This window comes from Streptomyces sp. NPDC102274 (genome assembly GCF_044766385.1).
Lineage (GTDB): Bacteria > Actinomycetota > Actinomycetes > Streptomycetales > Streptomycetaceae > Streptomyces.
Map to the genome: position 1 here is coordinate 1 of NZ_JBIWLW010000003.1, position 55,693 is coordinate 55,693.

A 55,693-nucleotide genomic window follows, 5' to 3' on the forward strand; every position below is an offset into this window, starting at 1 on the left:
GGCACCGCTGGCGCCTACGCCGTCAAGCCCAGGCGCGAGCCAGCCACTACCGCACCCGACGTAACCGACAGTGACACCACCGGCTGTAGTACTAGGTCCTGTCCAGTGCCCGCCCCTGCCGGACGGCCGGGCCACGCCGCTGCCTCGTCGTGGGGCAGGGGCGGGCCCGGCCTTGTCGGTCAGGTGGGGATGGGCTTGGTCTGGGTGCAGTTCTTCCATTCGACCCAGGGCCGGGCGCCGCCGCTCTTGGGGCCGGTGGCGTAGGTGGGGTTGCCAGTGATCGTTTGTCCCTTGGATTCGTGGGTGATCTCGATGCCGAAGAGTTTGAAGCCGAGGGAGACCTGTCCGGCGGAGAGGCCGAAGCCGATACCGAGGGAGGCGTTCCACCAGTCGGTGTTGGCGTTGTAGTCGAGTCTGCTGAGTTTTCCCTTGTCGTGGAGGAGCCGTTCGAGGGGGCTGGCGTCGGAGCCCGGTACTTCGGCGGCGTCGGAGGGGGTGGGCAGCGGGTTGCTGGCAGGGTCGCCGTCTCCGCGCAGCCAGTCCTCGACGGTGGTGCTGTCGGTGTCGTTGTCGAGGACGAGTTCGGCCGACTCGGTGTGTATCTGTGACTTGGTGTTTCCGCCACCGCCGCCGACATCGATGGTGACGGGAAGGGGACCGGCGTTGGCGCCTCCTTCGACCTTGACGCCGGTGCCCTCCCCGGCTTCCTGGCTGGTGGTGATCAGCAGCTTCTCCGGGTGGTGCGGGTCGCCGTTCTTCTCCTCCTCGTCGTAGGCCGCCGCGTCGTAGGTGACGGAGACCTGCTGCATCTTCTCGCCCGTGGCGACCCCCAGCGCGCCGGCCGAGCCCTTGACGGTGAAGGTGTAGATGAAGGTGATCTTCCCGGCGTTGGGTCCGCTGTGGGAACGCATGACCACGACGTCCTCGGTCATCGTGCCGGAGGCCAGCTCGCCGGAGAATTTGCCGCCCTTGCCGCCCGTGAACTTTCCGCCGAAGCTGACGCTGCCGGATGCCTCGGTCGAGGTCTTGGTGATGTCGACGTCCGGCGCCAGCTCCGGTTCGAGATCGGGTTTCTTGGAGGCCGCGTCCTGTTGGCACGCTCCCATCGCCGCCCCGGGGTTGTAGCCGCTCTGGTAGCGGCAACCGTCGTTTGCCTTGAGGTACGCGGCGAACTTCTGTGCGTCCTCAAGGTTGGCCGCCAGGTCCGCCTGGGGATCGCCGCTCTTGTTCCCGTTGAAGAGCCACTGTCCGCCGCTGCCGCTGCCCGCCAGGTACGTTCCGCTGAGCTTGGCGCTGCCGCCCCAGTCCTTCAGACCGGGGATGCCCGCGGAGATGCTCGCCGTGACCCCGCCTCCGGTCTCCGTCACCCGCTCCAGGGTGACGGTGCCGTCGGACCACTGCTGGAGCTTGACCGTCTCCGAGGTGCTGATCTTGATGAAGACCACTTGGATGACGACGGTGTCCTTGGTCTGATCCTGGGACAGCAGACACCTCGCCGGCTCGAACGGGTCGCCGTTGGGAACGAAGGGATCGCCGGGACCGCCCCCGCCGTTGCCTCCGTCTCCGCCGTCGCTCCCGTCTCCGCCGTCGCCCGCGTAGTCGCCGGAGGAGCACGCCTCGGCCCCGCTCAGCGGGTGAAGTATTCGGCACACGGCGCTCTTCAGTCCGGTTGCCTCGTCGGCGGGCACACTCAGACCGACGATCGCCGCGACGACCAGGGACACGACCCCGACCATCGCCGCGTACTCGGCCCCGCCCTGCCCCCGGTCGCTCCGTCCCCGTCCACGCCCGTACCAACTGTGGAACCTGCCGGCGTCCTTCACCTGTTCTCCCAGCTCACGCCGTTGTCGTGACCCCCCGAGCGGGCAGCAGCCTAAGGAGGCGTCAGGGCCCCTACGCAGGCCCACGGGCCCACTCGGGGGCCCAGACGGGGCCCTCCTGGCAGGAGTTCATGTTCCGGTCGACCAATGGCCCCCTCGGGGCTGCCTGGTGTCTTCCGTACCGACAGGCCGGGCCCGCGCGGACGCCGGTTCCCCGATTCGGGCTTGCGGTTTCCGCCGCGTCAACTCCTACGGTCGTCCCTGTGGCCGGAGACACCGGCCCGGCGATGGGAGGCACGCCAATGGCCTGGTCGATCGCGGACGTGGCGCGGATGTCCGGGGCGACGTCCCGGACGCTGAGGCATTACGACGAGATCGGTCTGCTGCCGCCCGCGTGGATCGGAAGCAACGGGCACCGCTACTACGAAGAGGCCGGTCTGCTGCGCTTGCAGCAGATCCTGCTGATGCGGGAACTGGACCTGGGACTGCGCGAGATCCAGGCGGTCCTGGACAGCCAGGCCGACCAGGTGACGGTGTTGCGCGAGCACCGCCGGTGGCTGCTCGGAGAGCGCGACCGGCTGGACACGCTCGTCCGTACGGTCGGGCGGACCATCGCCGAACTGGAGGAAGGCAGGGACAACAACGACATGGCGAAGATCAACAGGCCGGAGAACCTGTTCGAGGGATTCGAGCACTCCACGGCCGAGGCCGAGGCCGAGGCGAAGGCCCAGGACGAGGTGCGCGAGCGATGGCCGAAGGCATGGGAGGAATCCCGGCGGGCCATCGAGACGATGACCGCCGAGGACCAGGAGCGGTGGCAGCGTGAGGTGACGGCACAGATGATCCGTATCGCGGAGTTCATGGTGGCCGGCACACCGGTCGCCGATCCCGCGGTGCAGGCCGAGATGGACGCCCACTACCGGAACATCCGCCGGTTCTGGACCCCGGACGCGGCCGCGTACAGGGGACTGGGCCAGACCTACGTGGACGACCCGCGGATGCGTGCGAACTACGACAAGATCGCCGAAGGGCTGGCGGTCTACCAGCGTGACGCGATGGCCGTCTACGCCGATGCCCGGCTGAGCTGACCGACGGCTCACACTGCCGGGGGGCTGCAGACCCCCGGCGGCGGGGCGGGCGACTCTCCGCCGTACTCCACACACTCGACCCACCGGACAGGCTCCGGGTCCTGCCCCCGCGATCGGACTCCCGCGATCAAACTCCCGCGATCCGACCCACGCCACCGAACCCTCACCGCAGGCCCTCTTGCGTGATCACCGTCGCCCCGCTTTGGTGACTCAGGTCACGTACGGAGACAAGCGGGAGGCGACGACACGTATGGCAGACACCACGGACACCGGCACGAATGAGGCCGTCTCCCGTCCGCGCAAGTCGAGTTGGACGTACATCGGCCCCGGCATCGTTGTCGCGGCGACCGGCGTGGGCGCCGGCGATCTGGTCGCCACACTCATCGCGGGCAGCAAGTTCGGCTACACCCTGATGTGGGCGGCGGTCATCGGCTGCGTCGTCAAGATCTCCCTCGCCGAGGCCGCCGGCCGCTGGCATCTCGCCACCGGCCGCACCCTCTTCGAGGGCTGGCGCAGCCTGGGCCGCTGGACCACCGTGTATTTCGCGGTGTACGTCGTCGTCTGGGGCTTCGTCTACGGCGCCACGGCGATGTCCTCCAGCGCGCTCCCGATCGTCGCGCTCTTCCCGGACGGGCCGGGGCTCAAGACCTGGGCGGTCGTCACGGGGCTGATCGGGCTCGTCTTCGTCTGGTTCAACCAGTACGCCGTCTTCGAACGGGTCATGACGGTCCTGATCGGCGTGATGTTCGTGGTCGTCATGTACGTCGCGATCCGCGTCGCCCCCGACTTCGGCGCGAGCTTCGCGGGCCTGCTCCCGGTCCTGCCCGACGGCTCACTGCTCTACACACTCGGCCTGATCGGCGGGGTGGGCGGCACGATCACCATGGCCGCGTACGGCTACTGGGTCAACGCCAAGGGCTGGACCAACACCGGCTGGATGAAGGTGATGCGCCTCGACAACCGGGTCGCGTACATCACCACCGGCCTCTTCGTCGTCGCCATGCTGATCATCGGCGCCGAGCTGCTGCACTCCTCCCAGATCGCCCTGACCAAGGGCGACCGCGGCCTGATCGACCTCGGCGCGATCCTGGAGGACCGTTTCGGCGCGACCACCGCCAAGCTGTTCCTGGTCGGCTTCTTCGCCACGTCGTTCTCGTCGCTCATCGGTGTCTGGCACGGCGTGAGCCTGATGTTCGCGGACTTCGTGGAGCGGATCCGCAAGGACCGCGTGGCGGTCACGGCGGACGAGTCCGGGAAGACGACGACGGAGGAGGTCGCCTCCGGCGAGCGCGAGCGCTCCGTGCCGTTCCGCGCGTATCTGCTCTGGCTGACCTTCCCGCCGATCTCCCTCCTCTTCCTGGACGAGCCGTTCGGCCTGGTGGTCGTCTACGGCGTGCTGGGCGCGTTCTTCATGCCGTTCCTGGCGCTGACGCTGGTGTGGCTGCTCAACTCGTCGCGCACGCCGAAGGAATGGCGCAACGGCATTCTGAGCAATGTGATGCTGACGGCGGCGGGGCTGCTGTTCATCGTGCTGTGCGTGCAGCAGGTGCGGGACATTCCCTGGTAGGGGCTTTACGGCTCGTCCCGGGCGGCGTTGATGGTGTCGAGCCACTCCTGAGTGGAGAGCGGGTACGGGTGCTCGGGACCGAGGACGCGCCGCCGTGCGGAGAGCACGGCGGCCACCTCGGCCGCCGCGAGATCGTGGTGGCCCTGGCTGCCGTCGCCGAGAGGCGGCAGCCGGTGCAGTACCGCGTGATCGCCCCACGCGCCCGGCTGACCGGCCGTACGACGGGTCGCGGCGGGCCGTACGCCCTGCGGTTGCCGCGGCCGAACCGGCTGCTCTTGCCGCCCGCCGTTCCGGTCCATCCGCGATCTCGACGGTCCTCGCTTGCTTGCCACCTGGGTGGACCGTAGTGAACAGTATCGATGCCACGTGTGTCGCTGCCACGCGGCGGGAACGGGGCGGCACCGACGAGCGTGTTATCCATAGCGCGGGAACGCGACGGGACCACCAGTCCCTTCGCGATGGGGGACGAGCGGGGGAACTGGCATGTCCGGCATGAAGATCGGGCGGCTCGGCGGGGACGACCCGGTGGCGCTGGGACCGTACCGGATCATCGGCAGGCTCGGCTCGGGCGGAATGGGCCGTATTTATCTGGCGCGCGCCGCGGGCCCGCGGCTGGTGGCGGTCAAGACCCTGCTCGCCGAGGGGCCCGTCAGCGACATCGACCGGCGGCGGTTCGCCCGCGAGGTGGCGCTGGCGCAGCGGGTCGACAGCGCCTTCACGGCGAGGGTGCTGGACGCCGACGCCGGGGCGGGCCGCCCGTGGATGGCGATCGAGTACATCGCCGCGCCGTCGCTCGCCGACCTGGTACGGACCGCCGGGCAGCCACCGGCCTCCGCCGTGCGGTGGATCGGGGCGGGGGTGGCGGCCGCGCTGGTCGCCCTGCACGGCGAGGGCATGGTCCACCGTGACATCAAGCCGGCGAACGTGCTGCTCCCGCTGGACGGGCCGCGCGTCATCGACTTCGGAATCTCGCACGCCGGCGACATCACCCGGACCGGCCTGACGCTCGGCACGATCGCGTTCACCTCCCCCGAGCAGGCCAGGGGCGGGCTGTCCACGGCCGCGTCCGATATCTACTCGCTGGGCTCGACGCTCTTCCATCTGGCGGTCGGCCGACCGCCGTACACCGACGACGGTGACTCCCTGCGGCTGCTGGCCCGGGTGTCCCGGGGCGAGCTGGAGCTCAGCGGGCTGCCGCGCGAGCTGAACGGGCTGATCCGCTCCTGCCTGGCGCAGGCCCCGGGCGACCGGCCCCAACCCGCCGACGTGCTCGCGCAGTTCAGGTCGGGCCTCGTCGGACTGCCGGTGTCGGACAGCGGGAGCCGGTGGCTGCCGCCGCGCTGGACGGCGCTAATCGAGGAGTACGAGCGGCAGGGGCTGGCGTTACGGGAGGGCTCCGGTCCGGGGCCGGGCGCCGGCGCGGACCCGGACGCTCCGACCGCCGATCAGCGTACGCGCCCGGTGGTCGGCCCCGGACCGACCAGGCAGTACACCCGCGACCGCGCCGGGGAGTCCGCGGCGGACCGGGCCGCGCGAGAAGCGCGCCGGGCGGAGGAGCGGGCACAGGAGAGGGAACGTGCCGCCCGGGAACGGGAGCGTGCCGCCCGGGAGCACGACCGGGCGGAACGGGAACGGGCCGAGCGCCGGGCCCTGCTGGAGCGGCTCGCCCGCGACATGGCCGAGATGGGGGCCAATCAGGAACTTTCCGCGCGCGAGCGGGCCAAGGCCCGGAGCCGGGCGCGGGCGACACCGGCCGGCAGCGCGACCGCGCGGACCGGGGCAGCAGGGAGGACCGGAACCACCGGAGCGACACGGGCAGCCACCCCCACCCCCGCCAAGGATTCTTCCTCCAGCGGCGGCGGATGGATCCTCGCCCTCCTGGCCGTGGTCGTCCTCTTCATCTGGCAGCCCTGGGTTTCCGACGACACCAACAGCACGTCGGGTACGGGGAGTTCCACCAGCGATTCAACCAACACCGCTATATCCACGCCTAGTTACTCGTACACCTTGCCGTCCAAGCCCACCCCGAGCGATACGGATCTCGCCTTCCGGGCCGTGAAGACCGGAGACTGCGTCAGCTCGCACGACCACGGATACCGCGGCTGGACCGATCCGGCGCCGCGGCGCGTGGACTGCGACGCCGCCGACGCCTACAACCGCGTGGCGACCGCCGTCTCGTACAGCGACGAGGAGTGCGACGCGGACGCCGACGAGGAGACCTGGACCAACGTGGGCGAGGACGATGTGGTCACCACGCTCTGCCTCACCCGCAGATACGCAGCCGGCCAGTGCTTCATCGCCGAGGCCGACGGCGACGGCATAGGCCCCGCCAGCCTCCACACCGTATGGGGCTGTGGCGCCGACACGGTGCCCGCGGGTTACCGGTACGTCATGCAGATCACCCGCTACGAGCGGAAGCGGGCGGACGGCAGCGCGCCGGACTGCCGCGAGTACGCGGGCGATCGCACCCGCTACGCCTGGTGGACGGTGGACGGCGAGGCGAACGTCATCTGCGCGAAAGCCGTCTGAAGCGGCCCGCCGGACGTGCTCGTCCAGGCCCTGTCCGGTTGATCTTCGCGAGCCCGGGACGCCGCAATGACATCAGCCGTTGCCGCGGCGGGCCGCACCTTCCGCCGCGTTGTCGGAGTCGCCCACGTACGGCCGGGCCCTCCACGACGCCGTGTACGGAACGACTCCCACGCCTGCGTACCGGCGGCCGATGCCGCGCCCTCCACGACCGCTGTCCCACCGGCCGCCGCTGCCGCCGTCAGTGCCTCCGCCAACATGAGTTCCCCGAATCCCCGAATCCCCGTATGTCCGAATCCCCTTGAATCCGAGGGTCCTTCATACCGCAATCGCTCCGGGCCCGGACACACGGCAGCGCCGTCGGGTGGGGTTCGACGGCGCTGCCGGCCCTGTGGGGGGCTCGGGGTGGTGGTGCGGACTACGGTGTGACGGACTACGGGAGGCCGTGGACGTGCGGTCCGACGGCGTTGGACCAGGCGTTGCCCGCCGTCGCGTCCCAGTTGGTGGACCAGGTCATGGCCCCACGGATACCGGGGTAGGTCCTGGACGGCTTGAACGAACCGCAGTTCGTGCCCCTGGCCAGGCAGTCCAGCGCGTTGTTCACGATGGACGGCGCCACGTAACCACTGCCCGCGCCGCGCGTCGAGGCGGGGACGCCGAGGCCGACCTGTGAGGCGTCGAGGCCGCCTTCGAGCTGGATGCAGGCGAGGGCGGTGAGGAAGTCGACGGAGCCCTGGGCGTAGACCTTGCCGTCGCAGCCGAGCATGGTGCCGCTGTTGTAGTACTGCATGTTGACGACCGTGAGGATGTCCTTCACGGTCAGCGCGGTCTTGAAGTACTCACCGGCCGTCGACTGCATGTCGATGGTCTGCGGCGCCATCGTCAGCACCATGCCCGCGCCCGCCTTCGCGGACAGCTGGCGCAGAGCCTTGGACATGTAGGTGGAGTTGAGGCCGTTCTCCAGGTCGATGTCGACGCCGTTGAAGCCGTATTCCTGCATCAGGGCGTAGGCGCTGTTGGCGAAGGCGGTGGCGGAGGCGTCGCTGTTGACGGAGATGGTGCCCTTCTCGCCGCCGACCGAGATGATCACCGACTTGCCCGCGGCCTTCTTCGCGGCGATGTCCGCCTTGAAGTCGGCGACCGAGGTGTAGCCGACGGCCGGGTCGAGATTGAAGGTGATCTGACCGGGCGTGGTCGTCGCGTCGGCGAACGAGACGGCGATGATGTCGTACTGCGACGGCACGTCACGGAGCTTCTGGACGGTGGCGCCGTTGTTGAAGTTCTGCCAGTAGCCGGTCACCGCGTGCTTCGGTACGGCCGGGTTGCCCGGGTTGCCGCCGCCGCTCTGGGCGGTCCTGCCGGTCACGGTCGCGGACTTCGCGGACTCGCCGGCCGCGTTGGTGGCGGTCACCTGGAAGTCGTACGAGGTGTTCGCGGCCAGCCCCGTCACGGTCGAGGACGTACCGCTCGCCGACTGGACCTTCGTACCCGCCCGGTAGACGTTGTAGCCGGTCGCACCGGACACGGCGGACCAGTTGAGGGTCACGGACGACGAGGTCACCGAACCGACCGCCAGTCCGGAGGGCGCGCCGGGCACCTGGGGCTCGGGGTCGCCGCCCCCGCCGCCGTCGGGGCCGAATACGGACACGTCGTCCGCGTAGTAGGCGCTCTGGCCGTACCAGCCGTGCGTGTAGACGGTCACGGACCTGGTCGAGGCGCCGGTCCTGAAGGTGGTGGTCAGCTGCTTCCAGCCGGAGCTGTCCGGTGTCCAGGCCGACACATCGGTGGTGCCGGTCCCCTCGGCCCCGAGGTACGCGTACCCGCCCTGGACCCAGGCGCTCAGCGTGTACGTCGAGTTGGGCTGTACGGCGACCGACTGGACGCACTTGGCGTTGTCCTGGCCGCCCGGGGTGGCCCGGAGCGCGGCGGCGCCTCCGTGCACGGGAGATCCGACGGTGGCCCCACTGCCCGCGGAGCAGGTCCAGTTGGTGAGCCCGGACTCGAAGCCCGCGTTCCTGGCCACATTGACGTCGGCGGCCTGCGCGGTGCCGGTGAGCCCGGTCAGGCTCAGCGCGCCGGCGGCCAGTACGGCCACCGTCCCGCCGATCCAGGTTCTGATACGTCCTCTGCCGCCTGGTGCACGTTCCACTTGCTGCCTCCGGCTGGGGTTCGGGGATGGAGGTACATGAGAGGGGGAACGGTGGCCACCGTCGGGCGTAAAACTGGTCCAGACCAATCAAGTTGTCAAGACCTGTGGCAACAGGTCGTATGCGAAGGGGCGGAAGCGGAGGTGGGACCGGCGGCCGGCGGTGTCGCGACGGGGCCCTCCGGACTCAGTCCTCCTGGAGCCGTTCCACCGCGTAACCGGTCACGCACCCGACCACGAGCACCGCGTTCGACATCAGCAGCCCCTCGGCCGCCAGGTCCTGCCACTGGAGCGACATGTTCAGGGCCTGCGCGGCCACCGGTACGGTGAGGACCGCCGCCAGGTGCTGCACCGTGGCGTCACGGTACGGATCCCGGTGGACGCGTCCCGCCGCCCACGCGGCGACGGCGATGCAGATGGCGTTCGGCAGATGGATCAGCAGCAGTCGGCCGGTGAACGTCTCCAGCTTCTCCTCCGTGGCCAGGTGGTCGTAGACCAGCGTGGCCTGGAGATACTCCGTGATGAGCAGCATGACGATGCCGGCCGCCCAGGCGCGCATCAGCGCGAAGACCGGCGCTCCGCCTCCGTGGTCCCGGCGCGCGGACGCCCCCGGGTAGTCGTACCGCGTCATCGCCTCTCGCCTCCGAACGGATGGCTGAACAGATCGCCGTGCATCAAATCCCCGTGCTTCAGATCGTTTCGCTGTTGATTCGTTTCCCGGGCCCGGGAGCCGCGGTGCCCCCGGACCGGCTCGGCCCGGCTCAGATCGCCGTGAACACCAGCACCGCCGCGAAGCAGGCCGCCGCCAGCCCGCACCCCGTCACCAGCAGTGCGTACTGCGCCACCGGCGACCAGTTGCCGCGCCCCGCGACCGTCGCGGAGCGCTCGGGGGCCGCCGGGTCGTACGCCACCGTGACCCGCGACCCCACCCGCACCGCGTCCGTCGCCAGATCCTCGAACTCGACGCTCCGCCCGTCCGGGGTGCGGAAGGAGAAGACGTACCGGCGCGCGTCCGAGCGGTTGTACGGTTCGCTCTCGATCCGTACGCAGACACCGGGCGCCCGGCCGCCCGCCCCGAGCGCGCGTGTCACCGCCGCCAGCCGCCGGCCGTAGTGGGCCGCCAGCCAGCCGAACAGCAGGGTCATGCCCCCGAAGAAGACGTAGTCACCGCCCGGGATGTCCATGGCGGCCGCCTACTTGAGCGTGATCGAGTCGATGATCTTCGTCAGATCGCCGTCGCCGAGTCTTCCCTCGGCCGCGTCGACCCGTACCGCGTACGACTTCTTCGCGGAGTCGAGACCGGCGACGATCACGCCCTTGATCCGGGAGCCCTTCTCGGTGAACTCGAAGTCGATGCGCCGGGCCTCCGTCCTGCCCTCGGCTCCCGCCACCTCGATCTTCTCCTGCTTGCCCAGCGTCGAGCCGAGGGCGATGCCCGCCTCGGCGCCGATCGCCGCCTCCTCCACCGAGTCGGCGTTGGTGAAGTCCAGCTGGACGGTGATCATCCCGACGTCCTTGCCGCCGTCCGCGAGCGTCGCCGCCGCCGCGTTGTACTCGCTCCGCTCACCGGCGCTCTGCGCGATGAAGGCGGGCGGGTGGGCGACCGTGACCGAGGAGGTCTTCAGCGTGCCCCAGCCCTCGGGCACCACGCCGGCCGTCGTGTCCGTACCGCACCCGGCCACCAGCGCGACGACGGCGGCGCAGGCGGCGGCAGCGGCCGGCCACCGGGGTGTCCGCCGGCCGCTCGCGCCGCTCGCGCCGCTCGCGCTGTCCGGCCTGGTCGGGGTGGTCGGGGTGGTTATGGCGGGTGTCCTCATGGCGGGTGTGCTCCTGTCGCCGGCCGGGTCAGTTCGCACAGTAGCTGTACGGGAGATAGGTGCGGCTGTCCCCATGGGGTGCCCCCAGGAACCGCGCCTGGTCGAGGGTCTCCTCCTTGTTCTCGGTGGAGACCGAGAAGCCGAGGCTGAGCCCCAGGTTCAGTTCGAAGCCGTACTCCGCGGCCTCTGTCCTTCCGGTGTAGTTCGTCCGGCTGGAGAGACCCTCGTCGAAGAGCAGCTGCCCGAACGGGTCGTCCGCGCCGGGGCGCTTCGTCGGGGCGTGGTCGTCGAACATGTAGGTGAAGGGAGCGGCGTTGTCGCCGTGTCCGTCCAGCCACTCCTGCGCGATCCGGCGCTGCTTGTCGCCGTCGGAGCCGGGCGGGATGACCACGGAGTTGGTGACGACCTCGATAGCGGTGGACCCGTCGGTGCCCTTCGCCCCGCCGCTGCCGCCGCGCTTGTCGTCGCCGCTCTTGCCGTTGTCGCCGCCGACCTTCGCGCCGTCCTTCGTGGCGCCCTTCTCGACCGTGCGGGTCATGTCGATGCGCAGCAGCTCGCCGGTCTTCTTGTCGTGCGTGACGGTGATCGTGCCGGTCTGTGTGGTGGACGCGGAGGATTCCCCGCTGAGGGGCCCGGCCTCGTACCCGACCTTGCCGCCGTACTCGATGGCCGCGCTGTATGTGTACGCCTTGGTGCCCTTGAAGTTGTTGTCGGTCCAGGTCACCTCGGGCGAGAACTTGAAGTTGCCGCCGAGAGTGGCGCTCAGCTTCTTCTCGTCACCCGCCGACAGCTTGAGCCCGCCCGCCGCGCTGGCCTCCAGGCCGACCTTGCCGTAGCTGATGTGGCGGTTGCCGAGCTTCTCCTCGATCCGGTCGCGCAGCTCCTCCTCCTTGGCCATCGGGCCCTTGCCGAAGAGGTAGAGGATGCTGTTGCCGAGGCCACCGCCGCGCGCGTTGGTGTTGCGGTTGGCCAGCTCGTACGTCTTGAGCTCCTCGATGTCGTCACGGAACGACTTGGCCTGCTCCTCGCTGTCGAAGACCCAGGTGTCGCCGTTGGTGACCTTGATCCCGGCGCCCAGCTCGACCTTGTCCGCGCCGAACTTGCCTATCTTCGCGCCCGGTTTCCAGTCCTTCTTGGCGGCGACGGAGGCGGCGTCGGTGAACGTCATCATGACCTGCTGGTCGTTCGCGTCAACCTTGCCGTCCTTGTTGAGGTCCTTGTTGGACTGGAACGTCGTCTGCTGGAAGCCGTACTCCTCGCCCCACTCGATGAAGAGGACCTTCGCCTTGGCGCCCGCCTTGTCGGTGACCGAGGAGATCTGGCAGAGCGGCGGCTCGTAGTCGGCGTCGGTCCTGGGCGTGGCCCGGTCCCGCTCACCGCCGCCGCCCGCGTCGCAGGGGCCGCTGAAGGTGACCAGACAGCGCAGGCCGTCCGCGAGGGTCTGGTCGACTCCCGTACCGACCAGCGCCCCGACGACCGCCGCCACGACCACGATCACGCCCGCGTACTCGGTGGCCGTGGCCCCTCGGTCACGTGCGCCGCCAAGCGGCTTCCGTCGTCCCGTCCGGTGTCTCATCCGGTCTCTCATCCGGCCCGTCCCCCTCCGTGACCGAGTGCTTTCGCACACGGAATCGGAATGGGAGCGTACGGGCGCGAGCACTGACCGTTCGTGGGCCCGTGGGCCCAACTCAGGCCCAAACTGGAGCGATTGGATGCAGAATTCGACCAAATGGAATACTAATTGAAACGGCAGTGAACAGTTGACTGCTTCGTCCGCTTTGCCGGAGGTGGCCAACCGTATCCCTGGCATCGTCATCTGATAGGTGTTCTCTGCGCAGTACGAGGTGGATAAAGTGCTGCAGCAGAAGCACCCAGCAGGAGAGAACTGCGGCCGTCGGGACTCCGGCGGCCGGAGCCGAACGGGGAACCAGCGTGCCCACCGCGATTGCTGTCACCAGCCCTGATCTGGTGCTACCACCGACGGACCAGCAGACGCCGACCGCGGCACTGCTCCAGTCGCCCGACGCCCAGCCACTGGACGCCGCGCTCGCCGACACGCAGGTTCTCGTCGAGCAGCACGGATACGTCGTGGCGCTCTACCCCGCGTCGATCACGCCGGAGCACGAGCGACGCCTGCATACCGTCCGGTCGGTCCTGGAGACGGACCGGATCGCGCTCCTCAAGCTCGATCTGCCGCCGCTCGGCGTGGCCGTACTCGTGCGCCAGCTGCGGCAATTGTCGATTTGTGACTTCAGCGCCGGAGTCGTCGCTTCCGCGGCCCGGCTGCTCTCGCACTACATCTACGCCGGGGCGCTGCTGAACTCCGTGACCAGGCTCGACCGGGTGCCCGTGAGTCTCAAGACCCATGCGAAGTCCTGGATGCCCGGCTCCCAGTTCGGGGTGCTCGCCAACCCGTCGCCCCAACTGATCAAGATCGGCGGGTCCGGTAAACTCGCCGGCCCCGACTTCGGGACCCAACTGATCGTCGCGAAAGGGCAGTTGCAATCCGACTGGGTGACCAAGACCCTCGCGCCCGCGTGGCGCGTCCAGGGAATCCAGGAGAGCGCACTCCCGGCGGATTCACCGCGCTGGTGGGGAACTTCCAAGATGGTCGAGTTCGCCGCTTTTCTGCCGGATATCTCTGTCCTCTATCAGCTGGTCTCCTCCGTACGAAGAGAGGTGTGTTCCTGGTGCGGCATCGAACTCATAGGTGACCGCTGCGGATTCTGTTCGGCTCCGCTGACGGCGCCCGAGAACCAAATGGGCGCCGCCGGTGTCCTGAACCACGGAACATCCACCTAGGTGGAAGCGCCGCGCGCGTCGCCGCGTGCGGCCGGAAGCGCTCACTTCGCGCAACTCCGGCCCCAGGACCCCGTTTCCTCCCCCGACTCCCGGTACCCCCATCCGCACGTCAGACTCCCCAACTCCGGCTTCACGCACCGATTTCACACTTCGCCCTCACACTCCGCCCTCACACTCACGTCACGAACGAGGTTGTACCGCTCATGAATTCACGGCAACGCCGCGGCGTCATACTCCTTCTTCTCTCGGTCCTCTGCGCCTTCGCCGCGTTCGCCGGTGTCCTCTCCGTGATCAGCGACGTGAATTCGAAGGTCGGACCGGAGGTGTCCGCGTACCGGCTGAAGGCGGATGTCGCGCCGTACACCGCGCTCAGCGAGGGGCAGTTCGAGAAGATCAGCATGCCGAAGCGCTGGCTCTCCGAGAACGCGGTGACCGATCTGGCCGTCGTCAACGGAAAGATCGCCGTCACCCAGCTCAAGCAGGGCTCGCTGCTCCAGGACGACATGATCGTCCAGCGGCCCGCGCTCGCCAATGACGAGCAGGAGATCGCCATCATGATCGACGCGTCGACCGGTGTCGCCGGGAAGATCCTCCCCGGCGACCTGGTCAACATCTTCGCGACCTTCGCCGCCGACAACCAGGACTCCCAGTCCCAGTCGCGGATCATCGTCTCCAACGCCAAGGTCCTCGACGTCGGCAAGCTCACCGCACTGCAGCCCGACGAGAGCAACAACAACCGCAGCGCGGCCACCAAAGCGGTGCCGATCACCTTCGCGCTGAAGACCAAGGACGCCCAGCGCGTCGCGTACGCCGAGTCCTTCGCGAAGCATGTACGCCTCGCGCTCCTCGCCGACGGCAGCCCCACCACGCTGCGCCCGGGGGAGAACACCTACACCCTCGAAGGGGACAAGTGAGGGACGTATGAGCACCAGAATCCTGCCGGTCGTCGGGGACGCCGATGCCGCCCGGTCCATCACGACGCTGCTCAGCCAGCTCCCCGACGCCGAGCCCGCCGCACCCGTCGGTGACTCCACCTCCCTGATCGACACCCTGGCCAGGCTGGCCGCCGAGTCGATCGACGAGCTGCCGGAAGTGGTCCTGGTCCATGAGCGGATCGGTCCCGTACCGGCACTCGAACTGATCCGGGAAGTGGCCCTCCGCTTCCCGGCCGTCGGGGTCATCCTCGTCAGCACGGACGCCAGCCCCGGCCTCTTCGCGGCCGCGATGGACTCCGGCGCCCGCGGTCTGGTCGGACTGCCGCTCTCGTACGAGGAACTCGCCCAGCGCGTACAGGCGGCGGCGGCCTGGTCGGTGGGCGTACGACGCCATCTCGGCCAGGGCGCCGACGTGTTCACCGGCCCCGGCGGTACGGTCGTCACCGTCAGCGGCGCGAAGGGCGGCGTCGGTACGACCATGGTCGCCGTCCAACTGGCCCTGGCGGCCCGCGCGTCCGGCATGAACACCGCACTCGCGGACCTCGACCTCCAGGCCGGCGACATCGCCTCGTACCTCGATGTGCAGTTCCGGCGGTCGATCGTGGACCTCGCCTCCATCCAGGACATATCCCCCCGGGTGCTCCAGGACGCGGTCTACATCCACCCGAGCGGGATAGGGATGCTGCTGGCGCCGGGGGAGGGGGAGCGCGGCGAGGAGGTCAACGAACGGTCCGTACGGCAGATCGTCAGCGCGCTGCGCAACCGCTACGAGGTCGTCGTCGTCGACTGCGGCACCCAGATGAACAGCGCGAACGCCGCGGCCATCGAGATGGCCGACACCTCCTTGTTGCTGACGACCCCCGATGTGGTGTCGGTCCGAGCGGCCAAGCGCATGGTGCGGCTGTGGGACCGGCTCCAGATCCGCAAGGCGGAGGAGACCATGATCGTAGTCAACCGCCACATGCGCAACACCGAGATCCAGCCGCCGCTGATCGAACGGATCACCAGCACCCGCGTCGCACGGGTGACGATCCCGGCCAACTTCAAGGAACTGCAGGCCGCCGTCGACGCGGGCCGGATGCAGGACCTGGAGTCCAAGTCCACGGTGAAGCAGGCGATGTGGGGGCTGGCCGGGGAGCTGGGACTGGTGAAAACGCCGGAAGGCGGGGAGAAGAACAGCAAGTTCAAGTGAGTCCGCGGATCGGTCGATGTCCCGCGCGGACGATCGAGCCGGCACGACTGATGAGGCCAGCCCACCAGCCGGAGGGGGAGCGTTGAAGCATGAGTGTCCCAAGTACAGACGTACGACGATACGAAGAGGTCCGGGCCACGCGGCCGGGTGACAGCCACTCGCGCGCTGAGCGGCGGCTCCCGGAGGACCGGCCGCGCGGTGCGTGGCGGCGTGACGACCGGGGTCAGCTCGCCGTCGAGTTCGTCGGCATGGTTCCCATCATCCTGGCCACGGTGATCCTGCTCTGGCAGGCCGCCCTGGTCGGCTACACCTTCTCGCTCGCGGGCAACGCGGCGGACGAGGCGGTGCGGGCGGGCACGGTCGCCGAGACGGAGTCGCGCACGGACGCTTGCAAGCGGGTCGGGGCCGAGGACCTTCCCAAGGCGTGGAGCGCGAACGCCCGGATCGACTGTCAGTACGACCCCGAAGCAGACTTGGTGAAGGCCCAGGTGGATCTCGAAGTGCCGGTGCTCTTCCCCGGCTTCAACATCCCGGTCACGGTCCCGGGCCGGGCCTCCGCCATAAGGGAGAGCTGACCCATGGTGAAGCGCACAGCACGCGACGCGCGCGAACGCGGACAGATCGCCCTCGAATACGTCGGCGTCATCACCCTGCTGCTCTTCATCGCCCTCGCCGCGATCCAGCTCGGGCTGGCCGGGTACGCCGTACAGCAGGCGAGCACGGCGGCGCGGGCCGCGGCCCGCGCCGAGACGTACGAGGATGCCAGCATGTCGTCCGAAACGGCCGGCGAGGCCGCGACGAGCGACTGGCTGACGGTCGACATCGACGAACCGGTCATAAGCGGCGACGAGGTGACGTTGACCGCGCACGTCAAGATCCCGGCCCTCCTGCCCAAGGTCTTCGATCTCGGCGAGGCCAAGAGGAGCGCCACCATGCCCCTCGACTGACCCGGCCGTCCGGCCGACCGCACGCCGGTCGCGGACGTACCACCACACCGACGCATCACCGCACCACCCGAGCACACCAGCAGAACCTGGGAGTTGAGGACATGAGCCTGCGGGCGCGCATCAACAGCCCCGAGCCGACGAACGGGCAGAGCGAGGAGAGTCTCCTCGTCGGGGTCTACCGCGCCAAGCTCCTGGAGGAGATCGACCTCGCCGAGATGTCCGCGCTCGCCGCGGCCGAGCGCCGGGCCCGCCTTGAGCGGGTCCTGAGCCACATCATCAGCAGGGAAGGCCCGGTCCTCTCGACCATCGAGCGGTCCCAGCTCATCCGCCGGGTCGTCGACGAGGCCCTCGGTCTCGGCATCCTGGAGCCTCTGCTCGAAGACGCCTCCATCAGCGAGATCATGGTGAACGGCGCGGACCAGGTCTTCGTCGAGCGCGGCGGCCGGCTGGAACAGCTGCCGATGCGGTTCACCTCCAACGAACAGCTGATGCAGACCATCGAGCGCATCGTCTCCACGGTCAACCGCCGTGTGGACGAGGCGAATCCGATGGTCGACGCCCGACTGCCGTCCGGCGAGCGTGTGAACGTGATCATTCCGCCGCTCTCGCTGACCGGGCCGATCCTCACCATCCGGCGCTTCCCGAGGGCCTTCACCCTCCAGGAGATGATCGGCCTCGGTTCGCTCGACGAGCAGATGATGATCCTGCTGTCGGGTCTGGTGCGCGCGAAGTTCAATGTGATCGTCTCCGGCGCCACCGGCACAGGCAAGACGACGCTGCTCAACGCCCTCTCCGGACTCATCCCCGACGGCGAGCGCATCGTCACCATCGAGGACTCCGCCGAGCTCCAGCTCCAGCAGTCCCATGTGATCACGCTGGAGAGCCGCCCCTCGAACGTGGAGGGCAAGGGCCAGGTCACCATCCGCGACCTCGTCCGCAACTCCCTGCGTATGCGCCCCGACCGCATCATCGTCGGTGAGGTCCGCGGCGGCGAGACGCTCGACATGCTCCAGGCGATGTCCACCGGTCACGACGGCTCGCTCGCCACCGTCCACGCCAACAGCGCCGAGGACGCGCTGATGCGACTCCAGACCCTGGCCTCCATGTCGGAGGTCGAGATCCCGTTCGTGGCGATCAAGGACCAGATCAACAGCGCCGTCGATGTCATCGTGCAGCTCACCCGGCACGCCGACGGCTCCCGCCGGGTGACCGAGATCGCCATCGTGGACTCGCACGGCCGCGAGGAGTACCGGATCGTCTCCGTCTGCCGCTACATCGCCCAGCCCATGTCCTCGGACGGGCGGGTGCACGGGAAGTTCGAGTACTACCCGCTGCCGCGCCGGATCGCCGATCGGCTCTACCTCAGGGGCGAACCCGTCCCTCCGGCCTTCGGGGTCGCCGTCGCGGAGGAGGAGCTGGCCGTGCGCAAATCGGCGGCCTGAACCGGTCCGACGTCGCCCCGCAGCGACACCGTCCCCTCCCTCCCCTCCCTCCCCACCGTTCCCTCTCCACTCTCCACCTCGTCCACCGAGAAGGTCCCGCACGACATGGATAATCTTCCGCTCCTGACGATCGGCGTCACGCTGCTCACCTGTGTGCTCGCCGTTATCGGCGTGCACGTCTACTCGTCGGGCAAGGCCCAGCGGCAGGTACTCGTCGCGCGCATGTCCCAGACGGGACAGATCAACACGGCCTCCGGCCGCCGCCGGCGCTTCGTCGGCATCGACCAGTGGCTCCGTACGACGAAGCTGGGCAGGCGCATCGAGCGCAAGATCGCGGTGACGGGCCTCGATCTGACACCCGGCGAGTACTTCGTGTACGTCGTGGCCGGGCTGCTCGCGCTGTACTTCACCATCGGCGCGATCTTCGCCCAGTTCTTCGGCATCCTCGCGGCGCTGATCGGCGTCTGGGGCGGAAACGCCTTCCTCAACTGGCAGCGCACCAAGCGCACGGAGGCCTTCATCAACCAGCTGCCCGAGCTGACCCGCGTGCTCGCCAACGCGACCCAGGCCGGACTGGCGCTGCGTACCGCCCTGGCGATGGCGGCGGAGGAACTCGACGACCCCGCGGGCGAGGAACTGCGCAAGGTCGCCGACCAACTCTCCGTCGGCCACTCCATGGACGACGCGCTCGGCGAGCTGGCCGACCGGCTGCCCTCGCGCGAGCTGGTCGTCCTCGTCACCACGCTGGTGCTCTCCAGCCGGGCCGGTGGCCAGGTGGTGAGTTCGCTGCGCAACCTGACGGAGACGCTGGACGAGCGCAAGGAAACCCGCCGAGAGGTCAAGACCATGCTCTCGCAGATCAAGGTCACCGCCGTGGCGGTGCCGATGCTCGGACTCGGCTTCCTGCTGGTGATCAACGCCATGTCCGCCGGAGCGCTGGACAAGATGACGGGATCGGTGCTCGGCCAGGCCGGGGTCGTGGTGTCCTTCGCGATGTACGGCGTGGGCTTCTTCCTGATCCAGCGCATGTCCCGAGTCCAGGTCTGAGTCCGGGTCCGAGGAAGGAGGAGAGAGAACATGATGGGTCTGCTGCTCGCCGTCGTTGTCGGACTGTCCGTCTACGGGGTCTTCCAGGGCGTCCGTATCTATCGCGCCGACGCCAAACTGCCCGGCGACCTCGCCGTCGCGCTGGAGGTCGGCGCCACCCGCACCACCGCCGTCGGCTCCGGCATCGACCGGCTCGGAATGCGCTACGCCCCGTCCGTGCTCCGCATGATGGGGCCCAAGCGCGTCGACGCGCTGCGCCGCCGCCTCGACATGGCGGGCAACCCCGGCGGTATAACGGTGGACCGCTTCGCCGCCCGGCGCGCTGTCTACGGCTTCCTCGGCGCGTTCGCCGCGCTGGCGCTCGTCCTGCGGGGACAGCCGATCATCGCGATAGTGGCCCTGGCGTACGGCCTGGTGTGGCCGGACGTCATCATCCGCTCGCACATCGCCCGCAGGAAGGACGACATCGAGCGCACCCTGCCCGACTTCCTCGACGTCCTCGCCGTCGTCGTCTCCGCCGGTCTCGGCTTCCGGCAGGCGCTGGAGCGCGTCGCCGAGAAGTACAAGGGCCCCTGGTCCGACGAACTCCGTATCACGCTGCGGCAGATGGACATGGGTGTCAGCCGGCGCGAGGCGTTCGACCAGCTCCGCAAGCGCAACGCCTCCGAGCAGGTGTCGATGTTCGTCACCGCGCTCCAGCAGGGCGAGGAGCTGGGTGCCCCGATCGTGGACACCCTGATTCAGATCGCCAACGACATGCGCCGCACCGACGCGCAGAACGCGCGGCGCCGGGCCGCCCAGGCGATACCGAAGACGACGCTCGTCGTCACGATGGTCATGCTCCCGGCCACCATGGTGCTGATCGTCCTCAGCTTCTACTACGGCTCCGGGGTCAACTTCGGGGACATTCTCGGCCAGTGACCCCACGACGGCGACCCCGGCACCGGCGACTTCAGCACCGGCGACCAATAACGCGTGAGCCCGATCCCCAGAACGGGAGGTGACCCCCATCATGGCCCAGAAGACCCTCATTCTCACGGGCGGCAACAGCAGTGAGGTGCCGCGTTCGGCCACCGCCGACCCGAAGCACGTGCCGGCGCTGCCGATCCAGGTGAACGCCCTCCAGGCGCTGTGCCGGCAGGTCTTCGGTTTCCGGCTCGCGATGATCGCGCTCGCCGCGCCCTTCGCCCTCAGGAGTACGGCATCGGGGCTGGCGACCTGGCTCGTCGGCTCGGCCGTGCTGGTCACCTTCATGGTCTCGTACGTCCTGCTGCGTGACTGGGAGCGCTTCGGCCCCTTTCTGCTGCGCCACCCCGCACTGCTTGCCGCCGACATGCTTTTCGGCGCCCTGCTGCTGGCCACGGCGTCCCCGGACTCGACCTTGGCGTATGTCACCATCTGCACCCCGCTGCTCGCCGGGCTGGTGTACGGCTGGCGCGGCGCCGCGCTCTTCGCCGTACTCCAGTCACTGATCGTCGCCGGGGCGTACGCCGTCAACAACGAGGCGGAGGCGGGCTTCAACGCGCTGCTGCTGCCGGGGCTGTGCGTCATGGCGGGCGCGATCGGCAGCACCCTGCGCAATCTGATGCTCGGCTTCGGCACCGCGAGCCAGGCGCTGACCGAGGCCCGCGCCCGGCTCGCGGTCAGCGGCGCGGTCGAGGAGGAACGCGCCAGGCTCGCCCGTGAGATGCACGACTCGGTGGCCAAGACCCTGCACGGCCTGGCCATGGCGGCGGACGGTCTGGCGAACTCGGCGGACCGGATGGAACCGCGCACCGTCAAGCACCAGGCAGAACTGGTGGCACGCTCGGCGCGCCGCGCCGCCGCCGAATCACGGGAGCTGCTGTCGGACCTGCGACGGGAGTCCGGGCTGGACGGGGGCGTCGACGTCCTGGGCGAACTCCTCTCCCGTACCGAGGACTTCGGCCGCCGCCACGGCATCACCGCCACCTTCCGGCGGCTCGGTGACGCGACCGTACCGCCGATCCCGCACGCCGTGGCCCGGCACGCGCTGATCATCGCCACCGAGGCGATGGAGAACGCGCAGCGCCACGCGAAGGCCGAATTCGTCACCGTCTCGGCCGGTGTGGCCGGGGATGTACTGCGGATCAGCGTCTACGACGACGGCCAGGGCCTGCCGCCCGGCACCACCCTCAACGACCTGCGACGGGCAGGGCACTTCGGACTGGTCGGGATGGTCGAGCGGGCCGCCTCCATCGGGGCGCGTATCCGCATCGGCAGGGGCCGGGCCGCGAAGGGTACGGAGGTACGGCTGGAACTGCCGCTCAACGCCCTGCGACCTACAGGAGGGGGACAGCAGCCACAGAGCCCCGTCCCTCAGCTGAACTGAACCGATCCGAGCCGACAACCGACCAGGACGACCCACCAACCCATCTGTTCTTCCCCACACTTGAGAGGAGGCCGCAGCCATGCCGGACGACATCTCCAGCACTTCCGGGCAGCACTGGACCCAGCAGGCCCATGCCTCGCAGCACACGTCCTCGCACGCCACACCGCTCAGCTCGGAACAGACCGCCGGAGTCCCCACATCCGCACCGCGGGCGGCATCCGGAGAGCTCCCCGACTTCCCCCGTACGATGCCGGCCGCGCCGCCCCTGCGCGTCGTGGTCGCCGACGACAACCCCGTGGTACGGGCGGGCCTCACCGTCCTGCTCTCCGGGCGCGACGACATCGAGGTCGTCGCGGAGGCCCAGGACGGCCGCCAGGCGTACGAACAGGCCGTACAGCACCGGCCGGACGTGATCCTGCTGGATGTGCGTATGCCGGGGGTGGACGGGATCTCCGCCCTGCCCCATCTCGTGCGGCTGGCCCCGGTCCTGATGATGACGTACAGCCGTGAGAGCGAGATCGTCCACGAGGCCCTGCGACTGGGCGCGGGCGGCTATCTCGTCCACGGCGAGTTCACGGCCGACCAACTGGTCGAAGCGGTACGGGACATCAAGCAGGGCAGGGCCCACTTCACCTACTCCGCGTCCAGCGCGCTGCTGGCGACGGTACGGGGCGGCGCCGGCGGACGACCGGAGAGCGGGCAGCTGCCGGAGGGCCTGGGTACGGCGTTCACCGGCCCCGGTTATTTGCCGAGCGTTTCCGAGCAAACGTCTACGTCTGCACATGCAATGCCCCCGGGTCATCCGCCGTACCTTCCGCCAACCAATGTCCAGGCGGGCGTGGTTGATCCGGAGTTGAACACACAACAATTTGCTCAAGACCCTTCGCTTTCGCAAGCGAATGTGGGACATTCTCTTCAGGGGCGGCAATCGTCCGGGGCCTCGGCGGCCCTGTACTCCGAACTGAGCCAGCGGGAGGTGGAGATCATGGACCTGATCGGGTCGGGAATGACCAATCAGCAGATCGCCGCGGCCTGCTTCATCAGCCAGAAAACCGTCAAGAACCACATCAATCGCATCTTCGCCAAGCTCAACGCGGGCAGCCGCGGGGAGGCCATCGCTCTGTGGCACGGCATGACGCACGGGGGGTCGGCGAGCCATGGCTGAACGCGCGCGAGACGACCGGGCGTCCGGGACGGCGGGCTACGGCGTGCCGGGCTCCGAGGCGCTGTGCCCCGAGGCGCTGGGCTCTGAGGCACTGGGCTCCGAGGTACCGGGCTCTGAGGCACTGGGCTCCGAGGTACCGGGCTCTGAGGCACTGGGCTCCGAGGTACCGGGCTCCGGCGTGGCGGGCTCCGCTGTGCCGGGCTCCGCGATACCCGGGGCCCAATCCCCGCCTTGGGCCCTGGGTTGGGCCCTCAGGCCCATGCTGCGGGGGTCTTCCCCGGCGTACGTTTCTCATGTCGCCAGCGAGACCGGCCAGGAGGAAGCCGGAAACGCGAACGACATCAAAGACTCGTACGAGTCGGCCGGTACACGGCCGGCCGACACCGGAGGAGAACACCATGTCGAACATCACGCTGAAGGCCGCCACCAACGCCAAGCTCTACGTCGGCACCTGGGCGAACACGGCCGTCACGGCGATGAAGCGCCGCAGCGACAAGGGTCAGGGCGCCGTCGAGTACGTGGGCGTGATCGTTCTGGTGGCGCTGATCATCGTGGCCATCGTGGGCACGGGTGTGGCAGACGACATCGCGAACGGCCTTTCGGACAAGGTCAGCGAGATCCTCGACGCCAGCTGATCATGAGCGATTCTCGCGAGTCAGGGCAGGCCGCTCCCATCTACATCACGATGGTGGCGGGCCTGCTCTTTCTCGCGCTCGCGCTCTTCACGGTCGGTCAGGCCGGTGCGAAACACAGTGGTGCGCAGTCCGCGGCGGACGCCGCGGCCTTGGCGGCAGCCCAGGAGTCCCGTGACGATTTCGTCAGCCTGAACATCCTGGGGGATCTGGGGAATCTGCTGAACCCCGAATTTTTGGACGACATCTTCAACGGCGACCCCATGGGCACACCGGTCGGATGCCAGGCCGCGGCGCGCTTCGCTGACCGGAACGAGGCTGTTCTGTCGGACGAGGGCGACGGCTGCAGGGCCATGGGGGACAGGTGGGGCTTCACGGTGCATGTCCAGACCAAGAAGCCGATGGGTGCCACCATCCTGCCGGGAACCGCGGACGACAAGGCCGAGGCATGGGCCGCCGCGGTCGTGGAACCCGGGTGCACCTTCAAGCCCGCTGAGGATGAGGAGAATCCGCCCACAGAGGGCGACGAGTCGCCGCCGGAAGAAGACAACCCGGAAGACACCGAGCAGGTGTCCCCGGGCTCGCTCGAATGTGGCGGCACTATGTGGGAGATCGATCCGGAGCATCTCGACCTGCTCCCGGAATCGGCCGATCTATTCTCCGTCCGACTGGCCCAGGACTGACCACCGCGAGTGAACGCAAAGGAACAGGATCAATGAGTCTGTGGCATGGGGCGAAGGCCCGTAGGGCGGCCGGGGCCGCTCTCGCTGTCGTGGCGTTGAGCATCTCCCTGACAGCCTGTGGGGGCGGCGACGCGGACAACAAGGAGCAGAGCGCCGGGGCATCGTCCTCCGCTCCTGGTGACGAGAAGCCCAAGGACGGTGAGGGGAGCGGCGGGACCACCGTCCCCGATACCAGCAAGACCTTGGCAACGATCAACGGCAGCAACGGGTTCCAGTTCGTCATCCATACCGCGACCCGTGATGAGGGCGGCTTCCTCACGGTGACAGGGACGATCAAGAACACCAGCGGCAGCGACCAGTCGGCCCCGGTCCAGTGGAACGGCGCGGAGTCGCAGGTGAAGCGGACGGGCCGGTCCCTGGCGGGTATGACGCTGGTGGACAAAGCGGAGAAGAAGCGTTACTATGTTCTGCGCGACACGGACGGCTACCCGCTGACCACGACCGGCATCAGCCGCATCGACGGCGGTGGGAGCGAGACATTCTTCGCCCAGTTCCCGGCCCCGCCGTCGTCCACGACTCAGGTCGACCTCCAACTGCCGCTGATGCCCTCCGCGACGATTGAGATCTCCTGATGCGTGCCACGACGACGCCCCGCGCACGCAGGGCATCCAGGCGCCCGGCGGCGACGGCACTCGCCGCCGTCGTGCTCTTCGCCGGTGTGCAGTTCACGATGGCACCCGGCGCGCGCGCCGACGAGACCCCCAGTACGCCACCCGGCACCGAGTCGACCTCGCCACCGCCCCAGGTGGACGGCAACGCCCCCGGCCTCAAGCTCCGCGCGGGCGCCACCCTCGCGCCGGCCAAGGTGCTCGACATCATCTCGGTCATCGAGTCCGAGGGCGGTGAAGAGCGCCGCGAGGACACGAACGAGAACGTGAAGTTCGCGCTCCAGGCCGAGGTCCTCTTCGGCAAGGACAGCGCGAAGCTGTCGTCCGCCGCGAACTCCCGTATCGCCGCCATCGCCGACGAGATCAAGAAGCAGGGCGCGGCAAAGGTCCGGGTCTTCGGCTTCACGGACAACCTCGGCTCGTCCGCACACGGAGACGTGCTCTCCAAGCAGCGTGCCGAAGCCGTGCACGGTGTCCTGCAGCAGCAACTGAGCTCCGCCGGGATCACCTTCGAGATCCGTGGCTACGGCGAGCAGTACCCGATCGCGGACAACAGCACCGAGGAAGGCCGCAAGAAGAACCGTCGCGTGGAGGTCTCCTTCCCGCGCGGGGAGAGCTCGTAGGTTTCCGAACCGTGTGGGTGGCTTGTAGGGTCTCAAAACTCGCTGCATAATCTCAGTGAGAATTGCACGGCGGCGGCATTTATGCCGCCGCCGTGAGACTCGCAGTTCAGGGGCTTCACTCGTTTGGGTGGCTCGGGCGGTAGTCCGGGTCACCCAGGGCGGGTGCCTGGCACCTGGCACCACGGCGGTCGCCTGTGGGGTCTGGGGTGCGTGATGGTGACGGTCAGTTTCCGTCGACGGAACAGTGATGTCGCTGATGAGCGGGCATGGGCTGACGCGTCGGCCGACCTGTTGCGAACAGCGGTCCAGCGGTCCCGTGGCGGACGTTCCGCTGGTACAAGGGGCAGCAGCACTATTCGGGCACGTACTGGTCGGCGACGACCCGTGACCACGTGATCTATGAGTCGAGGCTTGAGCTGGCTCGGTTGCTCTTTGCGGACTTCGACCCTTCCGTGGGGCATATCGTGGCTCAGCCGTTCCTGCTGAAGGCCGTTGTGGAGGGGCAGGCCCGCAAGCACATCCCGGATTACATCTTGACCACTGAGCAGGGTCCGGTAGCGGTGGATGTGAAGCCGCACTGCCGGCTGTCCACCCCAGTTGGTGGCGTTCACGTTCGCGTGGACCCCGCAGGCGGTCGAGTCGCGTGACGGGCGCTCAGCGCCTCGTCTCGTACCTGGTCAGGATCACGCCGCAGGGAAGCGTCCGCGTCTCCACCAGGTTCAGGTTCACCCAGCTGTCCAGCGCGGTGAAGAACGGCGTGCCGCCGCCCACCAGGACCGGCGCGGTGGCCAGCACGTACTCGTCAATCAGCCCGGCCCGCATGGCCGCCCCGGCGAGCGTCGCGCCGCCGATGTCCATCGGGCCGCCGTCCTCGGCCTTGAGCCGGGTGATCTCGGCGACCGCGTCTCCGGTGACCAGGCGGGTGTTCCAGTCGACCTTGTCGATCGTCGAGGAGAACACCACCTTCGACATGTCCCGCCAGCGGCGCGCGAACTCGATCTGCGCCGGGGTGGCGTTGGGCTGCTGGTCGCCGGTCGGCCAGTAGGAGCTCATCGTCTGCCACAGCTTGCACCCGTACAGCGACAGGTCGGTCGCCTGCAACTGGTCGGACCAAAACTGGAACAGCTCGTCGCTCGGCACGCTCCAGCCGATGTCGTCGCCGGGCGCGGCGATGTAGCCGTCCAGGGTCAGGTTCATGCCGTAGATCAGTTTCCGCATGGCGCCAGCCTTCCGTGAGTCGGTCTCACGCGTACAGACCGGCGCGGCGCGGGAAACTCATCGGTGCGCGATCTGAGCTCGCATGTAGTCCTCGTGCTCGGTGGCTCAGCCGCAGACTCATCGTTCCGCCGAGGAAATGGCATCGATCTGAGACTGATCTTGGGTGACATCGCGGTGAGACAACAGAGAACCAGCAGGTCACAGAAGATCGACATGTCATCGGCGGCGAGACCTACATGGGGCTCGGGCGACTGCCCGAGCCACCCACACGTGTTCAGAGCAGGTGATCGGCCTTCCCTGCCTTGATCTCGCGGATCAGGGTGCGCAGGGCGTCGCGGCTGTCGGTGAGGTAGTGGTCCTCTTGGCCGCGTACGGAGATGTAGCTGTTGCCGTCGTCGTCCGTGCCTATGCGGAAGCAGTTGTTGCCCTCGCCGCAGAAGGCGTCTTCCCAGTGGATCTCTGACATGTCGACCTCTCAGAGCTCGTGTGCGATCCCGTGGATGAAGTCACGCGACTCCTCGGTGCTCAGAGCGTGCGTCTCCATCCAAGCGAAGTGCGCGCGGTATTTCGCGAGTTCACCCTCGGCGTGGCTGAATACCGGGCCATGGGCCGAGTCGAGCTGAACGGTGTCCAACTGCGGCACCTGCCCCTCGGCATACAGGACGGCATGACCCGCGCCCGGGAAGGCCCCGGCCCGAACGGGCAGTATGCGCAGTTCGATGTTCTCGCGCTCGGACATGGCGCACAGATGCCGAAGCTGCTCGCGGGTGGCCCGGCGCCCGCCGAACTGCATACGGAGCGCCGCTTCGTGTACGTAGCCGACGTACTGCACCGGGTCGGTCCGGTCAAGCACGTGCCGGCGCTCAAGACGGTGGGCGACACGCAGTTCGACATCCGACGTGGCGAGCGGAGGGAGGACGGCGGTGAACACGGCGCGTGCGTAATCGCTCAGGTGCAGCAGCCCCGGAAGGTGAACTGTCTGGAGCGTGCTCAGGCGCGTGGCGTGCCACTCCAACTCGGCGATGTCCAGGAGCCCTTGAGGCAGGGCGCCCCGGTACGCCTCCCACCACCCCTTGCCTCTGGCCACCGCCATCGAGGCGAGGGCATCAATCAGAGCCTTGTCCTCGCACCCGTAGTTGCCGGAAAGTCTACGTACGCGTTCGACGCTGAGTCCGGAGCGGCCGGACTCCATGTTGGGCACGTTGGTGCGAGGAACTTCCAGCAGCCCGGCAGCGAACTCCGTGGTCATACCCGCCGCCAGGCGCATCTTCCGCAACTCGGCGCCGAGGCGGCGTTGACGCTCCGTGGGTGAACTCCTCGGCGGCATTCCGCCCCTCCCGCTCATTCCTGCCTGAATGATCCGAGTCTGCCGATGGGGCGCTTACCCGGTCCACCACGGCATGACGACTCCCTCAGAAGAGTAGTACACGTACTCCCACAATGCCCTACAGTCGGTAACGCGCCGCTCACGCGGATGAGTGGGAAGCGCATCACGCGGTCCTGCCCGCAACTCCTTCCCTGGGAGGGGCGGTCCCGCGTCAGGGAGACAAGCCACTGCTCAGCCGCGTCGCGGACAACGATCCGACTCGCCCCGTCCGAGGGAGACACCCATGCCACTCACGCGCGCCACGCACTGCCCGGTGGCCCAACCCGTCCTCGCCAACGCGGGCCTCGCCGGCCGCCGCCGCAACCGGCCGCCCCGCCCCGAGGGTCTCGCCTACAGCTTCACCCTTCCCGGTGAACCTCATTGCGCGACCACCGCGCGCGCCGCGATCCGGTCCGCGCTCCATGTGCACGGGCTCGCCCCGTACGCGGACGTGGCCGTACTCGCCGCCACCGAACTGATCGGCACGGCAGTCGAACTGACGCCGGGCCGGGAGCTCTACCTCTCCCTCCGCTGCCGCGCGGGCGCTCTCCGCCTTGTCCTCTGGGACCAGCATCCGCGCCACACCGACCCCGACGACGTGAGCCTCTGCGCGGCCCGCCGCCGAGACGCGCTCTGGTTGCTCGCCGCATGCGTCAGCGACTGCGGGGGCGAGTGGGGTACGGCCGAGGCGGAGCCGCCGCAGCGAGGGGTCAAGTCGTGGGCGGTGCTGCCGTGCCGGCGGCCCGAGTTGGGTCCTGGGACCCAAGACTGGGTGGGTATGCGGGCATAACCTGGGCGTATGTCGCCATCGGGGGTAGTGCGTCAGTTTCGTCGTGTACGCCGTCGCGCGCGGAGGTTCATGCCGCGTACCGACGTCAGGTTGCTCGGGCTGCGCCGGGCGCAGCGGGGGCAGCGGGGACAGGGGGCCATCGAGTACGTCGGTCTTGTGGCGGTCGTCGCCGCGATCATCGGCACGCTCGTGGTGACCGGTGTGGGGCCGACGATCGCCGAGGGGCTCAGCACGCAGGTGTGCCGGATCACCGGCGGCGACAACTGCGGTGGCGGCGGAGGGGGAGACAACACCGAAGCCGCGGACGACCAGGACGGCCAGGGGGATCAGGGAGACCAGGGCGATCCCGTCTCCGACACCGGCGGCACCGACGGCGAGAAGCCCCGGACCCAGATCGACTACGAGGCCGCCCTCAAGGAACTCCAGGACGCCCAGGCCGCCGAGAAGTCCGACTCCGACAAGGCCAAGGAGGCCGCGAAGGAGCTGGCGAAGATCCTGGCCGACGAACTGGGGATCACCGACGCCCTGGACTGCGTCACCAAGGGCGACATGGGCGCCTGTACGGAGACGCTCGTCAACGTACTGCTCAGCCTCGTCGGCGGGGCCGTGGGCAAGCTCGCCGCCAAGTACGGAGCGCCATGGAAGTGGAAGAAGGCCGTCGAGCTGGTCAGAAAGCTCAAGAAGCACGGCGGCGATCTCTACGACGGCATCAAGGGCCTGATCAAGAACCGCAAACGTGTCAGTGAGGCCGAGGACAAACTCGCCGACGCGAAGCGGAAACTCGACGCCGAGAACAAGGGCAGACCCAGAGAAGGCGACAAAGAGACACCGGACAAGAAACCCACCACGTGTCCCGTCCGGCACAGCTTCCTGCCCGGTACGCCGGTACTGCTCGCCGACGGCACGCGACGGGCCATCGACCGTATCCAGGTGGGCACGCGCGTCCTGGCCACCGACCCGGTCACGGGCGTCACGGAGCCCCGCGCGGTCCGGCGGACCATCATCACGTACGACGACAAGCACTTCACCCGGCTCACGGTCATGGACGGCGGTGTCCCGGCCCGCCTCACGGCCACCGACACGCACCCGTTCTGGCTGAGCGGTGAGCGCCGCTGGGCGGAGGCCGGCGAGCTCTCCCCGGGTGACGCGCTGCGCACACCGACGGGCTCGACGCGTACGGTCACCGCCGTTTCCCGCTACACCCAGCGGCAGACCACCTACGACCTGACCGTCGCGGGCATCCACACCTACTACGTAGGGATCGGCTCCGCCGCCGCGCTCGTCCACAACAACGACTGCGACATGTCCCCGGAGGACGCCGAGGCGGCCAGGAAGCCGAACGTGGGCGAGGGCGACGCCAAGAAGTTCAAGGACCACTTCCTGCGGCACAAGAAGCTCATCGAGGATGCCCTCGGCACGAAGTACAAGAAGCTGAAGGAGGACGGTCCCCGGTTCCGTGAGGACATCGGAAAAGCCATCAAGGACGGCACATTCGAGCTGGTCGGGAAGGGTACGTTGAAGAAGGGCGAGCCGGAGGGGCTGATCTATCGTGGCAAGGGCGTGACGGTCGTCCTGCGGGAGAACGGCGAGTTCTGGACGGCGCTCAAGAGCGGCGAAGGACTCGACACCTCGATCGAGATCACCCAGAAGGTCCCGAAGAAGAAGTAGCCGAAGAAGAAGCAGCCCGAAGAGGTAAGCGGAGCAGCAGGCGAAGAAGAAGGGGGAGCCGGGATGAGCAGCCAGTGGCGGCCGGTCGAAGAGGCGCTCCGCGCCCACCATGTGCGCGATGTGCTCGTCCCCGGCTGGATCGACCGGGACGGCGACGTACCGGAGTTCCGGCCGCAGCCGATGGCCGTATGGCTGCGGCTGGACGACGGACTGCTGCGTTTCGAGTCCGTCGGCCAGTACGACCGGCTGGCCTCCGGCCTGGTGCCGGCCGTCGGCTGGGCGGACATCGGGGTACTGGCCGACGCCGAGGACGAGGTGATCGTGGCCTCGTACGGCGAACAGCTCTTCGGGGACGGCAGGAGTGAGTGGCGCTGTACACGGATCCGGGTCTATCCGGGCGGCGGGGCGGAGTGCAGATGCCTCGCCCTGGACTTCGAGGGCGGCCACACGCTCTTCCTCGACCCCACCTGGACGTTCGGCATCCGGCTCGGCAACGAGGCGCAGGAGAAGCGTTGGGTGGAGCTGTACGGGGACGGTGCCTGCGGAGTCGAGACCACGCTGGTGCCGGGCAGATAAGCGCGGATGCGCACGGATCGGGAGCAGACGGGGAGCCGGGTTTGGGTCCGGACCCACACGTGTACGGGGTCCCAGGGCCCATGACCCCGTCGCCCGGAACGCATAGCGTCCGCCTCGCTGGAGTCGCGTACGTCCAGGACACAGAACCCGGACGCCCACGCGCGAGCCGCCGGAGTCGTCGACGGGGGAACGTGCACATGCTCTGCAATTTCTTGATCAGCCAACGGCTTGAACCGTCCGAGCTCATCGCCGCACTGGCCGACGCGACAGGGGTGCGACCCGGCCAGGTGGACGTGTGCGCCGAGGAGGACGGCCAGGACGCACGCGACTGGGAGGCGTTCGTCCTCTGTACGCACCACGGGGTGCGGGGCGATGTGGTGATGAGCCTGGACGTACAGGTGCAGCCCGCGACCGTCGCGTACGGCGCGCCCGAGACCGAGGCGGAGCTGGCCGTGACCTTCGCCGCCCGTACGGGGGCCGCGGTGCTCTATCCGGACGACCGCGTCGACCCGGAGACGTACTGGCTCGCGGCCCCGGCCGGCGGATCGCCCGACACGGTGGTGACCCGGGCGCGGCTGGTGGTCTCGGAGGTCGCCTCGGACGCCGCCGCGGTCGAGGAGCGACCGGTATACACCGTGGACGCGGTGGAGACGGCGGTGGCCGCCTTCCCCGGTGCCGAGGTGACACCGCTCGGCGAGCCGGCCGACATGAACGCGCCGAACGGCACGAGCGAGTGGGGAGTGTCCGGATGAGCACACGCACCGCAGGCGGCGAGGGGCAGGACACGCCGGGGACGGTACGGCGTGTGGCCCTGGCCGCCGTGACAGCCGCGCTCGCGCTCGGGCTGATGGGTGCCTGTGGAGGAGGGGAGCGCGGCGACGCGAAGGAAGCCGGCAGCGAGGCTCCGTCCACCCCGCCCCCTGCCCCCTCGTCGGCCACACCCTCGCTCGCGGCGACCTCCCGCCCGGATCTCACCGGCATCGGAGCAAGCGGCGGAAAGGTCCTCACCCAGGGCGAGTTGGACCGGGCGGTCCTCGCCGACGGCGATGTGTCCGGCTTCACGTCAGGTCCGATGGACGCCCCGCCGCCCGGGGGCGAGACCGCCGACAGGAGCGAGTGCCTGCCCCTCACCGCCGTACTCAACGGCACACCGGAACCGCTCGGAAAGGCGGTTGTGTACCGGCAGCTCGTCGGCCCCGACGACGACCGCCCGGCCGTCTCCGAATTCCTCACCACCCACGGCGTACGGGACGCGAGCACCCTGCTCAACCGGGTGCGCGCCGCCGTCACGGCGTGTGCGGACGGCTTCACGGCCTCCGGGGGTGACGGCCCCTCGAAGTACACGGGTGTCAAGCCGTTGAGCCCGGTCAAGGCGGGGGACGACGCGCTCGCCTATCAGCTGACGGGGGACTTCGAGGGCGATCCGGTCCCGCTGGTCTTCCATCTCGTACGGGTGGGCGGCACCGTGGCCACCTTCTACACCGCGAACTTCGAGAACGGCGCGACCCCGCCGATGCCGCCGGCCCTGCTCGCCGCCCAGGCCACCAAGCTCACCTAGCGCGCATGCTCACGTGGCGCGCTCCGCGACTCAGGCGGAGCGCTCCGCTTCCACGCTCACAGTCAGCCGCACCCCGGGCCGCAGCCCCCATCGCTCCATCGCCCCGCCCTCCGCCTCCAGCACATGGCGGGCCCGCCAGCGCGGCAGGGGGAGCCGGCCCGGCTTCAGCGTGTGGACGTCGATGACCTTCAACTCCTTGTCCAGATACGCCACATCGATGGTGAAGCGCATCCTGAACGTGTGCACGCTGTTGCACGGGGTGATCAGCAGCGCGCCCGCCATCCCGTCGCGCCCGAGCAGCCCGCGCCGCCGTGTCCCGTACGACGCGGCGATCTCCAGCTCCACCGGAACGTCCTGCCCCGCGACCGTCAACTGCCCTGTGCCGTTACGCCAAGTGCCCATGGCCGTAGACCGTAGCGCCCGGAGTCCGGCCGCGCGCCCCCGAGGGCCGGGGATGGGTCCGCGGGACCTGGAGAGTAGGCCCCTGGGCCCATGACCGGGACCGGCGCGGAGCCCTAGGGTCGGTGTTGTGTACGCCACGCTGATCGTCGTCGCCGCGCTCTGGGGTACGGCCACCGGACTGCTCCTGCCGCGTGCCGCCTACCGGCTCTCCGTCGAGCCGGAGGACGGGTGGCGGGACAGCTGCCCGGCCGGGCACCCGATCACGGGGCCCGCCGGCGGGTGGCTCGGCGTCGCGCGGTGTACGAACTGTCGGACGGCCGAGCCGTCCGACACGGCGGAAAGCTCCGGTGCCGACGTCAAAAGCCCTGACGTCGGCACCGGCCGGACCGGCCGGACCGGTCGCACCGCCGCCGGTCCGGTCAGCGCCGTCACCGACCCCGTCGGTACGGCGAGTCGTTCCGAGACCGGCTCGGCGGGCGGATCCGTGGTCGGTTCCGCCGGCGCGGCGTCCGGCGCGTCCGGCGCCCGCGCCGCCCGCTACGCGCCCACCCTCCTCGTACCTCTTCTCACCGCCCTCGCCTGCGCGGCCCTCGCCGCCGCCACCGGCCCTCGCCCCGAACTCGCCGTATGGCTGCTGCTCACGCCCTTCGCCGTACTGCTGGCCCTCGTCGACCGCAACGTGCACCGGCTGCCGGACCCGCTGACCCTGCCGCTCGCGGCGGCGGCCGTCGTACTGCTGGGCCTGGCCGCGCTCCTGCCCGACGGCGGCGGCGACGGCACAGGACCCGGCGGCTCGTGGCCGGCCGCGCTGCTCGGCGGGCTCGCCCTCGGTGCCTGCTACTTCGTGCTGTTCCTGATCAACCCGAACGGCATGGGCTTCGGCGACGTCAAGCTCGCCCTCTCCCTCGGCGTCCTGCTCGGCTGGTACGGCTGGACGGTCCTGTTCGTCGGGGCCTTCGCCGGGTTCCTGCTGGGCTCGCTCTACGGGTTCGGGCTCATTCTGCTGCGCCGGGCCGGGCGCAAGTCCGCGTTCCCCTTCGGGCCCTTCATGATCGTCGGTGCGCTGGCCGGTATCGTCCTCGGCGCTCTCGCCGCCGCGTGACGGACCGCCGTACGACCGACCGCCGTACACCGGCCGTACGACCCGAAAAGCGTTCGCGGGCCAGGGGCGCCGCTGTCACGATCACCCCATGCCCCACGCTCACTCCCGCACCTTCGAAGAGCTGATCGCCGAGGCCGAGGCCGTCTCCGTCGACGGCTGGGACTTCTCCTGGCTGGACGGCCGGGCCACCGAGGAGCGCCCCTCCTGGGGCTACGCCCGGTCGATGGCGGACAGGATGTCCCGTGCCACCGCCGCCCTGGACATCCAGACCGGCGGGGGCGAGGTCCTCGCGTCCGTACCGAAGCTCCCGCCGCTCACCGTGGCCACCGAGTCCTGGCCGCCCCATGTGGCCCGTGCCACTGCCCTGCTGCACCCGCTCGGAGTCGCGGTCGTCGCCGACCCGGACGAGCCGCCGCTGCCGTTCGCGGACGACGCCTTCGATCTGGTGGTCAGCCGCCACCCCGTACGGACCTGGTGGGAGGAGATCGCGCGGGTCCTGCGCCCCGGCGGCCGTTACTTCTCCCAGGAGGTCGGCCCGGCCAGCGTCTTCGAACTCGTCGAGTACTTCCTCGGGCCGCAGCCGCCCGGGACACGGTCCGCCCGCGACCCCGAGCGGGCCGGGGAGGCGGCAGCGGCGGTGGGCCTGGAGGTGGTCGATCTGCGCACGGCCTCCCTCCGTACGGAGTTCCGCGACATCGGGGCCGTCGTCTACTTCCTGCGCAAGGTGATCTGGATGGTGCCCGGCTTCACCGTCGAGCGGTACCGCGACCGGCTGGCGGCGCTGCATCGCCGTATCGAGACCGAGGGGCCCTTCGGCGCGACCACGACGCGCTTCCTCATTGAGGCGGTCAAGCCCGTACACGGCCACGGAGGCGCCGATGTCGGCCACTGAGGACGTCGGCCATGGAGGGGTGGACATCGGCCACGGAGACGTCGGCGTCAAGCCGGCACCTGTGCGGAGATCGCTCCCGAGGGTCACGGCGCGGGGTGGCAACTACTCGCCACTCCGGACGCCGGAACCCCGGAAAGGCCTGGTACTACCGGCCTCGCGCGGCAGGCCGCGGTTTTCGGAGCGTCGGCACGGCCCGTCGCGACGCCCACCATCAGTTATGAAGGGTTATGGTGGAAACCCCCCCTCGGGCCGGTCCGTATCCCCCCCACGGACCGGCCCGTTTTCTGTGTGTCAGCCCCGCCCGGCCCAGATGTTCGTGCCGGCCGTGTCCACCGCGAAGCTGTCGATCTCCGTCAGCTCCTCGGCGGAGAGCTGCGGCCCGGCCAGCGCCGCGACGTTCTCGTCCAACTGCTTCGTACTCGACGCCCCGATCAGCGCGGACGTCATGCGGGGGTCACGCAGCACCCACGTCAGCGCCAGCTGCGCCAGCGACTGACCGCGCCGCCGCGCGACCTCGTTCAGCCCGGTCAGCCGCCGCACGACCTCGTCCGACAGCAGATCCGGGTCCAGGGACTTGCCCTGGGTGGCCCGCGACCCCTCCGGGATGCCCTTCAGGTACTTGTTCGTCAGCAGCCCCTGGGCGAGCGGCACGAAGGAGATACAGCCCATCCCGGCCGCCTCCAGGGTGTCCAGCAGCCCGTCGTCCTCGGTCCAGCGATTGATCATCGAGTACGAGGGCTGGTGGATGAGCGCGGGCACGCCCATCTCCTTCAGCAGCCCCGCCGCCTCGGCGGTCTGCTCGGCGGTGTACGACGACACACCGACGTACAGCGCCTTGCCCTGCCGCACGGCGGAGGCCAGCGCCCCCATCGTCTCTTCCAGCGGGGTGTTCGGGTCGAATCGGTGGGAGTAGAAGATGTCGACGTGGTCGAGCCCCATCCGCTTCAGGGACGCGTCCAGTGACGACAGCAGGTACTTACGGGAACCCCATTCACCGTAAGGCCCGGGATGCATCAAATAACCGGCCTTGGTCGAAATGATGAGTTCATCCCGGTAGGCCGAGAAGTCCTGCGCGAAGATCTTGCCGAAATTCAGCTCGGCGGATCCCGCCGGCGGACCGTAGTTGTTCGCCAGGTCGAAGTGCGTGATGCCGAGATCGAAGGCGCGGCGCAGGATCGCGCGCTGTGAATCGAGGGTGCGGTCATCGCCGAAGTTGTGCCAGAGGCCGAGCGAGATCGCGGGCAGTTTCAGGCCACTGCGTCCGCTGCGCCGGTACTCCATGGAGTCGTACCGGTCGTCGGCTGCGAGGTATGAGGGAAAATCAGTCACGCTTCTCTCCCTATCACGTACTTGTGACAGACCGGGTTGGGTCACCGTGGGGCCCGCGCAGTAATGTGACGGCTTCGGGGTCCCCGGGCCGGCCCCAGGATCCCGTCAGTGGACGCGCCGGTCCCCATGGAATCGAGAGGGTGGACTCAGTGAACCTGCGCGACCTGGTGTATCGGCTCTACGCGCGCCGGGTGGAGGGCCGACTCGACCACACCCAGGTGCCCAAGCACATCGGTGTCATCCTCGACGGCAACCGCCGCTGGGCGCGCGCGGCCGGCGGCACGGCCGAGCAAGGACACAAGGCCGGCGCCAACAAGATCCAGGAGCTGCTGGGCTGGTGCTCCGAGACCAACGTGGAGGTGGTCACTCTCTGGATGCTCTCCACGGACAATCTCGACCGTCCCGAGAACGAGCTGACCCCCCTCGTCGGCATCGTCGAGAACGCGGTCCGCGATCTGGCGGCCGACGGCCGCTGGCGGGTGCACCACGTCGGCACGCTCGATCTGCTGCCCGCCCATACGCAGACCGTTCTCAAGGAGGCGGAACAGGCCACCCTCGGCCATGAGGGAATACTCGTCAATGTCGCCGTGGGGTACGGCGGCCGGCAGGAGATCGCGGACGCGGTCAGCTCCCTGCTGATGGACCACGCGAGCAAGGGCACCACCTTCGAGGAACTGGCCGAGATCGTCGACGTCGATCTGATCTCCTCCCACCTCTACACGCGCGGCCAGCCCGACCCGGACCTGGTCATCCGCACCAGCGGCGAGCAGCGTCTCTCCGGCTTCATGCTCTGGCAGAGCGCCCATTCGGAGTACTACTTCTGCGAAGTCTTCTGGCCGGCCTTCCGTAAAGTCGACTTTCTGCGAGCGCTGCGCGACTACGCCGCGCGTCACCGGCGTTACGGGACCTGACCTCGTCCTTCTCCCGTAAGGACGCCGCGAGACGGCGACTCGGCGCCGCCCGGTGCCCGGCCGATTCCGCCGGGCCGGCCCGCGTGCTTCACCCACGGTTCATCCACCGTCCGCCCTACGCCCTGGCATGGCGGCGCGTGTTCGAGGGAATACCTCCCCCAGGTCGACGTCCGAAACAAGTCAGTGGGCGTCGCATCTCAGTGGACGGCATGGGGCTGTCCACCCGGGAGGCCCTTTGCACCAGGACGACCGTGCGCCGAGTCGTACGGGCGACGTGGAGGGCCGGAGTCCGGCCCGCGCATGGGGTCAGGACCCGGCCCACCCGCCCGCGACGCCGTCGCACCCCGACCTCATTCGAGGGGGTACGTCCTTCCGTGGTGACCAGCACAAAGCGCCGCATGCCCGACAGGCGCACCTACGTTCTCGACACCAGCGTCCTGCTGGCCGATCCGAACGCCATGTCCCGCTTCGACGAGCACGAAGTGGTGCTCCCGATCGTGGTGATCACGGAGTTGGAGGCCAAGAGGCACCATCCGGAGCTCGGCTACTTCGCCCGGCAGGCGCTGCGCCTGCTCGACGACTTCCGCATCCGGTACGGCCGTCTCGACGCCCCCATCCCCCTGGGCGACCTGGGAGGCACACTGCGCGTCGAGCTCAACCACTCTGATCCCGGCATCCTGCCCGCCGGCTTCCGCTTGGGGGACAACGACTCGCGGATTCTGGCTGTGGCCCGCAATCTGCAGGCCGAGGGGTACGACGTCACGGTCGTCTCCAAGGATCTGCCGCTGCGTATCAAGGCGTCGTCGGTCGGGCTTCTCGCCGAGGAGTACCGCGCCGAGCTCGCCATCACCGAATCCTCCAGCTCCTCCGGCTGGACGGGGATGAGCGAGCTGTCCCTCGCCGCGGATCAGGTGGATCTTCTGTTCACCGAGGACTCCCTCTATGTGCCCGAGGTGAGCGAGCTGCCCGTGCACACGGGTCTGGTGCTCCAGTCCGAGCGCGGCAAGGCGCTCGGCCGGATCACCGCGGAGGGCCATGTCCGGCTCGTCCGCGGCGACCGAGAGGCCTTCGGGATCCATGGCCGCAGCGCCGAGCAGCGCATCGCCCTCGACCTCCTCCTCGACCAGGACATCGGCATTGTGTCGATGGGCGGCCGGGCGGGCACCGGCAAGTCGGCGCTGGCCCTCTGCGCGGGGCTGGAGGCGGTCCTGGAGCGCAGGCAGCATCAGAAGGTGATGGTCTTCCGGCCGTTGTACGCGGTCGGCGGGCAGGAGCTGGGCTATCTGCCCGGCACCGAGGCCGAGAAGATGAGCCCGTGGGCGCAGGCCGTCTTCGACACGCTCTCCGCGGTCGCCGGCCGTGAGGTCATCGAGGAGGTACTGGGGCGCGGCATGCTCGAAGTGCTGCCGCTCACGCATATCCGCGGCCGGTCCCTGCACGACGCGTTCGTCATCGTCGACGAGGCCCAGTCCCTGGAACGGAACGTACTGCTGACCGTTCTGTCCCGTATCGGGTCGAACTCCCGGGTCGTGCTCACGCATGACGTCGCCCAGCGCGACAATCTCCGGGTGGGGCGTTACGACGGAATTGTCGCTGTCGTGGAGAAGTTGAAGGGACATCCGCTCTTCGCGCATGTCACGCTCACCCGCTCCGAGCGTTCACCGATCGCCGCGCTCGTGACCGAAATGCTGGAGGACGGTCAGATCTAACCCCGTATCACCACACTTGGCGCCGCCCGGCGAAAGCGCAGCAGCTTATCCGGGCGGCGCTGTGCTGCGCCGCTATTTCCCGGATTCCCCTGGGGAAAGCGGAGTGTGAGCTTTCCCACGCAACGAAGAATTGCCTCCCGCCGTTACCTTCCGGCAGAGTCTTGCTTCCGTCAGGCCCCGCATGCGGCACACGCGCATCTCCAGAGATGCGGCACCACACAACTCAACAACTGCCGCCGTATGCCGCCCGCGCACCATGCGGCAGTCCCCGCAAGGGGGTTGTCCACCGGGCCCGTGTCTCCCGTGACTCCGCAGTACGGAGACCAGTGCCAGGGGCACGATTGCGTCCGCGAGGTCACGTATGCGGATGATGCTGGAAGGACACCGTGTGAGCCGGATCTCGGTCCGGGGATTCGCTGTGGCATCTGCCACTGCGGTCACCACCGTCGGCGCTGTCGTGGGTGTCGCCTCGGGCGACCCCCAGGTCTCGGACGACAATTTCGAGGCGACCGCAGCCGACATGACGCTCCTCGCTGACATCCCCGCGGGCCAGCAGGCCCAGGTGCAGACCGTGTCGCTGACGCAGCAGGCCGATGTGCAGGCCGCCGCCGCCGACGCGACCGCCAAGAGGTCAGCGGAGGCGGCGGCCCGTATCCAGGCTGCCAAGGACGCCAAGGCGAAGAAGGAGGCCGCCGACGACGCGGCCGAGCGTGAGCGCCTGGCGAAGGATGCGAAGGAGCGCGCGAGCCGCGACGAGATTCGCTCCGCCTCGTCCTTCAATCAGCAGGCCTCGTACACCGTCGCCGAGGTCAAGGCGATCGCGCGGCAGATGATCCCCGCGGACCAGTTCCAGTGCTTCAGCAACATCGTGAACCACGAGTCCACCTGGAACTACCGGGCGCAGAACGCGTCTTCCGGTGCCTACGGTCTCGTGCAGGCGCTTCCCGGCTCGAAGATGGCCTCGGCCGGCGCCGACTGGCAGACCAATCCGGCCACGCAGATCAAGTGGGGCCTGAACTACATGAACGACCGGTACGACAGCCCTTGCGGCGCCTGGTCGTTCTGGCAGGCCAACAACTGGTACTAGACCCAGGTACCGGCTGAATCCGGTCCCGCCGGCGCTCAACCTCACGAAGCCCCCCGCCGTCCTACGGCGGGGGGCTTCGCGCGTGTACGGTCGATTCGAACGTGCTCCGGGGGGAGTGAGTTGGGGACAGCACAGGGGGGAAGAGGAAGCTTCATGTCGAAAGTGCCCGCATGGCTCGGTCAGGTCGGTGCCGAACTGACCCGTATAGGAGAGCGCCTGGACCAGCGCCGGGCCGAGGCCGAGGAGGACGACCGGCCGGTCCCCCGGGCCGCGCCCGAGGCCGTCCCCCCGCCCCCGGCGTACGCCCCCTCCGTCGCGGCCAAGCCGGACCCTGTCTCCGCCATCCCCTGGGGGATGCGGGTCGCGGGTGAGGCGGCCTGGCGGCTGCTCGTCCTCGCCGGGCTGCTCTGGGTGCTGATGCGCGTCATCGGCGCCGTACAGCTGGTCGTCATGGCCTTCGCAGCCGGTCTGCTGATCACGGCGCTCCTCCAGCCCACGGTCGCCTGGCTCAAGCGGCACGGAATACCGCGCGGACTGGCCACGGCCTTCACCGCGGTCGCCGGGTTCGTCCTCATGGGGCTGGTCGGCTGGTTCGTGGTGTGGCAGGTCATGGAGAACATCGACGATCTCTCCAACCGCGTCACGGACGGCATCAACGAGCTGAAGCGCTGGCTGCTCGACAGCCCGTTCCATGTGACCGAGGGCCAGATCAATGACATCGCCAAGACCCTGAGCGACGCGGTCGGTTCCAACACCGAGAAGATCACGTCCGCCGGGCTCCAGGGCCTGACCGTGATCGTCGAGCTGCTGACCGGGATCGTCCTCGCGATGTTCTCGACACTCTTCCTGCTGTACGACGGCAGGAAGATCTGGCACTGGACGCTCAAGCTCGTCCCGGCCCAGGCCCGTGAGGGCGTCGCCGGAGCCGGGCCGCGCGCCTGGCGCACCCTGACCGCGTATGTGCGCGGCACGGTACTGGTGGCGCTGATCGACGCGCTCTTCATCGGTCTCGGGCTCTACTTCCTCAATGTCCCGCTGGCCGTGCCGCTGGCGGTCTTCATCTTCCTCGGCGCCTTCATCCCGCTGGTGGGCGCGCTGGTGTCGGGCGCGCTGGCCGTGGTCGTGGCGCTGGTCACGCAGGACGTGTTCACGGCGCTGATGGTGCTGTGCGTCGTCCTCGGGGTCCAGCAGATCGAGGGGCATGTGCTCCAGCCCTTCATCCTGGGCCGTGCGGTACGGGTGCATCCGCTCGCCGTCGTGCTCTCCGTCGCGATCGGCAGCCTGGTCGCGGGCATCGGCGGTGCCGTGGTGGCGGTGCCGCTGGTGGCGGTGACCAATACGGTCGTCGGCTATCTCCGGGCGTACAGCGCGGAACGGACCCTGCCGGCCTCACCGGCGCAGGACCCCGCCGACTCGTCGTCCCCGTCCTCGTCCCCCGAGAAGGCTCCGGATGCCGCGGCGGTGGGGCCGGCCGCAGGGCCCGCCACCGCCGAGGCCGGGGACGGCCGGGAGTGATCTCCGAGCCGGAACTGGAGGGCGGGGACGGCGAGGACGGCGAGGACGGCGGGCAGAGCGGCCCGCGGTCCTCGCCGTCCCCACAGGCTCCCCGTGAGCCCGGCGGGCCCGGGACGGTCGTCGGCGACGACGTACCCACGCTGCCGCCGCGCCGCATACGGTGGCTCTGGGCCCTCGGTGGCGCGGTGGCCGCCTCCGCCGTCTGGGCGGGCGGACTGTACGCGTACGACCGGACGGGGCCGGATCTGCGCGGCTACCGGATCAGCGATGACCTCTGCCGGGACGCCGATCTGCCCGAGCTCTCCGCGCTCCTCGGCGGCAAGCGGTCCCCGCGGCCCGCGGTCGAGGAACAGCTCACCATCGACCGCTCCTTCTGCGATGTCACGATGATGCCGGGACGGCCGGGCGAGGAGAGGGACGACGCCCTGCCGATGTCGTACGCGTCCGTCACCGTCCACTACACCCTGCACAGGGAGACCGATCCGGAACCGGAGTTCGAGGCGACGCTGACCCCGCTCGAACTCTCCCGGGTCATCGAGCGCAAGACCAAGCGGATCCCGGAACTGGGCGAGCGCGCCTATCTGATGACGGATTCCAGCGAATCCAGCCGGGAGCTGAAGGTCCTGGACGGAGCTGCCGTGTTCTCGATCGAGGTCGTGAGCGAGTCCGTCGTCACGGGTCCGCACGGTGAGGGACAAGTGGTGGTGCCGGAAGCGAAACCGGCCGATCCCGCCGTTCTCGAACCCGCCATGGTCGAGGACATGAAGGCGCTGATGGCCGCGGTCAAGGAGTGACCGCGGGAGGGGCCGACGGAACCGGCCCCCGCGCTCCACAGCCGGTCAGGGCCTGGGGAGAGGGCGGGGGCCGGGCAGTACGGTCGGGCGCTACTCGGCGATTACCGCTTCGGCGAGCACGGCCTCGGCGTCGAGCGTCGTACCGACGGCCTGGATCACCGCGGCGATCTTGAAGGCTTCCTGGATCGTCTCGCGGTCCACACCGGCCGTGCGGAGCACCTGCTCGTGCGAGTCGAGGCACTGGCCGCAGCCGTTGACGGCGGAGACGGCGAGCGACCACAGCTCGAAGTCGATCTTCGCCACACCCGGGTTGCCGATGACGTTCATCCGCAGACCGGCCCGCAGCGTCCCGTACTCGGGGTCCGACAGCAGATGCCGGGTCCGGTAGAAGACGTTGTTCATCGCCATGATCGCGGCGGCCGACTTGGCGGCGGTGTACGCCTCGGCGCTCAGGTTCGCCCTGGCCTCCGGCTCCAGTTCGCGCAGCACCCGCGCCGAGCGCGAGGCGATCGCGCAGGCGAGCACGGTGCCCCAGAGCTGCTGCGCGGGCAGCGCGCTGTTGCCGATGACCGAACCGAGGTTCAGCCGCAGGTCCTTGGCGTAGTCGGGCAGGGCCGACTTCAGTTCATCGAGGGCCATCGGGGATCACTCGCCCGACAGGAGCTTGACGGGGTCGAGGGTGTTCTCGCCCTTGTTCCAGTTGCACGGGCACAGCTCGTCGGTCTGGAGGGCGTCGAGCACCCGCAGGACCTCCTTGGGGTTACGCCCCACGGAGCCGGCGGTCACCATCGTGAACTGGATCTCGTTGTTCGGGTCGACGATGAAGACGGCGCGCTGCGCGAAGCCGTCCGCGCCCTCGATGCCGAGGTCGCGCATCAGCTCGTGCCGGGAGTCGGCGAGCATCGGGAAGGGCAGGTCGCGCAGGTCCGGGTGGTCCTTGCGCCAGGCGTGGTGCACGAACTCGGAGTCGCCGGAGAAGCCGAGGATCTGGGCGTCACGGTCGGCGAACTCGTCGTTCAGCCGGCCGAAGGCCGCGATCTCGGTCGGGCACACGAAGGTGAAGTCCTTGGGCCAGGCGAAGATGACCTTCCACTTGCCCTCGTAGGTCTTGTGGTTGATCTCCTCGAACTCCTTGCCCTTCTCCAGCGAGACACAGGCGGTCAATTCGAACGAGGGGAACTTGTCACCAACGGTGAGCACAGGCTCTCCTTGTGAAGGCGGGAAGTCCCTTTTGGGGTCTTCCGGGCGGGTGGGCGGCTCACTGATAGTGGCACAGTCGGTATTGATCATAGAAATAGCTAGACTCGGTCGCCGTGATCGGAGGTACCTATCAGTGAGGTCGGTTCAGTGGAGTCGGTGTCCGTCACACGGCACGTCAGGCAGTCCGGCCCACGGGGCAAACAGCCCAGCCTGTCCCAGCTGCGCGCCTTCGCGGCCGTGGCCGAGCATCTGCACTTCCGGGACGCGGCCGCCGCGATCGGGATGAGCCAGCCCGCGCTCTCCGGCGCCCTCTCGGCGCTGGAGGAGGTGCTCGGCGCACAGCTCGTGGAGCGTACGACCCGCAGGGTGCTGCTCTCCCCGGCCGGTGAGCGGCTGGCGTCCCGGGCGATGGCCGTACTGGACGCGGTGGGCGCGCTGGTGGACGAGGCCGAGGCGGTACGGGCGCCCTTCACCGGAGTCCTCAGGCTCGGCGTGATCCCGACCGTCGCCCCGTATCTGCTGCCGGCCGTGCTCCGGCTGGTCCAGGAGCGCTATCCGGAGCTCGACCTCCAGGTGCACGAGGAGCAGACCTCGTCCCTGTTGGACGGTCTGGCGGCGGGCCGGCTGGATCTGCTGCTGCTCGCCGTACCGCTCGGCCAGCCCTCGGTCACCGAACTTCCGCTGTTCGACGAGGACTTCGTCCTGGTCACCCCCGACGACCACCCCCTCGGCGGCTGCCGCGACCTGCCGCGCGAGGCGCTGCGCGAACTGCCGCTGCTGCTCCTGGACGAGGGCCACTGCCTGCGCGACCAGGCGCTGGACATCTGCCGGGAGGCGGGCCGCGCCGACGGCGTGCCCGTGACGACCACGGCGGCCGGCCTGTCGACGCTGGTACAACTCGTCGCGGGCGGCCTCGGGGTCACGCTGCTGCCGCGTACGGCCGTACAGGTCGAGACCGGCCGCAACGATCGGCTCGCCACGGGATACTTCGCGAACCCCGCCCCGGCGCGCAGGATCGCGCTGGCGATGCGCACGGGAGCGGCTCGGGGCGGCGAGTTCGAGACCTTCGCGGACGCGCTGCGGGAGTCCCTGCGAACGCTCCCGGTACGCCTGAGCGGCGCCCCGTCACCGGAACCCCCGCGCGTGCCGCCACAGAGCTGACTCCTGCCGTACGGTCACTCCGACCGCAGGCCGTCCGGCCGCGTCATCCGCCACAGGAACGGCAGGCTGGCCACCGTCACCAGCATGATCACCGCGATGCCCGCGCCCGCGAAGGATGCGAAGACCCATCGGTCGGCGACCGGTTTGGCGACCATGTTCAGCAGGACGGAGCCGAGGGTCAGCCCGCCCGCGATGGCCAGCAGCGTGCCGAGCGCGACCGGGATCGCGGTCTGCCAGAGCACCGACCAGGCGAGGGTCGAGCGGCGGGTGCCGAAGGCCACCAGGACCGACAGCAGGCGTCTGCGCTCGCGGAGTTGCTCGATCTGGGAGACCAGCATGCTCGCGGCGATCAGGGCCATGGTGGCGGTGCCGCCGACGAGCAGACCGGTCTGCACGCTCGCGTACTGCTTGTCGCGTTCGACGGCCTTGAACGTGATCACCCGGAGCGTCGGATCGAGGGCGGCGGCGGTGTTGCGTACGTACTCCTCGGCATCCGCGACCCGTTCGTCGGTCCGGATCGTCGCGCTGGTCTGCGCGTGGGGCATGCGACTCGGGTCGAGGGCGCCCGGGGTGGCGAGGATGCCGTCGTTCTCGCGGCCCACCGGGTCGGTCCTGGCCTCGACCGTGCGGGCCGACGCGGGCAGCGTCCACAGCGAGGGCGTCCGAACGCCGGTCACGGTACGGGTGCCGAGGTCGACCGGCTTGCCCGGCCGGGCCGTCTCGTCGACCCAGTCGTTCTGCTCCCCCTGCCCGGCGACATGGGACACGAAGGCGTCTCCGTCCTCGCAGGACGGCAGCTCGGCGAGGACGCGCAGGGTGGCGCAGGTGCCGATGGTCAGGGTGGTGGTGGGCTGGATCTCGTGCGGGGCCACGGGCCCCGGCCTGACCACATAGCTCGTGGTCACGGCGACGACCGCCGTGACGCCCTCGGAGGCACGGAAGCCGTCGGTCATCTCCTGGGCCAGCCGCCCGCTGCCGTAGGACGCCTGGAAGGTGATGTTCGCCCGCGTCGGGTCCTGCCCGGGGGGCCTGACGAAGTCCTCGTGCATCCCGGCGAACATCATCTGAACGGCGATGGCGCCCGCCACGGCCGCGGTGATTCCCATGACCGCCCGGGACGCCGGGCCGCTGTTCAGCTGGAGCCGGCGGGCGGCGAGCTGCCATGGCACCGGTCCGCCGGTCAGCCCCGCCACCACCGCCTCGACGAGCCAGGGCAGCAGGGTGGTCAGACCGGCCAGCACCAGCACCGCGCCGGCCGCGATGGGGTACGGATCGACGGCGGTCCCCTCGCCGACCGTTCCGACCGTGCTCAGGACGGTGACACCGGCGACGGGCATCAGCAGCCGCCACCACAGCTGCCGGGGCCGGGGGCGGACGTCGCGTACGACACCCAGCGGCTCGATGGTGACCGAGCGCAGCGCGACCAGCGTCACCCCGACCGCCGCCACCGGTACGGCCACCACGATCAGCGCGGCGAGCGCCGGCGCCGGGACCAGATCGGCGGGGAAGGCGCTGAGATTCCACAGCCGCACCCCGCCCGCCAGCGGCCGCAGCGCCAGGAAGAGCCCGAATCCGGCGAACAGACCGAGCGCCGCGCCGAACAGCGCCTCTCCGGCCGCGATGCGGCGGGTCATCGCGATGTCGGCGCCCACCAGCCGCAGCGCGGCGAGTCTGCGGTCCCTGCGCTCGCCGCCGAAGCGGACGGCGGTGGCGATGAAGATGCCCACCGGCATCAGCAGCACCACGGAGATCAGCACGATCAGCACGATCAAGTACGGGCTGATCGGCGGGGATCGCGTGACGGAGCCGTAACCGGCCGTCCGATGGCCGCCCTTGGCCTTGGTGAGCGTGTCGCTGCCCGCGTAGAAGCGGAGTTCCTCCGGGTCGAGCAGACCGGCGCCGGCGACGGTGCCGACGACGTGGTGGCCGAGCCGCTCCCTGAGGAGCGTGCCGTCGGGCGAGTCCAGCAGCTTCCGCAGGGCGGGGGAGACCACCATTTCCCCGGGCCCCGGCATCTTCGCGACACCGGGCGGCAGCGGCGGGCGGGCGCCGTCCGGGCGCAGCAACTGGCCGCCGACGGTGGCGCCGCGGTACTCGGTCCCGGCGTTGATCCACACCAGCGTCGTGTCCGAGCGCGGCGCCGGAGCCTCGTCCCCCGTCTCCGTGACGGTACGGGCGCCCTCCCGCGCGGCGCGCGCGTCGATCACCTGCGGTACGGACGCGGCGAGGAAGAGCAGCGTGACACCGAGCCCGACCCCCGCGGAGGTCAGCAGTGTACGGATCCAGCCCTCGCGTCCGCCCGTGGCGGCGAACCGTACCCCGAGCCCGAGATCGCGGGCCCAGGTACGGAGCCGGCCGGGCGCCCGCCCGGGGACCGGGGGAGCGTACGCGGGCGGTCCGCTCCGGTCGGGTCCGCTCCGGTCGAGGAGCGTCATACGGTGAACTCCGCCTCGCGGGCCCTGCCGTCCCGCACGATCACCTCACGGTCCGAGTAGGCGGCGACCCGCGCCTCGTGGGTGACCAGGATGACGGCGGCGCTGGTGGCCCTGGCCGCCTCGGTCAGCAGCTCCATCACCCGCTCGCCGTTGAAGGAGTCGAGCGCGCCGGTCGGCTCGTCCGCGAAGATCACGCGCGGTGAGGTGACCAGGGAACGGGCGACCGCGACGCGCTGGCCCTGTCCGCCGGAGACCTCGCCGGGGCGCTGGGACCCGATGTCGGCGACCTCCAGCCGCTCCAGCCACTCCCGCGCGGCACGCTCGGCGTCCCTGCGCCGGACGCCGGTGAGCCGCAGGGGCAGCGCCACATTCTCCAGACAGGTCAGCTCGGGTACGAGCCGGCCGAACTGGAAGACGAAGCCGAATTCACCGCGGCGCAGGGCGCTGCGCTCGGCCTCCGGCATATCGGTCAGCACACGGCCCCGGTAGGTGATCGTGCCCGAGTCGGGGGGCACGATCCCGGCGAGGCAGTGCAGCAGCGTGGACTTGCCCGAGCCCGACGGGCCCATGACGGCGACGACTTCGCCCGGGTGGATCGAGAACGTCACGCCGTCGAGCGCGGGGGTCGGTCCGTACGACTTGCGCAGATCGTCGGCGATGAGCAGGGAGCCGGCGGGTGTCATCGGCGTACCGCCGCGGCGAGCCGGTCCAGCCGGGCCGCGGTCAGCTCCAGCCAGCGCAGATCGGCCTCCAGATGGAACAGCGCGTGATCGCAGATCAGCTGGTCGGCGAGGTCGCCCTGGCGCTTGCGCGCGGTCAGGTCACGCATCGTCCGCAGATGCTCGGCGCGCTGGGCGTCGAGCAGATCGGCGGCGCTGCGGCCGGTGAGCAGCGCGATGACGACTTTGGTGTAGAGGGTCGACTGGAGGTACGGCTCCGGGCTCTCCGGCTGCGCGAGCCACCGGCCGACATCGGTGACACCGGCCTCGGTGATCGCGTATCTCTTGCGCTCGGGGCCGCCGCCGGACTCGACGCCGTCGACCACGACGAGCCCGTTCTTCAGCAGCCGGGACATGGTCGAGTAGACCTGTCCGTAGTGGAGGGGGCGGTCCCGGCCGAATTGATCGTCGAAGGACCGCTTGAGGTCGTATCCGTGGCGCGGTCCCGACTCCAGGAGTCCGAGAAGAGTGTGACCGATTGACATGCGAGGCACGCTACACCGTGCCTATACATCACATGTATAGAGCCGGCCCGGCGGCCTTGCGAGGCCAGGGTCTTTCGTCTGGATCACTCCGGCTCGGGTGTCACCGCAGTGGCTGATTCCGCACCTGAGGAAGGATCCGCCGCCGGGCCCTCCCTGCCCGACTTCGGCGGCCGGCCCCGGCGCGGGATCGGCGCCGCGCCGGTGGGCAGCCGGCCCGCCTCGGCCAGGGCCCGGCGGAGCAGGAACTCGATCTGCGCGTTGGCGCTGCGCAGTTCGTCGGACGCCCATCGTGCGAGGGCCTCGTACACCGCCGGGTCCAGTCGCAGGAGAACCTGCTTGCGTTCGGTCACTGGTAGAGCGTGCCCGTGTTCACGACCGGCTGGGCGGCCCGGTCCCCGCAGAGCACGACCAGCAGATTGCTCACCATCGCCGCCTTGCGCTCCGAGTCCAGCTCCACGATGTCCTGCTCGGTGAGGCGGGTGAGTGCCGCCTCGACCATGCCGACCGCGCCGTCCACGATCAGCCGGCGTGCCGCGACGACGGCGCCCGCCTGCTGGCGCTGGAGCATCGCCGAGGCGATCTCGGGCGCGTAGGCGAGATGCGTGAAGCGGGACTCGATGATGTGGACACCGGCCGCCTCCACCCGCGCGTGCAGTTCGACGGCGAGCTTCTCGGTGATCTCCTCGGCGTTGCCGCGCAGCGAGAGACCGGACTCCTCGTGGGCGTCGTACGGGTACTCGATGGCGATGTGCCGTACGGCCGCCTCGGTCTGGGTGGAGACGAACTCCGGGAAGTCGTCCACCTCGAACATCGCCTGCGCGGTGTCCTCGACCTTCCAGACCACGACCGCGGCCAGCTCGATCGGGTTGCCGTAGGCGTCATTCACCTTCAGGACGGCCGTCTCGTGGTTCCGTACCCGCGTCGAGATCTTGGTGCGGGAGGTGAGCGGGTTCACCCAGCGCAGTCCGTCCGTACGGATCGTGCCGCGATAGCGCCCGAAGAGCTGGACGACCCGGGCCTCGCCCGGCGCCACCATGTTCAGTCCGCACATCGCGACGAACGCGGCGATCCCGACGAGTGCGCCGATCACGATCAGGGCCGCCTTCAGCCCGGCCGAGCCGACCGTGGCACCCAGGACGATCAGGAGGACGCCGGCGATGAGGCCGAGCAGTCCGAACAGCAGGGCGCGCCCGCCGCCGATGCTGTGGGCGGGAATTTCCCGGACCCGTGGTGCGGGCATCTCGGGTATGTCGTCCGCCGTGGTCGAAGCCGTGGTCGTCGTCGTAGGTGTGCTGGTGGAGGCCATGTTCCATCCCCGTTTCCGGTCCGCTGCCGCCGATGGGCGGTAGCTAGCATTGTGATTACACATTATGCCTCGCCGCAACCCTTGGGCGCTCTCAGGAGTCCGTTCACGTGGGGTAGGTGCTGATTGTCACGTCCTAAAAGACCTGATCGGTCGCCCTTTGTCACAGCAAGCGGTGTTAGCTTTCTGAGCTGATTCCGGTGGGTGAGAGAACCACGGGCGAGTCCTGACGGAGTGGACACGAGAGCGGAGCGAGACGGCGATGGGCCGAGCGGAAGCCAGACGGGCGAGCCGGCGCGGGGTGCGCCGAGCCGCCGAACCGAGCGGCATACGCCGCTTCTTCACGCTGAGAAAACTGCTCGGTACGTTCTTCGGGCTCTGTCTGCTCGCCATGGGCGGGCTCTTCGTTCTCTACATGGTGGTCCCGGTGCCGAGCGCCAACGCGCAGGCCGAGATGCAGAGCAACGTCTACAAGTACAGCGACGGCACGATCCTCACCCGCACCGGCGAGATCAACCGCGAGATCGTCGGCCTGGAGAAGATCCCCAAGGACGTTCAGCACACCTTCGTCGCCGCCGAGAACAAGTCCTTCTACCAGGACTCCGGCGTCGACATCAAAGGCACGACCCGCGGCCTGATCAACACCCTCTCCGGCAAGGGCAAGCAGGGCGGCTCGACCATCACCCAGCAGTACGTCAAGAACTACTACCTGAATCAGGACCAGACGGTCTCCCGCAAGCTCAAGGAGCTGGTGATCTCCCTGAAGGTGGACCGGAAGCTGGACAAGAACGAGATCCTCGCCGGGTACATCAACACCAGCTACTACGGCCGCGGCGCCTACGGCATCCAGGCCGCGGCCCAGGCGTACTACGGGATCGACGCCTCCTCGCTGAACGTCGCCCAGGGCGCGTATCTCGCCGCGCTCCTCCAGGCCCCCAGCCAGTACGACTGGGCGGCGGCCACCGCCACCGGCAAGAAGCTGGTCACCGAGCGCTGGAACTACGTGCTCGACAACATGGTCGAGCAGAACTGGCTGGATTCCGCCACCCGCTCGGGGCTGAAGTTCCCGGTGCCGCACGCACCGAAGGCCGCCCCGGGGATGGAGGGCCAGGCCGGCTATATCGTCGAGGCCGCCAACGACGAACTGGCCCGCCAGGGCGTCGACAAGGCGGAGATCGCCAAGGGCGGCTGGACGATCACCCTCAATATCGACAGGAAGCGGCAGCAGGAGCTCGTCCAGTCGGTCGACAAGCAACTGGAGAGCAAGCTCGACCGCAAGGACAACAAGACGGACGCGACGGTGCAGGCAGGCGCCACCTCCGTCGACCCGAAGACCGGCCGGGTGGTCGCGCTCTACGGCGGTACGGGCGCCACCCAGCACTGGATATCCAACGCCACCCGCACCGACTACCAGCCCGCCTCGACCTTCAAACCGGTGGTGCTCGCCTCCGCGCTGGAGAACGGCGCCGAGACCCAGGACGGCCGGAAGATCGGCGTCAACACGAGGTACGACGGCACCAGCAAGCGGCCGGTCGAGGGCAGCGACACCCCGTACGCCCCGGAGAACGAGGACGACCGCGACTACGGCCGGGTCAGCGTCCAGACCGCGATGAACAAGTCCATCAACTCCGTCTTCGCGCAGATGGTCGTGGACGTCGGCCCGCCCGAGGTCAAGAAGACCGCCCTGGACCTGGGGATGCGGGACAAGGGCTTCCCCGAACGGCCCGCGATCACCCTCGGCACGATGAACGCCTCCACCTGGGACATGGCGGGTGTGTACGCGACGCTCGACAACCACGGCAGGAAGATCACGCCGACGATCGTGAAGTCCGCCGAGCACAAGGACCGTACGGTCGAGATCCCCGACCCGGTCGGGAAGCAGGTGATCAGCCGGGAGACGGCCGACACCGTCACCGGAGTCCTCCAGGGCGTCGTCGACAACGGCTCGGGTTTCGAGGCCGACACCTCCGCCTATGACGCGGCGGGCAAGACCGGTACCTCGGAGAACAACTGGTCCGCGTGGTTCTCCGGCTACACCCCGCAGCTCACCACGGTCGTCGCGCTGTTCGGTGAGTCCACCAAGGAGGGCGGCGGGCAGGTCAGCCTGACCGGCACCGCCAACTCCGGCCGGGCCAACGGCGGCGGCTTCCCCGCCAAGATCTGGGCCGATTACACCCTGGCCGCGCTGAACGGCGGCTCCGACGCGGCGTTCGACCTGGACATCCCGGTGCCCGTGCGGGAGACACCGTCGGCGCCGGTGGCCCCGAGCAGCCCGGAACAGACCCCGTCCACGGCCCCCTCGCAGTCGGCGCCCCCGGAGCCCACCTCGTCCGACTCGGCATCGAGCCCGCCCCCCTCGGAGTCGCCCGGGGAGAGCTCACCGAGCACGGAGCCCGGCGGGGGAGACCCGAGCAGCCCGGGGAGCAGTGAGTCGAGCGGTACCCCGCCGGGCGCGAACGACCCCAACGGCGGGTCGGCGCCGGGCAACCCGTAGGGCGTGTCGCATACGGACGCACGCGGACGCGCTCGCCGGACGCACGCGCACGCGGTCGCCGCTCGCGCTGATCACAGCAGGGGTGTCGCCGAGGTGAGCCCAGAAGCCGCCAATAGTTGATCTTGGGTTCCGCATTGACGGAGCCGTCACCCATTCGGCTCAGTGTCGTTGGTGTGACGTTGGGCTGTCGTCTGAGCCGGGTGGGGAATCTTGACCTCGATCGAGCGGACCGCGTACCCGCGGTTCAAGCGGCTGATCACCGCGCATGAGCTGCATCTGTTCTTCTCGCCGACGTGGGAGGAGGCAGCGTGGGCCGCTGAGCGGATGGACGCCGATGGCCATCAGCTTTCGCTGCTGCTGGCGCTGAAGTCGTATCAGCGGATGGGGCGGTTCCCGAAGCCGGACGAGTACCCGGAAATAGTGGTCGACTTCGTCCGCCGTGCGGTGGAGCTGCCGGAGGGCACCACGTCTTTGTGGGCGACGGGCCGGACCGCCGAGCGGCAGCGTACGGAGGTGCGCCGCCGGGTGGGCGCGATGTACGACCAGGCTAGGGCCCGCCGGATCGCCGAGGAGTCGATCCGCAAGGAGGCCGCAGCGAAGAACAGCCCGGCTGACCTGATCAACATCGCACTGGAGAAAGTGGTGGAGGCCGGGCTGGAGCTGCCGGCGTTCTCCACCTTCGACGCGATGGCCTCGACCGTGCGCAAAGAGGTGAACGCCTCGATCTGCGCGGGCATCCACGACCGGATGAGCGCGCCGGAGCGGGCGGGGCTGCTGCGGCTGCTGGAGGAGCGCCAGAGCGACGGCACGACGCTGTTCAATCGGCTCAAGAAGCCCGCCCAGGGCCCGACTTGGTCACACAAGAACCTGGCCAAGCGGCTGGAATGGGTGGACGGGATCGGCGATACGGGCGTGTGGATGGACGACATCGCGGCAGGGAAGATCACCGATTTCGCCGGGGAGGCGGACGCGGTGACCGCGAGCCTTCTTGTGTGAGCACTGGCCGTACAGGCGAAGCGACGCCCGAAGCCAGCTCATTTGGCTTCGGGCGCTGCGTGTCTGGTGGTGTGGTGTCAGGCGCGGGTGGGAGCGATGTAGGGCCGGGCGGCGCACCATGAGGCCGACAAGGACAGTCTTGGCGGTGCCGCCAGCGAAGTCCTTGTCATGTTCTGGTCGAACATCAACCCGTACGACACCTTCCGCCTCGCGATGGCAAGCGGCTCGATCTGGGCTGCCTGTCAGCTTGCCTCGGCAACGCCCGGCTGAGGCGACCTCGGCGTCCCGGCGCCCGCAGGGGGCGCGGCGGCGATAATGGTGTCGAGCATCGTGCGCGACGCCTGCAGGTCCTCGATGGCGCGGGTGATCCGCTCGCCCTCCCGGCGCAGCTGGGCGAGCAGGTCCGGACAGGTGGGCACGAGGCGCTCGTCGTCCGTCCGGATGCACGGCAGAACCTGAGCGATCAGAGCGGTCGGAAGACCTGCCGCCAGCAGACAGCGAATACGGCGCACCGTCTCGACGTCCGACTCGCCGTAGACGCGGTAGCCGCTGGGCAGCCGCTCGGGCGTCAGCAGTCCTTGCTGCTCGTAGTAGCGCAGCAGTCGCTCGTGGACTCTGGTGCGCCGCACCATCTCTTTCATGCGCATGCCGCCCGCCTCATCCCTGCTCCCCTTGCGCCACTACTTGACTCTGACACTGATGTCGGAGTTTAGCGTCGGCCGCATGACCACTGACCATGCGCTTCCCACCCCTCACCTTGATGTCCTCGTGCAGGGGCGCGGCCCCGCACTCCTGCTCGCCCACGGCGCCGGCGGCGGCATCGAGGGAAACTTCGGCCTCGTCCTCGACGACCTCGCCCAGGACCACACCCTCGTCGGTCCGCACTACCCCGGTGCGGGTGGCTCCCCCGCAGCCGTCGAACCACTGGACCTGGACGACCTCGCCGACCGCCTGGTCGCGGCCGCCATCGCAGCCGGCCCGGACTCCTTCACCGTCCTCGGAGAGTCCCTCGGCAGCGCCGTGGCCGTCCGGATCGCCACACGCCACCCCAACCGTGTCCGGGCCCTCGTCCTCACTGCCGGCTTCCCTACCGCCGACCCCGTCCTGGCGCTCGCCGCCCAGCTGATCAAATCCCTGGCGTTCGCCGGTCAGTGGGACGACCTCGCACGACTCGCCCTCCTGTCCTGCATGTCTCCGGCGGACCTGGCGGACGTCGAACCGGCCGACCTCGACGCACCAGTCGCCCAGACTTTGGCCGCGATGCCGCCGGGCACGTTGGACCACTTCGACCTGGTGTCCCGCGTGGACGTCCGGACCGACCTGGCGAAGGTGTCCGCACCCACCCTGGTGGTGGCGCCGACCGGCGACCGGCTGGTGCTGCCCGAAAGCTCGTACCGCCTGGCGGCTGGCATCCCAGGCTCCCAGCTGATCGAACTGCCCGGCGCCGCCCACGTCCTGAACGCGGCAGACCGAGCGACCTGGCTCCGCCACGTCCGCGAGTTCCTCGCCGCTCTGCCCGCCACGTCAGCGTGAGCGCACCGCTCCTCACGGATCAGGCCGGTCCGCCCACGAAGTCGCCAGCCCGGCGCCGGGCCGGCCTGCTCGTTCTCGCCACTACGACCTTCGTCGTCGTCACCACAGAGCTGCTGCCGGTCGGGCTGCTGACGCCGATCAGCGACGATCTGGGAGTCGCGCGATCACGGGTGGGGCTGCTTGTCACCGTGTACGCCTTCACCGTCGGACTGACGGCAGCTCCGCTCACCCATCGGACCGCGGGCTGGCCGCGCAAGCGCCTCTACATCACCGTCAGTGCGGTCTTCTCCCTCGGCACCGTGCTCTCTGCGGCCGCGGTGAGCTACCCGATGCTTTCGATCGGCCGGTTCCTTTGCGGGATGGCGCACGGGGTCTTCTGGTCGATCGTCGCCGGATACGCCGCCGCGCTCGCCACGCCCGGCCGCTCGGGCCGCGCAACAGCTGTCGTCTTCGTCGGAAACTCGACGGCCCTCGTCCTGTGCGTCCCCCTGGGCACCGTCCTCGGCGGCGTCGTCGGATGGCGCGGTGCCTTCTGCGCCGCGGCGGCCCTCGGTCTCGGGGCACTCGCCGCCGCCCAGCGACTCTTGCCCGACATTCCCAACCGCCCCGCCCCGCCCCGCCGCAGCCGACATGCCTCGGCGATGCGCTGCGCCTGCCTGGCCTACGACACATGGTGACAGCAACCGCGCTGCTCGTCCTCGGACACTTCACCGTCTACACCTACGTGACCCCGCTCCTGCACGACGCCGCTGCCTTCAGCGAGGCCGCCACCAGCATGCTCCTGGCCTTGTACGGACTGGCGGGCTTCCTGGGGACCTGGCTCGGCGGTGTCCTGGGGGACCGTCGCCCGCACACCGTCCTGCTCAGCACCATCGCCCTGATGGCCGGCTCACTGGTTCTGCTCGGTGCGAGCGTCCGGCTGCAGCCACTCGCGGTGGTGGCCGTGGCCCTGTGGGGCGTTGCCTTCGCCGCACTGCCGGTAACGCTGCAATCGAGTGTT

The 55,693-nt window shown here is 69.3% G+C and carries 55 protein-coding genes and 1 pseudogene (1 of these 56 cut by a window edge); 36 read left to right on the forward strand and 20 right to left on the reverse strand.

All coding sequences use genetic code 11. The features are described from left to right. Positions 1-179 precede the first annotated feature (179 nt). Positions 180-1,823 carry a hypothetical protein gene (locus ACIRQP_RS04525; RefSeq protein WP_403883327.1) on the reverse strand — a complete coding sequence of 548 codons (1,644 nt, stop codon included), beginning with the start codon at positions 1,821-1,823 and terminating at the stop codon, positions 180-182. A gap of 299 nt (positions 1,824-2,122) precedes the next feature. On the opposite strand from ACIRQP_RS04525, the gene ACIRQP_RS04530 reads away from it, so the two are divergent. Next, a complete protein-coding gene (locus ACIRQP_RS04530; protein WP_403884352.1) occupies positions 2,123-2,908 on the forward strand; it encodes a MerR family transcriptional regulator in 786 nt (261 codons plus the stop codon). A 250-nt stretch (positions 2,909-3,158) separates the two neighbouring features. Next, entirely contained in the window at positions 3,159-4,475 is a 1,317-nt protein-coding gene (locus tag ACIRQP_RS04535) for an Nramp family divalent metal transporter (protein ID WP_403883330.1), read from the forward strand. Positions 4,476-4,480: 5 nt separating this feature from the next. Here the strand turns inward: ACIRQP_RS04535 and ACIRQP_RS04540 are convergent, their stop codons facing one another. Next, complete coding sequence (locus ACIRQP_RS04540) at positions 4,481-4,807, reverse strand: hypothetical protein (RefSeq protein WP_403883333.1); 327 nt, start codon at positions 4,805-4,807, stop codon at positions 4,481-4,483. Positions 4,808-4,958: 151 nt separating this feature from the next. Between ACIRQP_RS04540 and ACIRQP_RS04545 the strand changes: the two genes are divergently transcribed. After that, positions 4,959-7,004, forward strand: a complete 2,046-nt coding sequence (locus ACIRQP_RS04545; RefSeq protein WP_403883336.1) for a serine/threonine protein kinase — start codon at positions 4,959-4,961, stop codon at positions 7,002-7,004. Between the two features lie 430 nt (positions 7,005-7,434). Here the strand turns inward: ACIRQP_RS04545 and ACIRQP_RS04550 are convergent, their stop codons facing one another. From ACIRQP_RS04550 to ACIRQP_RS04570, 5 genes are all read right to left on the reverse strand, one after another. Continuing rightward, positions 7,435-9,150, reverse strand: a complete 1,716-nt coding sequence (locus tag ACIRQP_RS04550; protein ID WP_403883339.1) for a chitinase — start codon at positions 9,148-9,150, stop codon at positions 7,435-7,437. A 184-nt stretch (positions 9,151-9,334) separates the two neighbouring features. Beyond that, positions 9,335-9,778, reverse strand: a complete 444-nt coding sequence (locus ACIRQP_RS04555) for a hypothetical protein (protein WP_403883342.1) — start codon at positions 9,776-9,778, stop codon at positions 9,335-9,337. Positions 9,779-9,908: 130 nt separating this feature from the next. Further along, the gene (locus ACIRQP_RS04560) at positions 9,909-10,331 is read right to left on the reverse strand and encodes a DUF3592 domain-containing protein (protein WP_403883345.1); all 423 of its coding nucleotides are present in this window, start codon (positions 10,329-10,331) and stop codon (positions 9,909-9,911) included. Positions 10,332-10,340: 9 nt separating this feature from the next. Next, positions 10,341-10,964 carry a hypothetical protein gene (locus tag ACIRQP_RS04565; RefSeq protein ID WP_403883348.1) on the reverse strand — a complete coding sequence of 208 codons (624 nt, stop codon included), beginning with the start codon at positions 10,962-10,964 and terminating at the stop codon, positions 10,341-10,343. A 28-nt stretch (positions 10,965-10,992) separates the two neighbouring features. After that, on the reverse strand, positions 10,993-12,540 hold the full coding sequence (locus ACIRQP_RS04570; RefSeq protein ID WP_403883351.1) for a hypothetical protein: 1,548 nt from the start codon (positions 12,538-12,540) through the stop codon (positions 10,993-10,995). Positions 12,541-12,896: 356 nt separating this feature from the next. Here ACIRQP_RS04570 and ACIRQP_RS04575 point away from each other — a divergent pair, with 356 nt between their 5' ends. The 15 genes and pseudogenes from ACIRQP_RS04575 to ACIRQP_RS04645 form a co-directional block, all read left to right on the forward strand. Further along, positions 12,897-13,766 (forward strand): hypothetical protein, encoded by an 870-nt coding sequence (locus ACIRQP_RS04575; protein ID WP_403883354.1) that lies wholly within the window; start codon positions 12,897-12,899, stop codon positions 13,764-13,766. A 203-nt stretch (positions 13,767-13,969) separates the two neighbouring features. After that, positions 13,970-14,680 (forward strand): Flp pilus assembly protein CpaB, encoded by a 711-nt coding sequence (gene cpaB, locus ACIRQP_RS04580; protein ID WP_403883357.1) that lies wholly within the window; start codon positions 13,970-13,972, stop codon positions 14,678-14,680. Between the two features lie 7 nt (positions 14,681-14,687). Then, the gene (locus ACIRQP_RS04585; RefSeq protein WP_403883360.1) at positions 14,688-15,893 is read left to right on the forward strand and encodes a CpaE family protein; all 1,206 of its coding nucleotides are present in this window, start codon (positions 14,688-14,690) and stop codon (positions 15,891-15,893) included. Between the two features lie 89 nt (positions 15,894-15,982). Next, positions 15,983-16,468 carry a TadE/TadG family type IV pilus assembly protein gene (locus ACIRQP_RS04590; protein WP_403883363.1) on the forward strand — a complete coding sequence of 162 codons (486 nt, stop codon included), beginning with the start codon at positions 15,983-15,985 and terminating at the stop codon, positions 16,466-16,468. Positions 16,469-16,471: 3 nt separating this feature from the next. Beyond that, positions 16,472-16,840 carry a TadE/TadG family type IV pilus assembly protein gene (locus ACIRQP_RS04595; protein WP_403883366.1) on the forward strand — a complete coding sequence of 123 codons (369 nt, stop codon included), beginning with the start codon at positions 16,472-16,474 and terminating at the stop codon, positions 16,838-16,840. 101 nt (positions 16,841-16,941) lie between these two features. Continuing rightward, positions 16,942-18,282, forward strand: coding sequence for a CpaF family protein (locus tag ACIRQP_RS04600; protein ID WP_403883369.1), 1,341 nt, complete (start codon positions 16,942-16,944; stop codon positions 18,280-18,282). A gap of 105 nt (positions 18,283-18,387) precedes the next feature. Further along, a complete protein-coding gene (locus ACIRQP_RS04605; protein ID WP_403883372.1) occupies positions 18,388-19,329 on the forward strand; it encodes a type II secretion system F family protein in 942 nt (313 codons plus the stop codon). Positions 19,330-19,362: 33 nt separating this feature from the next. Next, the gene (locus ACIRQP_RS04610; protein WP_403884355.1) at positions 19,363-20,250 is read left to right on the forward strand and encodes a DUF5936 domain-containing protein; all 888 of its coding nucleotides are present in this window, start codon (positions 19,363-19,365) and stop codon (positions 20,248-20,250) included. 91 nt (positions 20,251-20,341) lie between these two features. Then, positions 20,342-21,679, forward strand: coding sequence for a sensor histidine kinase (locus ACIRQP_RS04615; RefSeq protein ID WP_403883375.1), 1,338 nt, complete (start codon positions 20,342-20,344; stop codon positions 21,677-21,679). Between the two features lie 79 nt (positions 21,680-21,758). Continuing rightward, entirely contained in the window at positions 21,759-22,844 is a 1,086-nt protein-coding gene (locus ACIRQP_RS04620) for a response regulator (RefSeq protein WP_403883378.1), read from the forward strand. Positions 22,845-23,242: 398 nt separating this feature from the next. Further along, positions 23,243-23,479, forward strand: coding sequence for a hypothetical protein (locus ACIRQP_RS04625; RefSeq protein WP_030353018.1), 237 nt, complete (start codon positions 23,243-23,245; stop codon positions 23,477-23,479). 2 nt (positions 23,480-23,481) lie between these two features. Continuing rightward, positions 23,482-24,159: a pilus assembly protein TadG-related protein gene (locus ACIRQP_RS04630; protein ID WP_403883381.1), complete on the forward strand. Its 678-nt coding sequence runs from the start codon at positions 23,482-23,484 to the stop codon at positions 24,157-24,159. A 32-nt stretch (positions 24,160-24,191) separates the two neighbouring features. Then, on the forward strand, positions 24,192-24,791 hold the full coding sequence (locus ACIRQP_RS04635) for a hypothetical protein (protein WP_403883384.1): 600 nt from the start codon (positions 24,192-24,194) through the stop codon (positions 24,789-24,791). After that, complete coding sequence (locus ACIRQP_RS04640) at positions 24,791-25,450, forward strand: OmpA family protein (protein ID WP_403883387.1); 660 nt, start codon at positions 24,791-24,793, stop codon at positions 25,448-25,450. Before ACIRQP_RS04635 ends, ACIRQP_RS04640 begins: the two co-directional genes overlap by 1 nt. A gap of 368 nt (positions 25,451-25,818) precedes the next feature. Further along, positions 25,819-26,097 (forward strand): annotated as a pseudogene (locus ACIRQP_RS04645) (hypothetical protein); the annotation flags it as partial. A gap of 7 nt (positions 26,098-26,104) precedes the next feature. Here ACIRQP_RS04645 and ACIRQP_RS04650 read toward each other — a convergent pair. The 3 genes from ACIRQP_RS04650 to ACIRQP_RS04660 all read right to left on the reverse strand — a co-directional run bounded on the left by ACIRQP_RS04650 (position 26,105) and on the right by ACIRQP_RS04660 (position 27,995). Continuing rightward, positions 26,105-26,668, reverse strand: a complete 564-nt coding sequence (locus ACIRQP_RS04650; protein WP_403883390.1) for a dihydrofolate reductase family protein — start codon at positions 26,666-26,668, stop codon at positions 26,105-26,107. A gap of 274 nt (positions 26,669-26,942) precedes the next feature. After that, on the reverse strand, positions 26,943-27,134 hold the full coding sequence (locus ACIRQP_RS04655) for a hypothetical protein (RefSeq protein ID WP_403883393.1): 192 nt from the start codon (positions 27,132-27,134) through the stop codon (positions 26,943-26,945). 9 nt (positions 27,135-27,143) lie between these two features. Beyond that, positions 27,144-27,995 (reverse strand): Scr1 family TA system antitoxin-like transcriptional regulator, encoded by an 852-nt coding sequence (locus ACIRQP_RS04660; RefSeq protein WP_403883396.1) that lies wholly within the window; start codon positions 27,993-27,995, stop codon positions 27,144-27,146. Between the two features lie 283 nt (positions 27,996-28,278). Between ACIRQP_RS04660 and ACIRQP_RS04665 the strand changes: the two genes are divergently transcribed. The 5 genes from ACIRQP_RS04665 to ACIRQP_RS04685 all read left to right on the forward strand — a co-directional run bounded on the left by ACIRQP_RS04665 (position 28,279) and on the right by ACIRQP_RS04685 (position 32,626). Next, positions 28,279-28,824 carry an ATP-binding protein gene (locus ACIRQP_RS04665; RefSeq protein WP_403883399.1) on the forward strand — a complete coding sequence of 182 codons (546 nt, stop codon included), beginning with the start codon at positions 28,279-28,281 and terminating at the stop codon, positions 28,822-28,824. A gap of 69 nt (positions 28,825-28,893) precedes the next feature. After that, the gene (locus tag ACIRQP_RS04670; protein WP_403883402.1) at positions 28,894-30,492 is read left to right on the forward strand and encodes a polymorphic toxin-type HINT domain-containing protein; all 1,599 of its coding nucleotides are present in this window, start codon (positions 28,894-28,896) and stop codon (positions 30,490-30,492) included. A 63-nt stretch (positions 30,493-30,555) separates the two neighbouring features. Then, entirely contained in the window at positions 30,556-31,068 is a 513-nt protein-coding gene (locus ACIRQP_RS04675) for a hypothetical protein (protein ID WP_403883405.1), read from the forward strand. Between the two features lie 197 nt (positions 31,069-31,265). Then, positions 31,266-31,820: a hypothetical protein gene (locus tag ACIRQP_RS04680; RefSeq protein ID WP_403883408.1), complete on the forward strand. Its 555-nt coding sequence runs from the start codon at positions 31,266-31,268 to the stop codon at positions 31,818-31,820. Beyond that, complete coding sequence (locus tag ACIRQP_RS04685) at positions 31,817-32,626, forward strand: hypothetical protein (RefSeq protein WP_403883411.1); 810 nt, start codon at positions 31,817-31,819, stop codon at positions 32,624-32,626. Before ACIRQP_RS04680 ends, ACIRQP_RS04685 begins: the two co-directional genes overlap by 4 nt. Before the next feature lie 30 nt (positions 32,627-32,656). On the opposite strand, the gene ACIRQP_RS04690 is transcribed toward ACIRQP_RS04685, so the two are convergent. Beyond that, positions 32,657-33,028 (reverse strand): DUF192 domain-containing protein, encoded by a 372-nt coding sequence (locus ACIRQP_RS04690; protein ID WP_403883414.1) that lies wholly within the window; start codon positions 33,026-33,028, stop codon positions 32,657-32,659. 127 nt (positions 33,029-33,155) lie between these two features. On the opposite strand from ACIRQP_RS04690, the gene ACIRQP_RS04695 reads away from it, so the two are divergent. Then, positions 33,156-34,130, forward strand: coding sequence for a prepilin peptidase (locus ACIRQP_RS04695; protein WP_403883417.1), 975 nt, complete (start codon positions 33,156-33,158; stop codon positions 34,128-34,130). Positions 34,131-34,218: 88 nt separating this feature from the next. After that, positions 34,219-35,022, forward strand: coding sequence for a class I SAM-dependent methyltransferase (locus ACIRQP_RS04700; protein ID WP_403883420.1), 804 nt, complete (start codon positions 34,219-34,221; stop codon positions 35,020-35,022). A 291-nt stretch (positions 35,023-35,313) separates the two neighbouring features. Here ACIRQP_RS04700 and mgrA read toward each other — a convergent pair whose 3' ends face one another. Beyond that, complete coding sequence (gene mgrA, locus ACIRQP_RS04705) at positions 35,314-36,351, reverse strand: L-glyceraldehyde 3-phosphate reductase (RefSeq protein WP_403883423.1); 1,038 nt, start codon at positions 36,349-36,351, stop codon at positions 35,314-35,316. 149 nt (positions 36,352-36,500) lie between these two features. Between mgrA and ACIRQP_RS04710 the strand changes: the two genes are divergently transcribed. From ACIRQP_RS04710 to ACIRQP_RS04730, 5 genes are all read left to right on the forward strand, one after another. Next, positions 36,501-37,262 (forward strand): isoprenyl transferase, encoded by a 762-nt coding sequence (locus ACIRQP_RS04710; protein ID WP_403884358.1) that lies wholly within the window; start codon positions 36,501-36,503, stop codon positions 37,260-37,262. A gap of 374 nt (positions 37,263-37,636) precedes the next feature. Then, positions 37,637-38,971, forward strand: coding sequence for a PhoH family protein (locus ACIRQP_RS04715; protein ID WP_403883426.1), 1,335 nt, complete (start codon positions 37,637-37,639; stop codon positions 38,969-38,971). A 388-nt stretch (positions 38,972-39,359) separates the two neighbouring features. Next, positions 39,360-40,058, forward strand: coding sequence for a transglycosylase SLT domain-containing protein (locus tag ACIRQP_RS04720; protein WP_403883428.1), 699 nt, complete (start codon positions 39,360-39,362; stop codon positions 40,056-40,058). A 153-nt stretch (positions 40,059-40,211) separates the two neighbouring features. Beyond that, on the forward strand, positions 40,212-41,573 hold the full coding sequence (locus ACIRQP_RS04725) for an AI-2E family transporter (protein WP_403883431.1): 1,362 nt from the start codon (positions 40,212-40,214) through the stop codon (positions 41,571-41,573). After that, positions 41,570-42,367: a hypothetical protein gene (locus tag ACIRQP_RS04730; RefSeq protein ID WP_403883434.1), complete on the forward strand. Its 798-nt coding sequence runs from the start codon at positions 41,570-41,572 to the stop codon at positions 42,365-42,367. Before ACIRQP_RS04725 ends, ACIRQP_RS04730 begins: the two co-directional genes overlap by 4 nt. Before the next feature lie 90 nt (positions 42,368-42,457). On the opposite strand, the gene ACIRQP_RS04735 is transcribed toward ACIRQP_RS04730, so the two are convergent. After that, positions 42,458-43,006: an alkyl hydroperoxide reductase gene (locus ACIRQP_RS04735; RefSeq protein ID WP_403883438.1), complete on the reverse strand. Its 549-nt coding sequence runs from the start codon at positions 43,004-43,006 to the stop codon at positions 42,458-42,460. Between the two features lie 6 nt (positions 43,007-43,012). Further along, positions 43,013-43,567 carry a peroxiredoxin gene (locus tag ACIRQP_RS04740; RefSeq protein ID WP_403883441.1) on the reverse strand — a complete coding sequence of 185 codons (555 nt, stop codon included), beginning with the start codon at positions 43,565-43,567 and terminating at the stop codon, positions 43,013-43,015. 156 nt (positions 43,568-43,723) lie between these two features. Here ACIRQP_RS04740 and ACIRQP_RS04745 point away from each other — a divergent pair, with 156 nt between their 5' ends. Continuing rightward, on the forward strand, positions 43,724-44,728 hold the full coding sequence (locus ACIRQP_RS04745; protein ID WP_403883444.1) for a LysR substrate-binding domain-containing protein: 1,005 nt from the start codon (positions 43,724-43,726) through the stop codon (positions 44,726-44,728). Between the two features lie 14 nt (positions 44,729-44,742). Here the strand turns inward: ACIRQP_RS04745 and ACIRQP_RS04750 are convergent, their stop codons facing one another. The 5 genes from ACIRQP_RS04750 to ACIRQP_RS04770 all read right to left on the reverse strand — a co-directional run bounded on the left by ACIRQP_RS04750 (position 44,743) and on the right by ACIRQP_RS04770 (position 49,673). After that, entirely contained in the window at positions 44,743-47,163 is a 2,421-nt protein-coding gene (locus tag ACIRQP_RS04750; protein WP_403883447.1) for an FtsX-like permease family protein, read from the reverse strand. Continuing rightward, entirely contained in the window at positions 47,160-47,846 is a 687-nt protein-coding gene (locus tag ACIRQP_RS04755; protein WP_403883450.1) for an ABC transporter ATP-binding protein, read from the reverse strand. Before ACIRQP_RS04755 ends, ACIRQP_RS04750 begins: the two co-directional genes overlap by 4 nt. Further along, the gene (locus ACIRQP_RS04760; RefSeq protein ID WP_403883453.1) at positions 47,843-48,367 is read right to left on the reverse strand and encodes a PadR family transcriptional regulator; all 525 of its coding nucleotides are present in this window, start codon (positions 48,365-48,367) and stop codon (positions 47,843-47,845) included. The genes ACIRQP_RS04755 and ACIRQP_RS04760 overlap by 4 nt, the downstream gene beginning before the upstream one ends. Positions 48,368-48,450: 83 nt before the next feature. Beyond that, positions 48,451-48,768: a hypothetical protein gene (locus tag ACIRQP_RS04765; RefSeq protein ID WP_403884361.1), complete on the reverse strand. Its 318-nt coding sequence runs from the start codon at positions 48,766-48,768 to the stop codon at positions 48,451-48,453. Further along, positions 48,714-49,673 carry an SPFH domain-containing protein gene (locus ACIRQP_RS04770; protein WP_403883455.1) on the reverse strand — a complete coding sequence of 320 codons (960 nt, stop codon included), beginning with the start codon at positions 49,671-49,673 and terminating at the stop codon, positions 48,714-48,716. The genes ACIRQP_RS04765 and ACIRQP_RS04770 overlap by 55 nt, the downstream gene beginning before the upstream one ends. Before the next feature lie 259 nt (positions 49,674-49,932). Between ACIRQP_RS04770 and ACIRQP_RS04775 the strand changes: the two genes are divergently transcribed. Further along, complete coding sequence (locus ACIRQP_RS04775) at positions 49,933-52,164, forward strand: transglycosylase domain-containing protein (RefSeq protein WP_403883458.1); 2,232 nt, start codon at positions 49,933-49,935, stop codon at positions 52,162-52,164. A gap of 210 nt (positions 52,165-52,374) precedes the next feature. Then, positions 52,375-53,160 carry a DUF4158 domain-containing protein gene (locus ACIRQP_RS04780; protein WP_403883461.1) on the forward strand — a complete coding sequence of 262 codons (786 nt, stop codon included), beginning with the start codon at positions 52,375-52,377 and terminating at the stop codon, positions 53,158-53,160. A 242-nt stretch (positions 53,161-53,402) separates the two neighbouring features. Here the strand turns inward: ACIRQP_RS04780 and ACIRQP_RS04785 are convergent, their stop codons facing one another. Further along, positions 53,403-53,807, reverse strand: a complete 405-nt coding sequence (locus ACIRQP_RS04785; RefSeq protein ID WP_403883463.1) for a MerR family transcriptional regulator — start codon at positions 53,805-53,807, stop codon at positions 53,403-53,405. 76 nt (positions 53,808-53,883) lie between these two features. Between ACIRQP_RS04785 and ACIRQP_RS04790 the strand changes: the two genes are divergently transcribed. The 3 genes in view from ACIRQP_RS04790 to ACIRQP_RS04800 are tightly spaced (each overlapping or abutting the next) and all read left to right on the forward strand, a layout consistent with a single transcriptional unit that may run on beyond the window. Continuing rightward, positions 53,884-54,693 (forward strand): alpha/beta fold hydrolase, encoded by an 810-nt coding sequence (locus tag ACIRQP_RS04790; protein ID WP_403883466.1) that lies wholly within the window; start codon positions 53,884-53,886, stop codon positions 54,691-54,693. Next, the gene (locus ACIRQP_RS04795; RefSeq protein WP_403883469.1) at positions 54,690-55,370 is read left to right on the forward strand and encodes an MFS transporter; all 681 of its coding nucleotides are present in this window, start codon (positions 54,690-54,692) and stop codon (positions 55,368-55,370) included. The genes ACIRQP_RS04790 and ACIRQP_RS04795 overlap by 4 nt, the downstream gene beginning before the upstream one ends. Continuing rightward, a protein-coding gene (locus ACIRQP_RS04800; protein ID WP_403883472.1) for a hypothetical protein crosses the window boundary here: on the forward strand, positions 55,364-55,693 show its 5' portion. 210 nt of this gene lie beyond the right edge of the window; 330 of the gene's 540 nt are visible here — the first part of the coding sequence; the start codon lies at positions 55,364-55,366; its stop codon lies beyond the right edge, outside the window. Before ACIRQP_RS04795 ends, ACIRQP_RS04800 begins: the two co-directional genes overlap by 7 nt.

What these genes read in the sequence shown, in the direction of transcription:
- ACIRQP_RS04775 (WP_403883458.1), top strand. Translation starts at nt 49,933, where the DNA reads ATGGGCCGAGCGGAAGCCAGACGGGCGAGCCGGCGCGGGGTGCGCCGA.
- ACIRQP_RS04685 (WP_403883411.1), top strand. Translation starts at nt 31,817, where the DNA reads ATGAGCACACGCACCGCAGGCGGCGAGGGGCAGGACACGCCGGGGACG.
- ACIRQP_RS04670 (WP_403883402.1), top strand. Translation starts at nt 28,894, where the DNA reads ATGCCGCGTACCGACGTCAGGTTGCTCGGGCTGCGCCGGGCGCAGCGG.
- ACIRQP_RS04570 (WP_403883351.1), bottom strand. Translation starts at nt 12,540, where the DNA reads ATGAGACACCGGACGGGACGACGGAAGCCGCTTGGCGGCGCACGTGAC.
- ACIRQP_RS04790 (WP_403883466.1), top strand. Translation starts at nt 53,884, where the DNA reads ATGACCACTGACCATGCGCTTCCCACCCCTCACCTTGATGTCCTCGTG.
- ACIRQP_RS04750 (WP_403883447.1), bottom strand. Translation starts at nt 47,163, where the DNA reads ATGACGCTCCTCGACCGGAGCGGACCCGACCGGAGCGGACCGCCCGCG.
- ACIRQP_RS04590 (WP_403883363.1), top strand. Translation starts at nt 15,983, where the DNA reads ATGAGTGTCCCAAGTACAGACGTACGACGATACGAAGAGGTCCGGGCC.
- ACIRQP_RS04530 (WP_403884352.1), top strand. Translation starts at nt 2,123, where the DNA reads ATGGCCTGGTCGATCGCGGACGTGGCGCGGATGTCCGGGGCGACGTCC.
- ACIRQP_RS04630 (WP_403883381.1), top strand. Translation starts at nt 23,482, where the DNA reads ATGAGCGATTCTCGCGAGTCAGGGCAGGCCGCTCCCATCTACATCACG.
- ACIRQP_RS04605 (WP_403883372.1), top strand. Translation starts at nt 18,388, where the DNA reads ATGGATAATCTTCCGCTCCTGACGATCGGCGTCACGCTGCTCACCTGT.
- ACIRQP_RS04600 (WP_403883369.1), top strand. Translation starts at nt 16,942, where the DNA reads ATGAGCCTGCGGGCGCGCATCAACAGCCCCGAGCCGACGAACGGGCAG.
- ACIRQP_RS04770 (WP_403883455.1), bottom strand. Translation starts at nt 49,673, where the DNA reads ATGGCCTCCACCAGCACACCTACGACGACGACCACGGCTTCGACCACG.
- ACIRQP_RS04755 (WP_403883450.1), bottom strand. Translation starts at nt 47,846, where the DNA reads ATGACACCCGCCGGCTCCCTGCTCATCGCCGACGATCTGCGCAAGTCG.
- ACIRQP_RS04625 (WP_030353018.1), top strand. Translation starts at nt 23,243, where the DNA reads ATGTCGAACATCACGCTGAAGGCCGCCACCAACGCCAAGCTCTACGTC.
- ACIRQP_RS04560 (WP_403883345.1), bottom strand. Translation starts at nt 10,331, where the DNA reads ATGGACATCCCGGGCGGTGACTACGTCTTCTTCGGGGGCATGACCCTG.
- ACIRQP_RS04555 (WP_403883342.1), bottom strand. Translation starts at nt 9,778, where the DNA reads ATGACGCGGTACGACTACCCGGGGGCGTCCGCGCGCCGGGACCACGGA.
- ACIRQP_RS04655 (WP_403883393.1), bottom strand. Translation starts at nt 27,134, where the DNA reads ATGTCAGAGATCCACTGGGAAGACGCCTTCTGCGGCGAGGGCAACAAC.
- ACIRQP_RS04680 (WP_403883408.1), top strand. Translation starts at nt 31,266, where the DNA reads ATGCTCTGCAATTTCTTGATCAGCCAACGGCTTGAACCGTCCGAGCTC.
- ACIRQP_RS04610 (WP_403884355.1), top strand. Translation starts at nt 19,363, where the DNA reads ATGGGTCTGCTGCTCGCCGTCGTTGTCGGACTGTCCGTCTACGGGGTC.
- ACIRQP_RS04665 (WP_403883399.1), top strand. Translation starts at nt 28,279, where the DNA reads ATGCCACTCACGCGCGCCACGCACTGCCCGGTGGCCCAACCCGTCCTC.
- ACIRQP_RS04675 (WP_403883405.1), top strand. Translation starts at nt 30,556, where the DNA reads ATGAGCAGCCAGTGGCGGCCGGTCGAAGAGGCGCTCCGCGCCCACCAT.
- ACIRQP_RS04635 (WP_403883384.1), top strand. Translation starts at nt 24,192, where the DNA reads ATGAGTCTGTGGCATGGGGCGAAGGCCCGTAGGGCGGCCGGGGCCGCT.
- ACIRQP_RS04785 (WP_403883463.1), bottom strand. Translation starts at nt 53,807, where the DNA reads ATGCGCATGAAAGAGATGGTGCGGCGCACCAGAGTCCACGAGCGACTG.
- ACIRQP_RS04650 (WP_403883390.1), bottom strand. Translation starts at nt 26,668, where the DNA reads ATGCGGAAACTGATCTACGGCATGAACCTGACCCTGGACGGCTACATC.
- ACIRQP_RS04660 (WP_403883396.1), bottom strand. Translation starts at nt 27,995, where the DNA reads ATGCCGCCGAGGAGTTCACCCACGGAGCGTCAACGCCGCCTCGGCGCC.
- ACIRQP_RS04535 (WP_403883330.1), top strand. Translation starts at nt 3,159, where the DNA reads ATGGCAGACACCACGGACACCGGCACGAATGAGGCCGTCTCCCGTCCG.
- ACIRQP_RS04565 (WP_403883348.1), bottom strand. Translation starts at nt 10,964, where the DNA reads ATGAGGACACCCGCCATAACCACCCCGACCACCCCGACCAGGCCGGAC.
- ACIRQP_RS04545 (WP_403883336.1), top strand. Translation starts at nt 4,959, where the DNA reads ATGTCCGGCATGAAGATCGGGCGGCTCGGCGGGGACGACCCGGTGGCG.
- ACIRQP_RS04615 (WP_403883375.1), top strand. Translation starts at nt 20,342, where the DNA reads ATGGCCCAGAAGACCCTCATTCTCACGGGCGGCAACAGCAGTGAGGTG.
- cpaB (WP_403883357.1), top strand. Translation starts at nt 13,970, where the DNA reads ATGAATTCACGGCAACGCCGCGGCGTCATACTCCTTCTTCTCTCGGTC.
- ACIRQP_RS04735 (WP_403883438.1), bottom strand. Translation starts at nt 43,006, where the DNA reads ATGGCCCTCGATGAACTGAAGTCGGCCCTGCCCGACTACGCCAAGGAC.
- ACIRQP_RS04760 (WP_403883453.1), bottom strand. Translation starts at nt 48,367, where the DNA reads ATGTCAATCGGTCACACTCTTCTCGGACTCCTGGAGTCGGGACCGCGC.
- ACIRQP_RS04725 (WP_403883431.1), top strand. Translation starts at nt 40,212, where the DNA reads ATGTCGAAAGTGCCCGCATGGCTCGGTCAGGTCGGTGCCGAACTGACC.
- ACIRQP_RS04690 (WP_403883414.1), bottom strand. Translation starts at nt 33,028, where the DNA reads ATGGGCACTTGGCGTAACGGCACAGGGCAGTTGACGGTCGCGGGGCAG.
- ACIRQP_RS04700 (WP_403883420.1), top strand. Translation starts at nt 34,219, where the DNA reads ATGCCCCACGCTCACTCCCGCACCTTCGAAGAGCTGATCGCCGAGGCC.
- ACIRQP_RS04620 (WP_403883378.1), top strand. Translation starts at nt 21,759, where the DNA reads ATGCCGGACGACATCTCCAGCACTTCCGGGCAGCACTGGACCCAGCAG.
- ACIRQP_RS04585 (WP_403883360.1), top strand. Translation starts at nt 14,688, where the DNA reads ATGAGCACCAGAATCCTGCCGGTCGTCGGGGACGCCGATGCCGCCCGG.
- ACIRQP_RS04640 (WP_403883387.1), top strand. Translation starts at nt 24,791, where the DNA reads ATGCGTGCCACGACGACGCCCCGCGCACGCAGGGCATCCAGGCGCCCG.
- ACIRQP_RS04595 (WP_403883366.1), top strand. Translation starts at nt 16,472, where the DNA reads ATGGTGAAGCGCACAGCACGCGACGCGCGCGAACGCGGACAGATCGCC.